General features: G+C 40.6%; 57 protein-coding genes. 20 read left to right on the forward strand and 37 right to left on the reverse strand.

What is annotated here, in order from left to right; genetic code table 11:
* Positions 1-8 precede the first annotated feature (8 nt).
* Positions 9-1,166: a THUMP domain-containing class I SAM-dependent RNA methyltransferase gene (locus AC1TO8_RS03830; protein ID WP_482054268.1), complete on the forward strand. Its 1,158-nt coding sequence runs from the start codon at positions 9-11 to the stop codon at positions 1,164-1,166.
* A 101-nt stretch (positions 1,167-1,267) separates the two neighbouring features.
* Entirely contained in the window at positions 1,268-3,241 is a 1,974-nt protein-coding gene (locus AC1TO8_RS03835) for an LTA synthase family protein (RefSeq protein WP_482054269.1), read from the forward strand.
* A 67-nt stretch (positions 3,242-3,308) separates the two neighbouring features.
* On the opposite strand, the gene AC1TO8_RS03840 is transcribed toward AC1TO8_RS03835, so the two are convergent.
* The 11 genes from AC1TO8_RS03840 to AC1TO8_RS03890 all read right to left on the reverse strand — a co-directional run bounded on the left by AC1TO8_RS03840 (position 3,309) and on the right by AC1TO8_RS03890 (position 9,782).
* On the reverse strand, positions 3,309-3,584 hold the full coding sequence (locus tag AC1TO8_RS03840; RefSeq protein WP_482054270.1) for a hypothetical protein: 276 nt from the start codon (positions 3,582-3,584) through the stop codon (positions 3,309-3,311).
* Positions 3,585-3,692: 108 nt separating this feature from the next.
* On the reverse strand, positions 3,693-3,914 hold the full coding sequence (locus AC1TO8_RS03845; protein ID WP_482054271.1) for a YuzB family protein: 222 nt from the start codon (positions 3,912-3,914) through the stop codon (positions 3,693-3,695).
* A gap of 72 nt (positions 3,915-3,986) precedes the next feature.
* Entirely contained in the window at positions 3,987-4,289 is a 303-nt protein-coding gene (locus AC1TO8_RS03850) for a HesB/IscA family protein (protein WP_482054272.1), read from the reverse strand.
* Positions 4,290-4,426: 137 nt separating this feature from the next.
* Positions 4,427-4,669 carry a hypothetical protein gene (locus AC1TO8_RS03855; protein ID WP_482054273.1) on the reverse strand — a complete coding sequence of 81 codons (243 nt, stop codon included), beginning with the start codon at positions 4,667-4,669 and terminating at the stop codon, positions 4,427-4,429.
* A 122-nt stretch (positions 4,670-4,791) separates the two neighbouring features.
* The gene (locus AC1TO8_RS03860; protein WP_482054274.1) at positions 4,792-6,012 is read right to left on the reverse strand and encodes a M14 family zinc carboxypeptidase; all 1,221 of its coding nucleotides are present in this window, start codon (positions 6,010-6,012) and stop codon (positions 4,792-4,794) included.
* 105 nt (positions 6,013-6,117) lie between these two features.
* Complete coding sequence (gene racE, locus AC1TO8_RS03865; protein WP_482054275.1) at positions 6,118-6,930, reverse strand: glutamate racemase; 813 nt, start codon at positions 6,928-6,930, stop codon at positions 6,118-6,120.
* A gap of 178 nt (positions 6,931-7,108) precedes the next feature.
* Positions 7,109-7,462 (reverse strand): YtxH domain-containing protein, encoded by a 354-nt coding sequence (locus AC1TO8_RS03870; protein WP_482054276.1) that lies wholly within the window; start codon positions 7,460-7,462, stop codon positions 7,109-7,111.
* 109 nt (positions 7,463-7,571) lie between these two features.
* Entirely contained in the window at positions 7,572-8,501 is a 930-nt protein-coding gene (locus AC1TO8_RS03875; RefSeq protein WP_482054277.1) for a DUF4261 domain-containing protein, read from the reverse strand.
* Between the two features lie 21 nt (positions 8,502-8,522).
* Positions 8,523-8,951, reverse strand: a complete 429-nt coding sequence (locus AC1TO8_RS03880; protein WP_482054278.1) for a DUF86 domain-containing protein — start codon at positions 8,949-8,951, stop codon at positions 8,523-8,525.
* Between the two features lie 36 nt (positions 8,952-8,987).
* Positions 8,988-9,275, reverse strand: coding sequence for a Dabb family protein (locus tag AC1TO8_RS03885; RefSeq protein ID WP_482054279.1), 288 nt, complete (start codon positions 9,273-9,275; stop codon positions 8,988-8,990).
* 81 nt (positions 9,276-9,356) lie between these two features.
* Positions 9,357-9,782 carry a phage holin family protein gene (locus AC1TO8_RS03890; RefSeq protein ID WP_482054280.1) on the reverse strand — a complete coding sequence of 142 codons (426 nt, stop codon included), beginning with the start codon at positions 9,780-9,782 and terminating at the stop codon, positions 9,357-9,359.
* 189 nt (positions 9,783-9,971) lie between these two features.
* Between AC1TO8_RS03890 and AC1TO8_RS03895 the strand changes: the two genes are divergently transcribed.
* A complete protein-coding gene (locus AC1TO8_RS03895; protein WP_482054281.1) occupies positions 9,972-10,550 on the forward strand; it encodes an XRE family transcriptional regulator in 579 nt (192 codons plus the stop codon).
* 277 nt (positions 10,551-10,827) lie between these two features.
* Here the strand turns inward: AC1TO8_RS03895 and AC1TO8_RS03900 are convergent, their stop codons facing one another.
* The 5 genes from AC1TO8_RS03900 to AC1TO8_RS03920 form a co-directional block, all read right to left on the reverse strand.
* A complete protein-coding gene (locus AC1TO8_RS03900) occupies positions 10,828-11,925 on the reverse strand; it encodes a substrate-binding domain-containing protein (RefSeq protein ID WP_482054282.1) in 1,098 nt (365 codons plus the stop codon).
* Positions 11,926-12,114: 189 nt separating this feature from the next.
* On the reverse strand, positions 12,115-12,870 hold the full coding sequence (pstB, locus tag AC1TO8_RS03905; protein ID WP_482054283.1) for a phosphate ABC transporter ATP-binding protein PstB: 756 nt from the start codon (positions 12,868-12,870) through the stop codon (positions 12,115-12,117).
* A 12-nt stretch (positions 12,871-12,882) separates the two neighbouring features.
* Entirely contained in the window at positions 12,883-13,779 is an 897-nt protein-coding gene (gene pstA, locus AC1TO8_RS03910; RefSeq protein WP_482054284.1) for a phosphate ABC transporter permease PstA, read from the reverse strand.
* Complete coding sequence (gene pstC, locus AC1TO8_RS03915) at positions 13,776-14,681, reverse strand: phosphate ABC transporter permease subunit PstC (RefSeq protein WP_482054285.1); 906 nt, start codon at positions 14,679-14,681, stop codon at positions 13,776-13,778. The genes pstA and pstC overlap by 4 nt, the downstream gene beginning before the upstream one ends.
* Before the next feature lie 88 nt (positions 14,682-14,769).
* Complete coding sequence (locus tag AC1TO8_RS03920; RefSeq protein ID WP_482054286.1) at positions 14,770-15,723, reverse strand: phosphate ABC transporter substrate-binding protein; 954 nt, start codon at positions 15,721-15,723, stop codon at positions 14,770-14,772.
* A 242-nt stretch (positions 15,724-15,965) separates the two neighbouring features.
* Between AC1TO8_RS03920 and AC1TO8_RS03925 the strand changes: the two genes are divergently transcribed.
* Entirely contained in the window at positions 15,966-16,850 is an 885-nt protein-coding gene (locus tag AC1TO8_RS03925) for a LysR family transcriptional regulator (RefSeq protein ID WP_482054287.1), read from the forward strand.
* A 90-nt stretch (positions 16,851-16,940) separates the two neighbouring features.
* Here AC1TO8_RS03925 and nspC read toward each other — a convergent pair whose 3' ends face one another.
* Positions 16,941-18,080 (reverse strand): carboxynorspermidine decarboxylase, encoded by a 1,140-nt coding sequence (nspC, locus tag AC1TO8_RS03930; RefSeq protein WP_482054504.1) that lies wholly within the window; start codon positions 18,078-18,080, stop codon positions 16,941-16,943.
* Positions 18,081-18,096: 16 nt separating this feature from the next.
* The gene (locus AC1TO8_RS03935; RefSeq protein ID WP_482054288.1) at positions 18,097-19,296 is read right to left on the reverse strand and encodes a saccharopine dehydrogenase family protein; all 1,200 of its coding nucleotides are present in this window, start codon (positions 19,294-19,296) and stop codon (positions 18,097-18,099) included.
* Positions 19,297-19,597: 301 nt separating this feature from the next.
* Here AC1TO8_RS03935 and AC1TO8_RS03940 point away from each other — a divergent pair, with 301 nt between their 5' ends.
* Positions 19,598-20,434 (forward strand): patatin-like phospholipase family protein, encoded by an 837-nt coding sequence (locus tag AC1TO8_RS03940; RefSeq protein WP_482054289.1) that lies wholly within the window; start codon positions 19,598-19,600, stop codon positions 20,432-20,434.
* Positions 20,435-20,606: 172 nt separating this feature from the next.
* Here the strand turns inward: AC1TO8_RS03940 and cysI are convergent, their stop codons facing one another.
* From cysI to AC1TO8_RS03975, 7 genes are all read right to left on the reverse strand, one after another.
* On the reverse strand, positions 20,607-22,334 hold the full coding sequence (cysI, locus tag AC1TO8_RS03945; protein ID WP_482054290.1) for an assimilatory sulfite reductase (NADPH) hemoprotein subunit: 1,728 nt from the start codon (positions 22,332-22,334) through the stop codon (positions 20,607-20,609).
* A 35-nt stretch (positions 22,335-22,369) separates the two neighbouring features.
* Positions 22,370-24,229 carry an assimilatory sulfite reductase (NADPH) flavoprotein subunit gene (locus AC1TO8_RS03950; protein WP_482054505.1) on the reverse strand — a complete coding sequence of 620 codons (1,860 nt, stop codon included), beginning with the start codon at positions 24,227-24,229 and terminating at the stop codon, positions 22,370-22,372.
* Between the two features lie 216 nt (positions 24,230-24,445).
* Positions 24,446-26,230: a methyl-accepting chemotaxis protein gene (locus tag AC1TO8_RS03955; protein WP_482054291.1), complete on the reverse strand. Its 1,785-nt coding sequence runs from the start codon at positions 26,228-26,230 to the stop codon at positions 24,446-24,448.
* Between the two features lie 214 nt (positions 26,231-26,444).
* Positions 26,445-28,856, reverse strand: a complete 2,412-nt coding sequence (locus AC1TO8_RS03960) for an ABC transporter permease (RefSeq protein WP_482054292.1) — start codon at positions 28,854-28,856, stop codon at positions 26,445-26,447.
* Positions 28,857-28,861: 5 nt separating this feature from the next.
* The gene (locus AC1TO8_RS03965; RefSeq protein ID WP_482054293.1) at positions 28,862-29,620 is read right to left on the reverse strand and encodes an ABC transporter ATP-binding protein; all 759 of its coding nucleotides are present in this window, start codon (positions 29,618-29,620) and stop codon (positions 28,862-28,864) included.
* Between the two features lie 129 nt (positions 29,621-29,749).
* Positions 29,750-31,195, reverse strand: a complete 1,446-nt coding sequence (locus tag AC1TO8_RS03970; RefSeq protein WP_482054294.1) for a HAMP domain-containing sensor histidine kinase — start codon at positions 31,193-31,195, stop codon at positions 29,750-29,752.
* 14 nt (positions 31,196-31,209) lie between these two features.
* Positions 31,210-31,920, reverse strand: a complete 711-nt coding sequence (locus AC1TO8_RS03975) for a response regulator transcription factor (protein ID WP_482054295.1) — start codon at positions 31,918-31,920, stop codon at positions 31,210-31,212.
* Between the two features lie 230 nt (positions 31,921-32,150).
* On the opposite strand from AC1TO8_RS03975, the gene AC1TO8_RS03980 reads away from it, so the two are divergent.
* From AC1TO8_RS03980 to AC1TO8_RS04000, 5 genes are all read left to right on the forward strand, one after another.
* The gene (locus tag AC1TO8_RS03980) at positions 32,151-32,729 is read left to right on the forward strand and encodes an LURP-one-related family protein (protein ID WP_482054296.1); all 579 of its coding nucleotides are present in this window, start codon (positions 32,151-32,153) and stop codon (positions 32,727-32,729) included.
* Between the two features lie 121 nt (positions 32,730-32,850).
* Positions 32,851-33,441, forward strand: coding sequence for a TetR/AcrR family transcriptional regulator (locus tag AC1TO8_RS03985; protein ID WP_482054297.1), 591 nt, complete (start codon positions 32,851-32,853; stop codon positions 33,439-33,441).
* Between the two features lie 25 nt (positions 33,442-33,466).
* Positions 33,467-34,669: an MFS transporter gene (locus AC1TO8_RS03990; protein WP_482054298.1), complete on the forward strand. Its 1,203-nt coding sequence runs from the start codon at positions 33,467-33,469 to the stop codon at positions 34,667-34,669.
* Between the two features lie 129 nt (positions 34,670-34,798).
* Positions 34,799-35,377, forward strand: coding sequence for a TetR/AcrR family transcriptional regulator (locus tag AC1TO8_RS03995; RefSeq protein ID WP_482054299.1), 579 nt, complete (start codon positions 34,799-34,801; stop codon positions 35,375-35,377).
* Between the two features lie 23 nt (positions 35,378-35,400).
* The gene (locus AC1TO8_RS04000) at positions 35,401-36,489 is read left to right on the forward strand and encodes a serine hydrolase domain-containing protein (protein ID WP_482054300.1); all 1,089 of its coding nucleotides are present in this window, start codon (positions 35,401-35,403) and stop codon (positions 36,487-36,489) included.
* Positions 36,490-36,627: 138 nt separating this feature from the next.
* Here AC1TO8_RS04000 and AC1TO8_RS04005 read toward each other — a convergent pair whose 3' ends face one another.
* From AC1TO8_RS04005 to AC1TO8_RS04015, 3 genes are all read right to left on the reverse strand, one after another.
* Complete coding sequence (locus AC1TO8_RS04005) at positions 36,628-37,521, reverse strand: hypothetical protein (protein ID WP_482054301.1); 894 nt, start codon at positions 37,519-37,521, stop codon at positions 36,628-36,630.
* An 81-nt stretch (positions 37,522-37,602) separates the two neighbouring features.
* Positions 37,603-39,000 (reverse strand): sensor histidine kinase, encoded by a 1,398-nt coding sequence (locus AC1TO8_RS04010; RefSeq protein WP_482054302.1) that lies wholly within the window; start codon positions 38,998-39,000, stop codon positions 37,603-37,605.
* Positions 38,997-39,650 carry a response regulator transcription factor gene (locus AC1TO8_RS04015; RefSeq protein WP_482054303.1) on the reverse strand — a complete coding sequence of 218 codons (654 nt, stop codon included), beginning with the start codon at positions 39,648-39,650 and terminating at the stop codon, positions 38,997-38,999. Before AC1TO8_RS04015 ends, AC1TO8_RS04010 begins: the two co-directional genes overlap by 4 nt.
* A gap of 238 nt (positions 39,651-39,888) precedes the next feature.
* On the opposite strand from AC1TO8_RS04015, the gene AC1TO8_RS04020 reads away from it, so the two are divergent.
* Both AC1TO8_RS04020 and AC1TO8_RS04025 read left to right on the forward strand, forming a co-directional pair.
* Positions 39,889-40,002, forward strand: coding sequence for an FAD-dependent oxidoreductase (locus AC1TO8_RS04020; RefSeq protein ID WP_482054304.1), 114 nt, complete (start codon positions 39,889-39,891; stop codon positions 40,000-40,002).
* Positions 39,974-40,351, forward strand: coding sequence for a helix-turn-helix transcriptional regulator (locus tag AC1TO8_RS04025; protein WP_482054305.1), 378 nt, complete (start codon positions 39,974-39,976; stop codon positions 40,349-40,351). Before AC1TO8_RS04020 ends, AC1TO8_RS04025 begins: the two co-directional genes overlap by 29 nt.
* Here the strand turns inward: AC1TO8_RS04025 and AC1TO8_RS04030 are convergent.
* Positions 40,276-41,262 carry an SDR family NAD(P)-dependent oxidoreductase gene (locus tag AC1TO8_RS04030; RefSeq protein WP_482054306.1) on the reverse strand — a complete coding sequence of 329 codons (987 nt, stop codon included), beginning with the start codon at positions 41,260-41,262 and terminating at the stop codon, positions 40,276-40,278. The genes AC1TO8_RS04025 and AC1TO8_RS04030 overlap by 76 nt on opposite strands.
* A gap of 22 nt (positions 41,263-41,284) precedes the next feature.
* On the reverse strand, positions 41,285-41,908 hold the full coding sequence (locus AC1TO8_RS04035; RefSeq protein WP_482054307.1) for a DUF1796 family putative cysteine peptidase: 624 nt from the start codon (positions 41,906-41,908) through the stop codon (positions 41,285-41,287).
* A 212-nt stretch (positions 41,909-42,120) separates the two neighbouring features.
* Here AC1TO8_RS04035 and AC1TO8_RS04040 point away from each other — a divergent pair, with 212 nt between their 5' ends.
* The 3 genes from AC1TO8_RS04040 to AC1TO8_RS04050 are packed head-to-tail and all read left to right on the forward strand — an operon-like array spanning position 42,121 to position 44,740.
* Positions 42,121-43,335 (forward strand): glycosyltransferase family 4 protein, encoded by a 1,215-nt coding sequence (locus AC1TO8_RS04040; protein ID WP_482054308.1) that lies wholly within the window; start codon positions 42,121-42,123, stop codon positions 43,333-43,335.
* 5 nt (positions 43,336-43,340) lie between these two features.
* Positions 43,341-43,838 carry a hypothetical protein gene (locus tag AC1TO8_RS04045; protein ID WP_482054309.1) on the forward strand — a complete coding sequence of 166 codons (498 nt, stop codon included), beginning with the start codon at positions 43,341-43,343 and terminating at the stop codon, positions 43,836-43,838.
* Positions 43,835-44,740, forward strand: a complete 906-nt coding sequence (locus AC1TO8_RS04050) for an NAD-dependent epimerase/dehydratase family protein (RefSeq protein ID WP_482054310.1) — start codon at positions 43,835-43,837, stop codon at positions 44,738-44,740. The genes AC1TO8_RS04045 and AC1TO8_RS04050 overlap by 4 nt, the downstream gene beginning before the upstream one ends.
* 157 nt (positions 44,741-44,897) lie before the next feature.
* Here the strand turns inward: AC1TO8_RS04050 and AC1TO8_RS04055 are convergent, their stop codons facing one another.
* From AC1TO8_RS04055 to AC1TO8_RS04070, 4 genes are all read right to left on the reverse strand, one after another.
* The gene (locus tag AC1TO8_RS04055) at positions 44,898-46,034 is read right to left on the reverse strand and encodes a 5-methyltetrahydropteroyltriglutamate--homocysteine S-methyltransferase (RefSeq protein WP_482054311.1); all 1,137 of its coding nucleotides are present in this window, start codon (positions 46,032-46,034) and stop codon (positions 44,898-44,900) included.
* Between the two features lie 120 nt (positions 46,035-46,154).
* Positions 46,155-47,057 (reverse strand): LysR family transcriptional regulator, encoded by a 903-nt coding sequence (locus tag AC1TO8_RS04060; RefSeq protein ID WP_482054312.1) that lies wholly within the window; start codon positions 47,055-47,057, stop codon positions 46,155-46,157.
* A 14-nt stretch (positions 47,058-47,071) separates the two neighbouring features.
* The gene (locus AC1TO8_RS04065; protein WP_482054313.1) at positions 47,072-48,085 is read right to left on the reverse strand and encodes an LLM class flavin-dependent oxidoreductase; all 1,014 of its coding nucleotides are present in this window, start codon (positions 48,083-48,085) and stop codon (positions 47,072-47,074) included.
* A 218-nt stretch (positions 48,086-48,303) separates the two neighbouring features.
* Positions 48,304-48,573, reverse strand: a complete 270-nt coding sequence (locus tag AC1TO8_RS04070) for a 2TM domain-containing protein (RefSeq protein ID WP_482054314.1) — start codon at positions 48,571-48,573, stop codon at positions 48,304-48,306.
* Positions 48,574-48,693: 120 nt separating this feature from the next.
* Between AC1TO8_RS04070 and AC1TO8_RS04075 the strand changes: the two genes are divergently transcribed.
* Together AC1TO8_RS04075 and AC1TO8_RS04080 are read left to right on the forward strand one after the other, a co-directional pair.
* Positions 48,694-49,629 (forward strand): NAD-dependent epimerase/dehydratase family protein, encoded by a 936-nt coding sequence (locus AC1TO8_RS04075; protein WP_482054315.1) that lies wholly within the window; start codon positions 48,694-48,696, stop codon positions 49,627-49,629.
* A gap of 14 nt (positions 49,630-49,643) precedes the next feature.
* Positions 49,644-50,204 (forward strand): PadR family transcriptional regulator, encoded by a 561-nt coding sequence (locus AC1TO8_RS04080; RefSeq protein WP_482054316.1) that lies wholly within the window; start codon positions 49,644-49,646, stop codon positions 50,202-50,204.
* A gap of 183 nt (positions 50,205-50,387) precedes the next feature.
* On the opposite strand, the gene AC1TO8_RS04085 is transcribed toward AC1TO8_RS04080, so the two are convergent.
* Together AC1TO8_RS04085 and AC1TO8_RS04090 are read right to left on the reverse strand one after the other, a co-directional pair.
* On the reverse strand, positions 50,388-51,248 hold the full coding sequence (locus AC1TO8_RS04085) for a helix-turn-helix domain-containing protein (protein WP_482054317.1): 861 nt from the start codon (positions 51,246-51,248) through the stop codon (positions 50,388-50,390).
* A gap of 254 nt (positions 51,249-51,502) precedes the next feature.
* A complete protein-coding gene (locus AC1TO8_RS04090) occupies positions 51,503-53,029 on the reverse strand; it encodes a UbiA family prenyltransferase (RefSeq protein ID WP_482054318.1) in 1,527 nt (508 codons plus the stop codon).
* A gap of 254 nt (positions 53,030-53,283) precedes the next feature.
* On the opposite strand from AC1TO8_RS04090, the gene AC1TO8_RS04095 reads away from it, so the two are divergent.
* The 3 genes from AC1TO8_RS04095 to AC1TO8_RS04105 are packed head-to-tail and all read left to right on the forward strand — an operon-like array spanning position 53,284 to position 56,360.
* Positions 53,284-53,775 (forward strand): DUF4358 domain-containing protein, encoded by a 492-nt coding sequence (locus tag AC1TO8_RS04095; RefSeq protein ID WP_482054319.1) that lies wholly within the window; start codon positions 53,284-53,286, stop codon positions 53,773-53,775.
* 5 nt (positions 53,776-53,780) lie between these two features.
* On the forward strand, positions 53,781-55,166 hold the full coding sequence (locus AC1TO8_RS04100; RefSeq protein ID WP_482054320.1) for an MBOAT family O-acyltransferase: 1,386 nt from the start codon (positions 53,781-53,783) through the stop codon (positions 55,164-55,166).
* A gap of 45 nt (positions 55,167-55,211) precedes the next feature.
* Positions 55,212-56,360, forward strand: a complete 1,149-nt coding sequence (locus AC1TO8_RS04105; RefSeq protein ID WP_482054321.1) for a DHHW family protein — start codon at positions 55,212-55,214, stop codon at positions 56,358-56,360.
* An 11-nt stretch (positions 56,361-56,371) separates the two neighbouring features.
* On the opposite strand, the gene AC1TO8_RS04110 is transcribed toward AC1TO8_RS04105, so the two are convergent.
* Positions 56,372-57,655, reverse strand: a complete 1,284-nt coding sequence (locus tag AC1TO8_RS04110) for a DEAD/DEAH box helicase (protein WP_482054322.1) — start codon at positions 57,653-57,655, stop codon at positions 56,372-56,374.
* Positions 57,656-57,671 lie beyond the last annotated feature (16 nt).

Consider the following 57,671-nt stretch of genomic DNA (forward strand, 5'->3'; position numbering starts at 1 on the left):
TTGTATACATGGCTCACTTACAACTTATTGCTACTGCACCAATGGGCTTAGAGTCTATCGTAGCTCGTGAATTAAAAGAACTGGGTTACCACGATATGACGGTTGAGAACGGACGTGTCATCTTTAGTGGGGATTTAATCGATATATGTCGTTGTAATTTATGGCTTCGTACTTCGGACCGTATTCTGATTAAAATGGGTGAATTTACCGCCACTACCTTCGACGAATTGTTCGAAGGTACCAAAGCATTACCGTGGCAAGATGTTATTCCACAGAATGGCGAATTCCCGGTTGAGGGACGTTCTCTTAAGTCACAACTTAGCAGCGTACCCGCTTGTCAAAGTATCGTTAAGAAAGCAGTCGTCGACAAATTAAATCAGACTTACCATACAGAATGGTTCCCTGAAGATGGACCACGCTATGTCATTGAAGTAATTATGTTGAATGATACTGCCTTGATCACGCTGGATACAACAGGATCTGGTCTTCATAAGCGCGGATATCGTAAACTTGTAACGGAAGCTCCAATAAAGGAAACGATGGCCGCTGCGCTCATCCAATTAAGCCGTTGGAACCCCTCAAGACCTTTTTACGATCCATGTTGTGGTTCTGGTACACTCTTAGTCGAGGCGGCTATGATCGGGTGGAATATTGCGCCAGGATTACGCCGTACCTTTAACTCTGAAGATTGGCCAATCATCCCTGAAGCTCTATGGTCTGAAGCTAGGGAAGAAGCATTTGATTCGATACGTGATGATATTCCATTACAGATTTCTGGAAGTGATATAGATCCAGGAGCTATTGAAGTTGCACAAGCTGCCGTAAATAGTGCAGGATTTACTAAAGATATTAAGTTAGAGGTACTGCCCCTTACCAGAGCAAGACCTAGAGGAGATTACGGCTGTATCATTACCAATCCTCCTTATGGTGAACGATTAAGTGAAATAGAAGAGGTTGATAAGCTTATCAGTGAATTAGGTCAAATGGCAAAAGGACTACCTTCTTGGTCATTTTTTGCGATCAGTTCAACGAAGCGTTTCGAACAACTATTCAATAAAAAGGCCGATAAACGTCGCAAGCTCTACAACGGAACGATCGAGTGTCAGTATTATCAATATCTCGGACCTCTTCCTCCTCGTCACAACAAGATATCTCCTAGTGAATAACATTCACTTTTCGCTTGAACGAAGGAGCGAACTCTTACTACTGAGTTCGTTCTTTTTCATCATTAAATTCACATTTTGCTAATAAAGAAAGGAGATTATTTATGTATTTCCATAAAGAAGGTACGCCCAGCTATAACTGGAGATTACACATCCATTTACTTCCATTTCGCTACCTTATCTATCCCCTGTTTATCGCTCTTATGCTGTACAAGTTAACCCTAATTGATAATCGACTTCACATTCTATATGTAGAACTGAGTTTCTTGGATTACATCATTGCTATAGGGTCCGTCATGTTAGTATCATTCTGGACATTCTGGCTACCTCGTCGTGGCTTTTTCATATCACTTGTTGTATTGAACTTCCTTTTGACAGCAATCATGTATTCGGATCTCGTATATTATCGCTATTTCGAGGATTTTATTACGGTCCCTGTTCTTCTTCAGACCGGGCAGGTCGGTTCTTTAGGGGAGAGCATACAGTCACTATTACGTTGGGATGATCTATTATTGTTTATTGATTGGATTCTATTCATCGTGTACGCCATCATTCGAATGGCTCTGCTACACAGGAGAAAGTCTTTTTACCATATCGACCAAACCCTATCATCTTCGAAAAGAAGCTTGGGCGTTATCCGCCGCTTTACTACAGGTATTCTAATCTTTGCATTCGGTTCCGTTCTCACTTTTGCCCCCATTAAATATTACAGCGAAACATGGGCAAAGGGACTATTCGACAGCAATTGGTGGAACATGAGCATTTACAATGTAACAGGGTTGATAGGCTTCCATGGGTACGATATGTATCGCTACGCACAAGAACATCTGGGTCCTGAACATCAGCTTCCACAAGATGAATTAGATAGTATAGCGGATTTATTTACTCTCAAAAGTGCACAGCGAACCAAACCGAACGAATTATTCGGAAAGTACAAGAACAGTAATGTTATCGTCATTCAAGTTGAAGCTTTCATGAACTTCATGATCGGTAAGAGCATCAATGACCAAGAGATTACACCGAACTTCAACAAATTAATGAAGGACAGTATGTATTTCAGCAATAATTATCACCAGACTGGGCAGGGAAGAACATCTGATGCAGATTTTAGCTCCCACAGCTCCCTACATGCACTGCCCACAGGGTCTGCATTTATCCGTTATTCCGATCATAAGTACGATATGTTACCAGCAATATTGAAAGGTCAGGGTTATTCACCTAACGTTTTTCATGCTTATGATAGTAGCTTTTGGAATAGGACCATTATGTATAACTATATGGGTTATGATCGCTTTTTCAGCAAAAAAGATTATACTATCGATGAACCGCTTGGTTGGTCTCTTGGTGACAATTCATTCCTTCAACAATCACTAGATGAGATGAGGTCAATCACACAACCTTACTACTCTTTCTTGATTACACTTACCAGCCACCATCCCTATAGTATTCCAAAAAGCAAACAACAATTGGATGTGGGCGAATTTAGTGGTAACATATTCGGAAATTACCTCCATGCGATCCATTACGTTGATGATGCACTCGGGCAGTTTGTCACACAAATGAAAGGACAGGGGCTTTGGGATAATACGATTCTTATCGTATATGGAGATCATGATAATTCAATCAAAGACAAACCTTATTATGAACAGTTTCTAGGGAAAAGCTTAAATGATCTCGATATGGAACAAATCATGAACCAAGTTCCTTTACTGATTCATCTGCCTGATAGTAGTCAAGCAGGACAGTACTCAGAAGCTTCTGGCCAATTAGATATGACCCCATCTCTCCTGCACTTACTTGGAATTCCAACAGAATCCTATCATATGCTGGGCAACAATTTGTTCGTTGATAATGATCGTTTTGTAGTACTTCGTTCAGGGGCTTTCACAGACAGCAAGCAATTTTATACTCCATCGCCAGATGGTATCTTCGAGAATGGTAGCTGCTATGATCTCAACACTCGGAAAACAACCGAAGTTAGTAGATGCAGGGTCGGCTTTGATCAAGCTCAGCTTGAACTCAATGTCTCAGATCAAGTGATTCAATATGACTTGCTAGGTAAATTGACCACGGATTAAAGCACATGAAAAAAACCGCCACAAAAGAGGATTTCTCTTTTGTGGCGGTTTTCTTTCGATTATAAGACTATTTATTAGACTTAGAAACGTTAATTGCCGCTAACCGATTTTTCTCTTCCGCAAGCCATTCCCCAGTCTGTTCAACAGTTAGTCCAATCTCACTGCCTTGAAGGGCCTCAACGGCCTGTTCTGCGTGAGCTAAGGAATTCTCCGCTTGATCCACCAATTGCTCTGTAGGATGGCTTGCAGCTTGTGTTATCGACTGATGTAGCCTATCCACAGCATTATTAGCTTGAGAAATGGGTGTGTTATTTTGCATACTAGAAAAATCACGTTTAGACATTCACATGTTCCCCCTTCAATACATATTCCTTATCCATTACCATCATTAGCTTGGTTACTATAGGAAGGAATTATGTACTACAAGAAACAATATCATTTACCAAAACAGCTACTTTATAAAAGGAGCTACTTTAGCCAATACCTCATCTTCTGTCGGCGCACTTATATAACGTCCATTAATAAAAACGAATGCTCTCTTTCCACAAGGTCCACAATAAGACTTACATAACACTTGAATTTCAGCGTCAGGCGCCATCTTTTGAAGCTTAGGTACAATCGTTTTGAGACGTATATGCCTACATTTATCACATACACGTATATCGTTTGCCATATCTAATCCATCCTTCTTTACTATTCTAACTATAAGAGGTTATTCAAAAAATTTACTTTTTGAACACGCACCTTAGTGGTCTCCGTGATTACCTTTAGATGGATTTGTAATAACAAAACCTTCCTCAGGTAGGTAAAAATAATCTATCCTCACGCCATCAAGTAATGGTTCACTTGAATCCAAGATGACATCGATGTCTTTATCCGTTGATACGACTTCGTCTTTTTCTGTGGCTGTATCTAGATCCAACCCATAATGAGCATGGTCTCCGTGAGCGTGTGTAACAAATACACGAAGTTTCAAATCCTTATTCTCATCTTTATTCAATTCTTTCGCTAATACTTTTGCCGCATTGCGGGTTATTTTACAATTCATCTGAGTTGTCCCCTAAATTCAATGTATTATTGTGCGCTTATATTTATTGTAAAGAAACAGAACTTAATTCGCAAGACACTTCATCACTTGTCCTTATTTATTACGAACAATATCCCCTTTTAATCTACTTTATTCCCTTACAATGTTGGGTGTTTACGCCGTATTCGTGAAGTGAACCATCCCATCAAGATCATAGTCACTCCAATATCGTCAAATGGAAGTCCAGGTAATAAATCAAATGGAAAGAGCCAATAGAAAATAACTGGAACTAGAAACAATAGCTTGTCCACTAATGACACTTCGGATGAGAACACATACCGTCGTATATTACCGATCATAACAGACCAATGCCTAAAAGACAGTAATCTTCTAAGTTTCATGTCTTATGCCTCCATCCTTAAGCTATAGCGAGAGGGAGCAACCACTATTAAGAGGTTGTTCAAAAAGTCATTGAACCCTATTGAGCGGTCAACCCCCTCTGGAATATCATACGGCTTTTCCACTAATATGTTACATCCATTTTTAATAATTTCATTAATTCACCAATAATCATTCCGACTTCAAGACTCATATTTCGATAATGTTGCGTCGGAAGAGGGTTCACCCCTTGACCTATCTCCACCGTAAATCCAGGTCGTTTAAATTGTTGAATGAACCAATCTTTATATCCTGCGTCACTTCCCTGTAATTTAACAGCTCGATATCCACTAACTTGAGCTAGTCTAACACTTATTTTTTCGCTTTCTTCTGGCTCAAAGTCTCGGTAATTCCAATAAATCTCTTGACCTTGACTGTGTAGCGAAATAACAGCATCCGGAGCTATATCAAGCGTAAACGTAGCAAGTGCTTCTGCTTCCGGCTCACTAAGTGAATACGCTCCACCATAATCACGTGGTGAAGGAGAGTTTATGCCCCTCCGCTCTCCCTCTTCCTCCCAATGTGCAGGAAATTGATCTCCAAGATCTACACCTCGAATATTAGATTTCCAATGTCTAAAATCTATTCGTTGGTTATTATAATCCAATAGTTGCTGAGCATGCGGATGTTCGTGTGTAACACCTTCTTGAACTAATTCTACACCATCAGGATTAGCCATAGGCAACAACCAAAGGGTACAATGTTGAAACCACTCTTGCGGATTGTAGCCATTCCACATTCGCTCGCTATCATATGCCTTAGCGTACTCTTCGATAAATGTCATCAAACATAATGTGGTAATCCACTCGTTTGCATGAATAGAAGCATTGACATGTATTTGTCTTTTACCTTTCCCTATTTTCAACATAACGAGTGATTTACCCATAACACTATGACCTATTTCCTTCGCCTCGATAAACTTATATTTACCCAATAATTCTTCCATATCTTCTGTCATTTCCTTGTATCCATACTCACCTTGCAGCTCAACGATACATTTAGATTCCAGTGAAGGAAGTACTAGGACAAGTCCCGTTGGAAATCGATCATGTGAGATGCCTGGGTTCATCTCTTCTAGAGTCTGTTCATTAACAGAGAATTGTACTGCAACTCTTTCCAATGTATCTCCTGACTGTATTTCATATCTACGCCGAGGTGTAGAAGGAAGAAATAGTATTTGCCCGGGAATAAGATAAGGTTGATCAGAGGACCACGGATTCGCATATACAATATTCTCAAGCTTAAGACCTTTCTTGGCGGCGATGCGCGCAAGTGTATCTCCCTTACGAACAATATATTGCAGCATACAAACCTCCTTTTCTGCGGACTTCATATTTAACCGCAACAACAAAGAATGAGTGGTTAGATTGTATGCCTATATTAGTGTACTTCATGCTATCTAATTTTATCTTTAGTCATCAAACTTAGAAACTTGCCAGATGACAGGTGTCCTTTGTATCTGCTCACCTAGCCATTGCTTCGCAATTCCCTTGAATATTTCGCCGTCCCCGCTACAGACAAAATGATGAACCGGTGATTCATCATTTTTAGCAAGTTGACCTTTGTCATATAATATCGTACTGATTTCTCTTGCTGTCTCATCGGCTGAGCTAATCAATTTGACTCTGTCCCCAATAACCTCTTGAATCGTTTCCATTAGGAACGGATAATGTGTACAACCAAGAATAAGACAATCAATATTTGTGTTACGTATATTCTCCAATGACTGTTCCACAATATGTGTGGTCGCTTCAGAACGAAATAACCCCTGCTCCACGAGTGGCACAAGCAGTGGGCACGCCTCACTTGTTACATTGACGTACGGAGAGAGTTCTTGTAATGCAGCCGTATAAGCTCCGCTTCCAATCGTACCAACCGTACCGATCACACCAACCTCACCAGTCTTAGTAGCACTGATCGCCGCTCGAGCTCCCGGATGAATAACACCGATCACCGGGATCGTAACCTTTTCCGAAATATAAGTTAGTGCTGCTGCTGTTGCTGTATTACAGGCGATTACGATCATCTTCGGTTCAAACTGAATAAGAAAGTCAACAATCTGTTCTGTAAATACTCTAACTTGCTCAGATGACCGCGATCCATACGGCGTACGAGCAGTATCCCCAAAATATATAATTTTCTCTCTCGGGAGTTGCCTCATAACTTCTCTTGCTACAGTTAGTCCTCCAACTCCTGAGTCCAATATCGCAATTGCATGTTGCACGAACACACCGCTTCCTTCTATGTCAATTTCTATTTCCCACTGTGTTACTATATGTCCAAGGAAATAATAATGTACCTAAATATTACTCTAGTTCAATACGTCCTTCAAGATATATCATTACAGAAAAAAAGACCTCACATCCCATCATTCAGGATAAGGCCCGCTCTTCAGGTTAAGGTTAGATCAACTCATCATCTACATTGATATTAAATTCATCTGATTCTGGATTCTCAAGAATAGATGAAACTGCAAGCTTCTCATCGGAATCTTCATTCTTGCATTGACGCCACGATTGAATATCCTGAGCAATGTCAGTCGCCTTTCCCTTCACTATGCCATAAATATTTACACCCTGTTCACTAGCTGCACTTACCAGTTCCTGCGTCTTATTACTTACTTGACGGGTTGTGTCGGCAATGTCTTTACGTAATTCAGACCCTTGTTTCGGTGCTAACAGTAGTGCTGTGATAGATCCGAGTAAACTTCCTACCAATGCTCCCCATAAGAAGCTTTTATCATTGTCCTTCATCATTCATCTCTCCTTCTTCATAACTAAAATCGGGCGAATGCCTATTTCTTAATGCATTATAATCAGAAGGAGCTTGACTTGACACACAGGACAAGCTGATAACTATAATCATTTATTCATCCTGCTTAAATTGTCTCGCATCATGCTTAGGCCCAGGATTTAGATCAAGAACATAACGTTCCGGAACGACTAGTGCATGCTGATGCTCACATAGATAGGCTTTGTCAGCTGAAGTTCCAATGGATTCCCCATCACGAATAATATCCCCCTGATCATATAAATACTTGGAAATCACAAGTAGATCACGTGCGACCTCACTTGGATCCATGTCATAGAAATGACATTGTAAATCAGGAATTCCTAGAGATGATAATCCAAGGGTATCCATAATCAGTACCTTGTCTTTGGCTGTATTATATAGGCGTAGATTCACCGCACCGTACAACTTCTCTCCCATCTCAACAGCTTCCAAATATGTATTGGGCTGGACAAACTTCTCACTTCCATGCCAATACATAGCCTTACATGGTGCTGTTTCTTGAATGGCATGGACGATACCTAATATAAGTTCGAAACGTTCCTTATAAGGCAATCCTGCCGTAAATAAATCATGGATACGCAGACTATATTTGCAGGTGTTCACTATCTTATGAACGTCCTGCCAATGAAAACTTTGTTGTAATCCACGTTCGAAACGTTTGTAATCTTGAATAGGACGAGGTTCATAAATACAACTTTGGGCATGCACTTCTACATCATCGAAAGATACTTTATGATCCACATGAAAGAAAACATGTGGTTTAGCTGCCCCTTCCCCAGACTCAGCCGATACATTGGCAAAAGGTGAAGGTAATTCTACATTTGCATCTGACACTTTCACTTTCCCTGTATATTTTTCAATAGCTGTACGAAGTTTCTCTATGGATACAATAGGTGCTTGATCATACAGAAATTCAATGATATACACAGGCGCAAAGCCCGAAAGATCATTATCTTTCGTTTCTTGATTATCCTTGTTCTTCATTTCTATTTCAGAAGTCATTCAATACTCGCTCCTTTATTATCACGATGTCCCTAATTCCTGATCTAAATAATCTCTTACAGAAACAGAGAATTCATTCAAAATCGTTGGAAGGGCCTGTGTAAGAGGGTGAAGAGAAGATCGGTCCCATTCGTAATAATTCTGTACCAATGGTTTACGGAGCTGCACTAATGAAATCAGGGCCGCATGCACCGTACTATTAAATACTTTCTCTTCGTGTGTAATATCTAGAATATCTTGGTAACTGCTGGCGTCTCGCATAATAAAACCATCAATAAGGTAGCTACCAATATCTGTTACTACTTCAATGGCTAAATGTAAAGCTCTCTCTTGAGAAAAACCCAAGATGAGACCTCCATCCCATTGGTCTGCCACGATTTGCAGACCCTTTACAATCTCAGGAATGGCATGCAAGCGAATCTCAATCTGTTCTCTATTGACATAATACACAGCCTGACCCCCATGAAATTTGTTAGCATTTGCTTCCTATAACTCATAGTCTACAGCGATAGAACTTTCTTTAAATTCGTTCATATGTTGAATCACTGCCTGATGTACCGGATGAACTTGATAGGCTTGTAGTGCTTCTAATGACTCTACTTCCGTAATAAGTGAAATATCGTAAGATCTATCAGAACGAATAACATCGATCCCGACTTCTATGGATATAAGTTGAGGTATTTTACCCTTCATATCTCGCAGTACATCCGCCGTTCTATTGATACTATCAGGAGAACTATCTTTTAATTTAAACAATACAATATGTTTTATCATGGAATACTCCTTATCATCTTAAAGAAATAGGTTTATCAAAAATATAACATAACACATGACTTTCGGGAAGAAGCTTGTCATTTATAACTTCTTATTACTATCCTCATCTTGCTTATCCTTATTTTTCAGTACTGCTATCAATCTCGTTATTTGGTTTGGAAGTGGTAATCCTAATCTACCATAATTCTCGGTAATAGATATGAGTTCATTTGCCATATAAAAGTAAATCACACCACTCTTCACTGCTTCGATTTCATTACCTATGAGAAGGTCTATTTGATGTGCTATTAAAATAACAAGGAACATCAATGCTTTTCTAGTTAATCCCCAAAATCCAATTTTGCTATTGAGTCCACTTCTAGTCTTAATAGCCGCTAGCACTCCTGTGATATAATCAATAATAATAATAATTAAGAAAACACTAAGTACTTGAGTCCAGCCGCCAAACGAAAATGCAAGGATAGTTCCAACAATTCCGCTCATTCCTTTAAGCCAATATATATTCATCTAAACCACCCTCCATAACATCCCACATACACTATCATATGCCGGAGATGCAAGAATGCGTTGGCGTATACTATCATTCTTATAGATCCATAGAGTTAGTCTAATTGTGAATTGAGGATGATTAGTGTTATTATTGAACTCTAAACAACACACAGAATAATATATTTAATTAAAATTATCGGAGGAATTATGCCTATACAACTAGAGAAACACTCGATTCAGGCCTGGGCTCTGATCAATCGGAAGTATTTAGGAAAAGGTGTTCGCGTGAAACGTTTCCGCAAACCCACTCGCTGTCAAATACGCAATCGTGTACTGCTCGCTATTCTGATGGTAAAAGACATCAAACTGTCTACATTGGCTGAGGAACTTTCAATATCATCTCGAAGCGTAAGTGCCTGGGTATATGAAGGAAGAATTCCCGGCAAGAAGAACATGGAGAATGTATGTCAGTATTTAGGATACCCTAGACATATTTTATTTAACGAAACTCTCCTTGAACAGAGTCCTATCATTTGCCAGCCTACCCATTCGAAATTTATGCGCAGAACGATAACTCGTTCTCCTGTTAGCAACCATATTCTTACCGGGCTTTGTATGGTTTATGATCTTTCGGTTAGTGATGTGAGTAGATGGATTGAAGTTCATCCGGGCACATTCCGTAAATGGTTACATCAAGGAACGCTACCGTCCATATCATTCCAACAAAAGGCAGAAGACTTTTTCCGAATCCCTAAGTCAATTCTATTTGCAGACTGCGTGTTGTAATCACATAAAGCTCGGGAGACTGGATTCCATCACAGTCCTCCGAGCTTTATACATTCTGTACGCAGAAGAAACGGCTATTCCGTCTATTTAAAGGATGCTTATACCTCTGCTTGCTCCTTCAACGATATCTCCCTTCTCATTCAATTTATTATGTCCATCGCACACTTGTACGTACAAGTATTCCAACCTTTTTTGTAATACCAAAAAAGCCCTTTCCTAGAATCAGTAAGGACTCTCAATTGTGTCTAGATGGAGTAGGTCTGACAACAAGGCGGCTTCATTGTCTAGGCATCGCCGTTGATTCTCGAATAACTAACTCGGGCATGTAAATCATTTGACTATCCTCAGGTAACTCTGATTTCCCTTCAATCATAGAGATGACCCATTCCGCAGCTCTAATTCCCAGTTCCTGCTTCGGATGACTTATCGTTGTCAGCTTTACCTCAGTGGCTGTTGCCAAGAATGAATCATCAAATCCTACAATTGATAAATCGTCAGGTACAGATAACCCCGCAGAACGGACTGGATCAAGTAAAGTTACTGCCAATTGATCGTTATACGTGACCCATCCTGTCGGTCTGTCCTCAACAGATTGACTCAATAACTGCTTAGCTTGTTCAATGGGTGTATCATTCTTCTCCTCTGTCGTATACGTGAATACAGAAGAAGGGGATATCGATACATTGTATTTATGGTGCGCGGCGATAAATCCCTTCATTCGAAGGATGCCTTGCTTATTATCTGTTTTGAAGAAGCCTGCTAATCTTCGATGTCCTAATGAAATTAGGTGCTCAGCTGCAAGGAAGCCACCACGTTCATCGTCCACACGTAAGCAGGGTGAATTCATTTCTTCATACGCAGCATTAAGCATAACGTACGGAATTCTCCTGTTCTCCAGCGTCAAGAAATAGCTGAGATTCGGATTGCGTTCTCCACTTTTTGTCGGCTCTATAATAAGTCCACTGAGGGATTGATCAAGCATCATCTCAAGACACTCTCGTTCCTTGCCTCGATTATTATCCGTACTAGATAGTACAAGGCGATATCCTCGGCTACTTAACTCACTCTCAATGCCTTGTACGATTAATGGGAATATGTAATCTGATATATAAGTTGTAATGACGCCGATAGTCTGAGTACTGTTACTGACTAACTTAACACCCGGTTCGTTAGATACGAACGTTCCTTTACCTTGAATACGATATAGCCATCCTTCCTGCACCAATTCACCAATAGCCTGTCTCACCGTTTGACGGCTAACTTTATACTGTTTAGAAATCTCATTCTCTGAAGGTAGTTGGCTTCCTGGCAAAAGTTTAGATGAATGGATCCAGGATAGAATCTCCTGCTTCACTTGCTTATATTTTGCGATCATGTATTCCTCCGTTAGAACAGTGATATCCAATGTTAAATGTTAAATTCTAAATCGTACAATATTATAACATAGGAAAGGCTTGTACGTACAACGTTGTTCACTTTATTACCATTATTGAAATAGTTAAAAACCGTGAATCTTTATGCTCAAGATTCGCGGTTCTTTATTGTTTCTTACTATAGCACCCCATTATCCGAATCGACCCGTTATATAATCCTGAGTCTTTGGATTGGATGGATTGGTGAATATGATATCTGTAGCATCATATTCCATCAATGTTCCTAAATAGAAATATGCGGTATAGTCAGATATTCTTGCCGCCTGCTGCATATTATGTGTGACTATAACAATAGTCAACTCTTTCTTCAATTCCACAATCAGTTCTTCTACTTTAGCTGTCGACACAGGATCCAGTGCTGATGCAGGTTCATCTAGCAATAGAATTTTAGGATTGACAGAAAGTGCTCGGGCAATACAAAGTCGTTGCTGCTGACCTCCAGATAGAGACAGAGCAGATTGCTTCAAGCGATCCTTCACTTCATCCCATAGCGCTGCTTTCCTCAAGCTGCCTTCAACGATTTCATCTAATTGTTGTTTATTTTTAATTCCATGATATTTCGGTCCAAAGGCAATGTTCTCATAAATAGATTTATAAAAAGGGTTAGGACGCTGCCATACCATCCCAATTCTTTGTCTTAATTCAATAACGTCAGTACTCGGTGAATTGATATCTTCATCACCAATCCAAATTTTACCTTTAATTCTGGAACCGACAATTTCATCATTCATACGGTTTAAGGAACGTAGAAACGTAGATTTCCCGCAGCCAGAAGGACCGATTAAAGCTGTTACACTTTGTTCAGGAAAATTCATATCAATACCTTTTACTGCTTCGTAACTTCCGTAAAAGACACTAAGTTTCTCGGTTCGAAAGGATGTTTTCATATTATTGTACCCCTATTCCATAACTTTAGAAGCTGTAAAGAATCGATATACTACTCTTCCAAGCCATCTAGCGAGCAAATTGAATACTAATACAAGGATTACGAGCACCGCCGAAGCTCCCGCAGCAATCTGAATTGCATCTGGTGCAAGTCCTTCACTATTTATTTTCCAGATATGAACTGCCAGTGTTTCTGCTGGACGGAATGGATTAATCGGTGATGTCGGACTGAGTGGATTCCAATCCGTAAAGTCAAGTCTCGGTGTGGACATCCCTGCCGTGAACAGAAGTGCTGCCGCCTCACCGAACACTCTACCAGCTGCAAGGACGGTACCCGTTACAAGACTCGGCAAAGCAACTGGAAGAAGAATGGACGTGATAATCTTCCACTTCGATAAACCAAGTGCAAGTCCAGCTTCCTTCTGCTCCTTAGCAACTCCTCTGAAAGCTTGCTCTGTAACACGTACCATAAGAGGTAGATTGAAAATGGTCAGTACTAGCGCACCTGAGAAGAGTGAGAAACCAAAGCCGAATGTATTTACAATAAGCAATAAACCGAATAAACCGACCACGATGGATGGAAAAGAAGACAGCACTTCAACAACGAGACGAATCGTGCCTGTAACTTTACCCGGCTTCGCATATTCCGCCATGTAAATTCCTGCTCCTAGACCTAGTGGGATGGTAATAAGTAATGTAAGAACAAGTAAGAATAGTGAGTTGAATAATTGCGGTCCAATCCCCCCACCTTCTCTGATCGTCTGTGGAACGGATGTTAAGAATGACCAACTAATATGACTTAGTCCACGGAATAGAATATATCCCAGCAAAGCGATTAATACAGCAACAATGATCAAGGAGCAGGTGACAATTACCCCAGTAGCAATTTTATCAGCTGTTTTTGGTTTCATGTCCGATGTCTCCTTTCCAATACTCTTACAATGATTACGAATATGAATGTCATGACCATAAGAGCAAGAGCCATACTCCATAAAGCATTATTCTCGATTGAACCACCAACTGTGTTACCCATATTCAACGTAATAATACTCGTAAGTGTTGAAGCTGATTGGAACAATGAGGTAGGAACATGAGGCGCATTCCCAATAACCATCTGAACAGCTAGCGCTTCACCAAACGCGCGTGCCATCCCTAAGACTACCCCAGTAAGTATAGAAGGCAGAACTGTTGGTATAACAACTCCAGAAATCGTCTGCCAACGTGTAGCACCAAGGGCAAATGATGATTCCTTCAACCCTTTGGGAAGTGAAGTAAGTGCATCCGTTGTAATACTGGTGATCGTTGGAAGTATCATAATGGAGAGTACTAGTGCACCCGCTGCTATCCCAATTCCTTGACCTGGGAATACATCACGAAAGAACGGAACGATCACAGATAAGCCCACGAAACCATACACAACTGATGGGATTCCAGCAAGCAGCTCAATCACGGGTTGAAGAATCCTTTTACCCCACCCTGGAACAATTTCAGTCATAAATAAAGATGCACATATGCTTAATGGACTAGCAATTAATGCTGCTAGAATAGAGGTTGCAAAAGATCCTGCAATAAATGGCAAGGCTCCATATAGTGGATTATCCGCACTCGGACTCCATTTGGTTCCAAACAAGAAATCACCAATATTTACTCCATCTTTAATAAAGGTCGCAAGCCCTTTAGATGCCACGAAATAAATCATAGACACAATAATGATAACTAGAAGAGATACACAAAAGGTCGTGTAAATACGACCAATCCAGTCTTCCAAATGATGTTTTTTAATTAGAACAGGAGGTGGATTTTTCGCTTTCATAGTTGTCCTACTTTCTTAAAGTGAAAATAGAGGCAGATAAGTCCGCCTCTTTTGGTAATATTAACTAATTCCATGTAAAACTCTTTTATTATTTCTTAGTAACGTTGCCATCTACATCACGAGTTACTTGCATTTGGGAAGCTGGGATATACCCCAGTTCAACAACGTCTCCGTTTTGAACTTCATCTGAAACCATATAATCTAGGAAGGCTTTTACTACTTCGTTAGGCTCACCCTTTGTATACATGTGCTGATAAGCCCACACTGGATAATCACCTGATTTTACGTTCTCTACTGTAGCTTCAACGCCATCGTATTGAATGGTTTTAATGGAGTCATTTAGATAGGATAATGCTAGGTAACCAATGCCACCTGGTGTTTCTGCAACGAGCTTACGAACGTTACCTGATGATTCTTCTAGAATGGAGTTTGGAATATCTTCAACCTTCGTACCAAGTGCATATTTCTCAAAAGTACTACGTGTCCCTGAGCTACTTGGACGGTTAATGATAACAATCTTTTGATCAATTCCACCAATTTCGCTCCAGTTCGTAATTTTACCTGAGAAAATATCTACTAGCTGTTGCTGATTCAAGCTATCAACACCGATTTCTTTATGAGCTACCGTAGCCATAGAAACAACTGCTACCTGATGATCTACCAATTCCTTCGCCTTATCCGCATCAGCGTCTTTTAGCTTCTCTTCAGCAAATACGTCGGAGTTACCAATATCCGCTTGTCCGCCAGATACTTGCGTAAGCCCTGTTCCGCTACCGCCACCTTGTACTTGTACTGCTACTTTCGAATATCTTGCATCAGCCATAAACTTCTGCCCTACTTGTTCAACCAATGGTTGTAATGCTGTTGACCCAACTGCAAGAATAGATCCACTTAGAACTTCTTCTTTCTTTGTTTCTGTCTCTGTAGTATTTGCTGCCCCTTGATTCGCTCCGTTGTTCGTTGCATTGTTTGTACCACATGCTGCTAGTGCAATAACTAGTGCTAGTGATCCCAACATAAGAAATGGCTTTTTGAAATTCATTCGTTAATTTCTCCTCCTATTTATATCTAAATTCGTTATGATGAGTTGGTTTCTCGTAACTCACAATCTCATTATAGTTCTCAATTATTTTTTAAAAATCGTTCTTTTGTAAACTTAACAATAAATATCCCCATATAAACTTTATTTATGTATAGATTTTATCTATAATGAATCATTAGGACGATCAACTATCCTATATCATACTTAATTAAGGTGGGAGAAACATCAATATTATTAAATTAATGATCCTTGTGCTTATAGAGAAATATAAAAGAGTGACCGATGTTGCTAGAGAAATGAATATGAAACAACCATCCGTAACCTTCCATATGAAAAGCTTAGAAGAGGAATTGGGCGCAGTCCTATTCGAATCAAAGCGAGGACGCATGGTACTAACTGAGGCAGGACAAGCTCTCTACCCCTACGCCTTGAAAATTACAGGACTAGCCGCTGAAGCGAAAAAGGTTGTTCAGGATTACACACTATTGAATAAAGGGACTCTTCGCATAGGTGCAGACTGCGGTGCTAGTACGTTTCCTTTGCCTGAACTTATTACCGCCTTCACTAAACAACATACAGGCATTCAACTTCAAGTCATTGTAAACCCAACTCAGACCATCAGAACCATGTTAAGTGATCGTGATATCGATGTTGCCTTGTATCATTCAATAGGTGGTCAGCATCCAACCGATGGAGAGATCACTACGATTGAATCTTTATTTGATGATGAATTAGTAGTCATATTTGGAGCTAATCACCGTTTCGCAAATCTTCAGCATCTCGAACCTAAACTTATTACGATGGAATTTTTCATTCAGCATGCCGAAGGTTCCTTTGTCAAACAATTTACACATGAATGGTCTAACAACAATAACATTCACCTATGGGAACGAATTCAGCTTGATTCCCCTGCAGCGATCAAACTTGCCGTACAAGCTGGACATCATATCACGTTCTTCCCCAAACGTAGCATTCAACAGGAACTTGAACTTGGCGTTCTTAAATGCCTTCCTATTCCAAACGATACCTCTGACATGATCCAGTCTGTTATTGCCTTTCAACATGATCCAACTCAACATTCACTACGTAATGAGTTTGTGGAGTTTGCTCGAAATTATACCTTATAAAAGAAAGAAAGCCGTTAAACACTTGGTAAAAACCAAGTACCTAACGGCTTCAATATATTAATCGAGCTGAAACTTATGCTTCATTACATTTTAAGATAAACGGGAGCTGTAGTCTTCATAACTGAATTGTCTAATGATTTTGATCCCATCAGCTTCGCTATATGTGGCAATCGAAGGAAGATTCACACCATTGAACATGTGATTCTTAACCATTGTATAGTGCCCCATATCACAGAACACAAGCTTGTCTCCGGCTTTCAAAGGTTCTTTGAATGAATAGTCGCCAATGACATCTCCAGCAAGACAGGTCATCCCTCCAAGTCTGTAGGTATGCTCATACTCTCCCGGTGTGCCTGCATCTATAATATTCGGTCTATACGGCATTGCCAGTACATCAGGCATATGGCATTCAGCAGAAGTATCTAGAATAGCAATGTTCATCCCGTTGTCTACAATATCAAGAACTGTAGCAACCAGATATCCTGTATTCAAAGCGATCGCTTCACCCGGTTCCAAATATATATCTACTGAATACTTATCCTTAAGATATAGAATCGTGCGGACAAGCGTTTCAATATCATAATCAGGTCGGGTAATATGATGGCCTCCGCCTAAATTAAGCCATTTCATACCATGGATATATTTACCAAACTTCTCTTCCACCACTTTGACCGTACGCTCAAGTGTATCTGAGTTTTGTTCGCACATCGTGTGGAAATGAATTCCGTCAATCCCCTCTAGATCTTCAGGTCTAAAATTGGGAAGCGTCACTCCAAGTCTTGAATGATCATAACAAGGATCATACAGTGGCGTCTCAATTTCAGAATATTCAGGATTGACACGAATGCCACATTCAATATTCTTCGAATGAACACTCTTCACCTTATCCTTATATTTATTCCATTGATCAAAGGAATTAAACACAAGATGATCAACATAGCCCAGAAGTTCATCAAATTCTCCATCGATATAAGCAGGAGCATAAGCATGTACTTCTTTACCCATTTTTTCATAACCAAGTCTGGCCTCAAATAATGAGCTCGAAGTTACACCCTTCAAATACTGCCCCACCAAAGGGAATACGGAGAACATAGAGAATCCCTTCAACGCAAGCAGAATGCTAGCTCCTGTACGCTCTTGAACAGAGTTCAGAACTTCAAGATTCTTGATAAGGAGTCTTTCATCTACGATATAACAAGGAGACGGTAGCGCACTAATATCAATGTCTATGCTCATTCTATATCCCTCAATCTAACAGCGTTGGCGAGAAATCCTCTTGCCAAGGCAATCCATGCTTGTTCAAAGCTTCCATGAATGGATCTGGATCGAATTCTTCAACATTATATACACCAGGCTTTTTCCAGATGCCTTTGATAATCATCATAGCACCAATCATTGCAGGAACTCCTGTTGTGTATGAAATCGCTTGAGAACCGACTTCTGCGTAACATTCTTCATGCACACAAACGTTGTACACATAGTACGATTTAGGCTTGCCGTCTTTGGTTCCTTGGATAATACAGCCAATATTGGTTTTCCCTTTTGTTCTTGGTCCCAATGAAGCAGGATCAGGCAGAATCGCCTTTAAAAATTGAAGAGGAACGATCTCTTTACCTTCGTATATGATAGGCTCGATGGAGGTCATCCCCACATTTTCAAGCACACGTAAATGATTTAGATAATTCTGTGAGAATGTCATCCAGAATCTGATTTTTTTAACACCTTTAATATTAACGGCCAAAGATTCTAATTCTTCATGGTACAAAAGATAGATATCCTTCGGACCGATTTCTGGAAGATCATAAACCTTCTTCTCAGAAAGAGGTTCTGTTTCAATCCATTCTCCATTTTCAAAATAACGGCCTTTAGCTGTAATTTCACGAATATTGATTTCAGGGTTGAAATTAGTTGCAAAAGCATAGCCATGATCGCCAGCATTCGCATCCACAATATCGATCGTGTGAATCTCATCAAAATGATGTTTTTGCGCATGTGCAACGAAAACGCCAGTCACGCCTGGGTCAAATCCACTCCCGAGTAGTGCTGTAATACCTGCTTTTTCGAATCTCTCTTTGTAATCCCACTGCCATTTGTATTCGAACTTTGGCGTATCCAGTGGCTCATAGTTAGCAGTGTCCACGTAATGAACACCCGTTGCAAGGCATGCATCCATAATGGTCAAGTCCTGATAAGGGAGAGCCACGTTGATCACTACATCTGGCCCGAAACTCTTAATCAACTCAATTACCTCATCAGTATTATCAGCATCCAGCTGAGCCGTGTGAATAATCGTACGGCCTCCGGCCAATTTATTTTTTAGAGCATCGCATTTCGAAAGCGTCCTACTCGCTATGCAAATCTCTTCAAAAACATCCGGGTTCTGGCAACATTTATGAACAACAACACTAGAAACGCCGCCAGCGCCAATAATCAAAGCTTTTCCCAAAATTGATAACCTCCTATAATTCATATGCAAAATCAACAAGAACGATTATACAAAATATTATACAAATAATCAATGAAAACGACAATAATCTATCATTTTTCATGGAAAGCACTCAGTTTGTTAATAATCCCTCAAGATTTCATCAACATTCTTCATATATCATCGTTTTAAATCATTAAATTAAGGATATAGAAATATTTGGCCCATAAGGTAAGTAATGTTGATTTTCGTTATTTTTAGAGCTAAACTGTTGTATAGGATATGTTCATCCTTACATAGTAAATCTGAGAGGTGAAAATACGTGCCAAGCTTAATTTTAGAAGGGGGAACACTTCGCCCCATATTCAGTGCTGGTGTCATGGATGCGCTACTAGACCAGCAGTTGATGTTCCCTTATTGTATTGGTGTGTCCGCGGGAATCAGCAATGGATTCTCTTATATCTCCAAACAGAAACGAAGAAATTTAGAGATCTTGGAAAAGTATCGTCATGATAAACGATATATAGGTTACCGTAATTTTCTGCGTAATCGTAGCCTATTTGGATTAGACTTTGTATTCGATGTTATCCCTAATAAGTTACTTCCCTTTGATCTGAAGGCTTTCCATAGCTACAGCGGACAACTTCTAGTAGGTGTCACCAACGCCCAAACAGGACTGCCGGAATATATGAATGGAATGCACATTGATCAAAAATCGACTATGTTACGAGCTTCATGTGCCGTTCCCATGTACTTCCCTGCCATTGAAATGAACGGATATAACTATTATGACGGTGGATTATCTGACCCCATCCCCATTCGTAAATCCATTGCAGATGGCAATAAACAGCATCTTATCGTACTTACCCAACCGAAAGGCTACATCAAGCACTTCAGCAAGCAAAATGCGATGATTGGCAAGTTATTTAAAAATAAATATCCCCATCTTGAGGAGGTCTTACTAACAAGACACGATAGATATAATGAAACTGTGAAGTTCTGTGAACAATTAGAACAAGATGGGCAGGCTATCATTCTTCGTCCTGAGCGATCTCTTAACAGCTTTGAGAAAGATATCAATAAGCTCAGGGAAACCTACCTGCATGGCTACGACTTAGCAGTCGACCATATGAAAGACACTCAGAAGCTGTTTGCCTGAAGTAATTCATTACAAATCTATCTAAATTCGAAATCATGACTATCGGGATTTCTCCCTATGTTCTAGTCATTACCCTCTTGGGTAGACTATAAACAAGAAATAAGACCGTATGTTGTACGGTCTTATTATTTATTCCAAATCCGTGTATCTCTATCTCTCGTCCACCGATGGTCTAGGCGTGAAAGTCCGTTCCGGACTTAACCGCTTTGACATGGCCAACACGGACGACGAAATCACCGAAATGCTCGCCGTTCTGACGTTCCTTCGCAAACTGATGAATCATCGGTTTTAATATGGATAGAATTTCTTCTTCTCCAATATTTTCTCGATACATCTTATTCAATCGCTCACCGGCAAAACCTGCACCTAGATACATATTGTATTTACCAGGACCCTTGCCCATAAATGCAATTTCACCCAGAGCTGGTCGAGCGCAACCATTAGGACAACCCGTAATACGAATATTAATTTCCTCTTCGCTAAGTCCAACCTCCGCTAGCATAGGCTCTATCTTGTCCAGTAGAGAAGGTAGATATCGCTCTGCTTCAGCCATAGCCATCCCACAAGTCGGTAGGGATACACAAGAAATAGAACTTCTTCGTAATGCGGAATAATGCGATCCATCCGTGAGTCCATACTCCTCAATCAAAGCTTCAATCTTACGCTTCTTCTGACTTGTCACATTACCAATAACAAGATTCTGGTTCGGACTGAGTCGGAAATCTCCTGTATGAATCTTGGCAATTTCTCGAAGGCCAGTCATCAACAGATAATTTTCTTGGTCCTCAACCCGGCCACTCTGAATATAGAGGGTCAGATACCATTTACCGTTAGTTCCCTTGATCCAGCCATAACGATCACCATTATGTTTAAACTCATAAGGTCGTGCTGCCTCAAGTTTCCAGCCAAGTCTGTCCTGAAGTTCGTTAACAAACCACTCAATACCGTATCTATCGATCGTGTATTTGAAACGGGCGTACTTACGAACCGAACGATTTCCGTAATCACGCTGTATCATAACCGTCTTCTCTGCCACGTCAACGATCTGTTCTGGCGTGCAAAATCCAATGACCCGGGCTAATTGTGGATACGTCTGTGTATCACCATAAGTCATACCCATCCCACCACCGACTGCAACGTTGAATCCCTTGAGTTTCCCCGCTTCATAAATGGCTATCAAGCCAAGGTCTTGGGAAAAGACATCTATATCATTGTTAGGTGGCACTGCCACACCAATTTTGAATTTACGCGGTAAATAAACCTTTCCGTAAATCGGTTCAATCTCTTCCTCATTCTTATCGGTATCCACTACCTTCTCACCATCAAGCCAAATCTCATGATAGGCATTAGTCCGAGGAGATAGATGATCGCTGACTTTCGTTGCCCATTCATACACTTCCGCATGAACCTCAGATTGATAAGGATTTGGATTACACATAATATTCCGGTTCACATCACCACAAGCAGCCAACGTAGTCAGTAACGCGTCGTTAATCGTTCGAATACTCTTCTTCAAGTTCCATTTCAGAATCCCATGGAATTGGATGGCTTGCCGAGTAGTAATTCGAATGGATCCAGTAGTATATTCTCTAGCAAGTCGATCCATTTCTAACCATTGTGCAGACGTAAGGACTCCGCCAGGTGCACGTATACGCACCATGAACTGGTAAGCAGCCTCCAACTTTTGCCGTTGCCGTTCATTCCGTAAATCTCTATCATCTTGCATATAGCTACCGTGGAATTTCATCAACCGATTCTCGTCCTCAGACATGGATCCAGTGATTCCGTCTTGGAGAGCTTCTACAAGTTCCCCCCGCAAGTAGCGACTCCGTGTCTTGATATCTTCAACATCGCTTGGCGGACCATCTTGTACCGTAACCGCTGTTTTGTTGTGTGTCATTTATTGCTCGCTCCTTTCACTTTCGTTCTTATGTCTCAATATACGTCACGCTGATAGCGATTCTGTTGTTGCATATCGGCAAGGTAAGCTATCGCTTCTTCGTAGCTCTTGCCACCCTCTTGTTCTACTATCTTGATCAATGTGTTATGAACGTCATGGGCCATATGTTTCTCATCACCACAAATATATATCGAGGCACCTTCCAGCAACCATTGGTAAAGCTCTTGGCTCTTCTCAAGCATACGATGTTGCACATACACCTTCTGATCCGTATCACGGGAGAATGCAACATCCATCCGTGTTAAGACGCCTTCTTTAACCCAACGTTGGAAGTCCAATTGATAGAGGAAATCTGTCAGGAAATGCTGATCTCCATAGAACAACCAATTCTTCCCTTCTGCCCCAGTCTCCGCCCGCTCTTCGATGAAAGCTCGGAAGGGAGCGACACCCGTTCCAGGTCCAATCATAATAATCGGTGTTTCTGGGTTAACAGGAAGTTTGAAATTAGGGTTCTGATGAATATATATCGGCAAAGAATCACCTGATTCTAATCGTTCTGCACACTGTGTAGAACATACACCGTACCGCACACGTCCATGTGATTCGTACTGAACTGTACGGATCGTAAGATGAACCTCATCTGGGCTAGCTTTTGAACTACTAGCAATCGAATACAGACGATGAGGCATCTTCCGCAAGATCAAGACGAACTCACTGGCAGAAGCTTCCCAAGGAGAGAAATCCTGTACCAAATCCAATAGATCTCGCTCGCTTAAATAAGTTCTAAGTTCTTGCTCATGACCTGACTGTAGAAGTTCATGCAGATCTTTGTTCGTCGTAAGCTTCGCAGCTTGCTCCAATAACGGCTTGGTTAACACGGTAATCTCTAGATTACTTAGTAATGCCTCACGAAGCGGACGTTCTTCGCCTTTTTTATTAATAGGAACGAGCTCTTCAGCCTTCCAACCCATTTGTTCGATCAGTGCATCCACTAAGCTAGCATGGTTCTCTGGAAAGATACCTACACAGTCACCTGGTTCGTACTGCAAATTGGATCCCTCAAGAGATAGTTCGAGATGACGTGTCTCCCGGTCTGATCCACGACCGTTGAGATTCAAATTCTCAAGCACTTCAGACTTAAAGGGAGATGTTCTAGAATACGTCGATTCTCCTTCTGAATTTCCGTTACCAATCGCCGTTACAGCATCTGTTACAACAGCTGATCCTGTTGTTGCACTTAAACTAGCTAATACACTGTCAATCCACTCTGCCGCAGATTCATCATAATCCACATCACAATCAACACGCGGAGTAAGTCGGTTTCCGCCTAACTCTTCTAGACGAATGTCAAAGTCCTTACCTGTTTTACAATAGAACTCATAGGATGTATCTCCTAAAGCTAGCACCGAGAACTGTAGGTCCTTCAATTGTGGTGCTCGCTTACTATGTAAGAATTCATAGAAAGGTAGAGCGTTATCAGGCGCATCTCCTTCCCCATGGGTACTCACGAGGATTAATAAATTCTGTACTTGCTTTAAGCTATTGGATTTGAAGTTACTCATAGATGAGAGTACAACCTTAAATCCTTGATCTTCCAACTTAGCCGTCAGACCCTTCGCTAATCTTTGGCAATTGCCTGTCTGAGATCCGAAAAGTACAGTCACTTCTCGGGATATAGCAACAGGACTGTTTGTATTGAGCACTGCTGGCTCTGCTGGCACCACTGAAGCAGCTTGCACGACAGCGTTTGGTGTCAACTGCGATGAAGCACTTTGGCTAGCCGTAAGAAACCCACTAAGCCAGATCTGTTGTGTCTCCGTTAGTGTTGGCAAGAGACGATTGAGTAGTTCTACTTGCTCTTGGTTGAAAGGACTATTCATTACTTGAAGTTGCAACATTATCCACCTCACAAAGAAATACGATCATTTTAAAACCAAGTATACACATATGAATTAGTTAATAGATTACTTCAAGCTATCATAAAGCGACAATAACGTCAATGAGATTATGATAGAATCACTCCATTTCCGATAACTTTCTTATATTTAATTATAGTTTCTGATTCACCGATTAGTCCAATCACAGTATCGCAATGGAATCATAAGTTTTCCTTATAATAGGGCGAAAACTCCATTAACCTCTTCAGTCTCATCAGACTCATCAGACTCATCCGTTTCTTCAGCATCAATCTTGAACACATTAATTTCTTGAAACAGCATTTGTGAAATTTCATTAATTCTAATAGCTTGTTCGGCAATATCACTAATAGCATTGTCCTGCTCCATGCTTGAAGCATTCACTTCCTGAACTCCTGCAGCGGTTTCTTCAGCGATGGCAGCTACGCTGTGAACCGATTCAGATAGTCTGGTATTATTAGTCCGGGTCATATCCATCTTGTCGTGAATCTGCCCAATCTGCCTACTAATCTCTTCTATAGAATGGTCAATAGCTTCAAATGATGAAAGAGTCTCCGCTACTTTATGATCCTGCTTCTCAAAATTCCCTTTCGTCTCAAGCATATCTCTTTGAAAGTCGATCATACCCAATTGTAAATCATTGATTATCGCTGCGATATGAACAGATGATTCTTTCGTTTGTACCGATAACTTCCTCACTTCAGCTGCAATAACTGCAAATCCCTTTCCATAGGCTCCGGCCTGAGCTGCCTCAATAGCTGCATTTAATGAAAGCAGATTCGTTTGAGTTGATATTTCTGTAATCGAATTGGTAATTCTCGATATTTGTTTCGATTGCTCCACTAACTTGATTAACGCATCATATACATTTGCGATCGAATCACGAGATTGTTGTGATACGATCCTTAAGTCTGTGACAGCCACAAACCCTTTACGGGTGTTGTTATTAGCGGTTTCACTTGTCGATACCATCATCTTCGTATATTCCGTAATTTCATGAACTCCCCGTTCTAACTCTTCGATCAGACTCGCACTATGCTCGGATTGCTCAGCTTGCTGTCCCGCTCCAACAGAGATATCCTGAATAGTCCTCACAATATCCTGATTCGTGTGAGCCGTAATCGCTGAAGACTGCTGGAAAGAGTGAGCGTAAGTCGCTAGCGAGGACGCTGCAGATTGCGTATGCTGAAGCATATCTCTAACCCTCTGTACCATATGATCGAAATGATGACTTAAGCGACCTAGCTCGTCATGATATGGAGAATTAATTTGATAGCGCAGATCACCTTCAGAAATTTGATAGAGGGCCGATTGCAGCTTGTTTAACGGAGATACAAAGGAGCGTATTAGAAATATCGCTATAACAAGCGTCATAACAATTACGAGAATTGCAGCATAAGTAGCAATAGAAGTTGTATCATGTAATAATGCAAAAGAATAATCTTCCGCCTTCAGTGCATTCTCTTCTGCCGCCATATACAATTGCTCATTCGTATTAACCATAGCTTGATTCATAGCAAGTGCTTCCGTATGTAAGTTATTCATTTCCTCAAGTGTCGTCAGAGTGTCCTGTCCTTGAGTCTCCACTATACTAATTAATTCATCTATTTTTTCTCTATATTTCTTAATCTGGCTTTGTAAAATTTGTAAATCTTTGAACGCCCTTGTATCTTCTGAGAAATCCACCCTAGCTAATTTCGTATTAAGTTTATGGTACGTCTCCTTAAAAGAATCTGCATATTTGAGATCGCTAGTTTGAACGAGGGAATTTTCCAATCCATTCAACTCTTGCAACAGTTGGGTCATTTGTACAACAGTAACTCTTTTCTCCATCTCTATTTGCTGAATTTCCATTGAAGATTGCACAAGCTTTATTGTATGACTCTGATAAAGAGCTACCCCTAGAAATATTAGTGCAACAGCAGAGAAGCTTAAAATCAACTTCCATTTCATAGAAAGGTGCAAGGTGTTTCCCTTCATAAAATATCATCCTCCATAATTCCTATTAAATTAAATAGGTCTTTTTTACTATACTCTTGATTGTAAGAGCAAATTGTTAATGGATTAGTATGATTGTGTAAAGGGAATGTAAATTATTGCGCACGAATTTGTAAATAGTAGACATAGAAAAAAATAACGCTTGGATTTCCAAGCGTTTCATAGCAAGATATTTAAACTAATACGACGTGGTTACTTACTCTACCACCAATATCCTGGCCGATGTTGTATTTACCACTCTGGATGACACCCAAGAACCAAGACCTGCAGCCAATATACTTAGAAATGCAAAGCCGATAACGCCCCACCACTGAATAACGAGAGGGAAATCAACTATTCCATAATCAGAGACAATACTCTCGAGGAGCTTAGGTAACAAATATACGCCAGCCAATCCACCAAGTAGCGCACCCATCGCAGACAGGATGATGATCCCTACCGTTACAGATAATCTAATATAACTAGAAGTCATACCAATGGATTTATAAATGCCGTAAGTTTTACTTTCTTTCTTAATGTTAATTCGGCAAGTGCTCACTATAATGATGAATGTAACCATGATGAACAACAGCCCCATTATACTAAAAGGAATACTCAATACGGTTGTACCCTCTTTGTAAGTAGCATCCAGTAACGTCTGTTGATTTAATGCTTTAAGAGAATCATTGTAATGAGCATTGATCTCATCTACTATAAGATTGGCTTGCGTACCGTCGTGAAGATTAATGAAAGTTGTAACCACCCCATTATAATCTGGATTGTACGATTTGACGACATCCTTAGTAATTCTAGCTGTATATGACATATTAGCAATCGCCTGGTATATTCCAGATACGGTAAGGACTTGTTGGTGACCCTCAATATACACATCTACCACATCGCCAATATCTTTGCCTAGCATCTTCGCTACATTGACACCAATAGCAATTTCATTCTTATTCCGGGGGTTAGTTCCTCTTAATGTCGTATAACCCATATCATCAAAACTTCCGTCAGCAACATCCAAACTGATACTCATCGACTCCGGTAATGATTCGTCTTCATATGGCATCTCATCTGAAGGAAATACGGCTGCCATAGAATCCAACCAACCGATGTTCTTTACTCTCGGGTCTGATGATAGTTGCTTGTCAAAGGTAACACGATCAAAGGTAGAATCATTATATATCGCAGCTACAATATGAGATGAATCATACCCCCACTTTGGCGATGTCTGTCCGACCGAACTGATACTGTTCAACAATAGAAACCCGAACACAAGTACCGCAGATGTAATAATAGCTAGAACCATCATTAAGATGGAACCTTTCACATTCTTAACAATATTCCTAAATCCAATAACGAATATGACAGGATACCGTTCAAATCCCGTTTTACCTCTTTCTACTGAATTCAATCGTTTTGTCATTTTGCTACTGTCCATTTCAGACATGCCATACCTGATCGCTTGTACAGGCTCAATAGAACGGGCTTTGCCCGCATAACCCCACGCACATAGTATGACGAGAATAAATATTAACAATCCTACAAAAGAAACAATTGGCATCCATTGTATATCGATTGGAATATTCTCCGTCTTCACATAAGAAAGGGAACTTTCTACGATCAATCTCGATACAAATATGCTAACGATTAGTCCAGGTATAATTGAAATGATAGACAGAAGACCATATTGAGCAACGTATATGCCTATTATTCTTTTCGAGGTTAATCCCAAGGATTTAATGATTCCCATCGTCCTATAATTGGACAAGATCGCATCAGAAATAGTATATCCGATCGTATATATGGACACTAACATCATAACGACTCCGAGAAAAACCATTACAAATCCAATCACTTTATTGAGAATAAGATAGAAAGCTGCGATTACCTCAAACTCTGCCATGGATTCAAGATAAGGAGTACCCCATTCTTGCTCAAACTTTTGCCAATGTAGCGAACTAAGACTATAATCTTCAAATCTAAGTCCTAGCATATACATCTCTTTACCCGTCATAGCATCTAAATGTCCCTTGTAATCTTGACTGTTCATCCATATGCGTGCACTCGTTGAAAAGGGGCCCCCTTCAGGAATATCAACCACAATGGCAGATACCCTTAATTCAAAGCTCCTTTCTCCCGTATTGAATCCAATGGATTCACCAATCGAAATGTCATGGGTAAGTGCCGCCGACGTTGGAATCCATATCGTTCCGATCTCGGGTTGTAAACTCTCAACACCGTGATCAAAAATAAGCTTATCCACCGTGAAGGGTTTTTCCGGCGTATCCATCATTAGTAGAAATAATTCTGAGATTTCTTTACCCTGATGGGTTATTCCAGCTAAAGTCCTATACGGCATCAATTCAGATGCAGTAATCCCTTCTTGCTTATCCCACCACTCTTTTACTATATACGGATCGTGCAGTTCGTCTCCCATATTCAATATTTGGTGAGAACCATTCGTTTGCGTGTGTATATCTTTAAATACATTCTCTGTATTTAGAATAACCGTGACTGAGGTTGCAAGTAGCAACGTGGATAACATGATCAGTAAGGCGATTAATCCATTCTGTAATTTCTTCCGCCTTAAATTAGCCAGGCAAAGTGTCCACACAGCATACATAACGTCTACTCCCTCCCCGACACGTACGAGAAGATAATACTTTCTCTGTCGTGAATAGAATCCTCATCGTATTTGTCGAACTGAAGCACACCGCCAATAGTGCCATCTTTAATCAATATTAATCGATCCGCCCTACATGCAGCCTTGATGTCATGAGTTACCATCACAACAGACTGCCCCGCTCGATTCATCTTCGTGAGAATATCCAGAACCGCAACACCCTGATCGTAATTCAAGCTTCCCGTCGGCTCATCCGCGAACAGGACATCTGGAGAATTAATAAGCGCTCTAGCTATCGCCGCTCTTTGCTGCTGTCCACCCGAAGTCTGGGCAGGCAGACGATTTCGCTGTCCTTCTATATCCATATTACTCATGAGTGAGACTGCCTGCTGCTTCACTTCCGTCTTCAGATATCCTGCCACGTATCCTGGTAGAGCAATATTCTCGAAGATCGTAAGGTCAGGCACCAAGTTAATACTCTGATAAATGTATCCGATCTTTCGCGCCCTAAAATCAGCTAATTCTTTTTCCTTGTATTTATGAATGTGTTGCCCCTGAAATTGCACTTCACCAGCCGTTACGCTATCCAGCCCACTTAGAAGGTATAACAGTGTAGACTTTCCTGAACCTGAGTTTCCCATAATGACGGTGAAATCCCCTTCGTAGATGTCTATATCTACGTTGCGTATAGCATGATATTGTTCACTTCCTGTTGAGTAGGTCTTGCATAGATTGGTTCCCTTAATAATCACTTGCTTTGACATATTTAAGCCCTCTCCTTATTTCCGTATAAACTCATTGTAAGGGGCTAATCTTGTGAAATACTTATCAATATATTAATAAAATATTACTGGTACAAAATATACGGTTCAGCACAGCAACTACGCTTAGTCTCAACACAATGGAATGGCACAGAAGAATTCCGTTCCTTGACCCTTCACGCTTTTAAATGAGATCGTGCCCTTGTGCGCTTCAATAATATGTTTGCAAATCGAGAGTCCTAACCCTGCTCCTTCATTTCGATGTATGGATTGATATGAACTCACTCTTCCTTGGAAATAGCGTTCAAATATAAACGGCATATCTTGAGGTAGAATTCCCTCTCCTGTATCGGATATGGTGAATGTTAACTGCTCCTGTTGAAGTTCGATGTGAATACGTATCGTATCGCCGGCCGATGTATGTTTCAATGCATTAGCAATGAGATTTGAAATAACCTGTTCCAATCGAGTAGCATCTACATGAATTAATACATTAGGAACATCTTCTCGCTCCGGTTCGGTAAATACAACACCAGTAGTTCGAACATAATGTCCAATAGGTTTCAGAATGTTCAGAAGGATGTCTCGACTATATTGCTCTGTAAGAGTAACTGAAATTTGTCCCAATTCACTCAAGGCATGAACTAACAGATCATCAATCAACCTTGCCATTTTATCCGCATTCGTCTGCATCACTTCCATGTATTCCATAATCGAAGGCATATCCGGGCATACCCCGGCATGAATAGCTTCAATGTAAGCTTTCATCGTGGTAAGAGGTGTCTTGATATCATGTGAAATGTTAGAGATCAATTCTTTCTGTGCTGTATCTTGTTCTGCTCTTTGGATGTGCAGTGACATGATCTCTATTCTCATCTGATCGAACATCGCATATACTTCCCCAACTTCATCGATTCTGCCATATGTGAATTGCGGTTCATAATTCCCTTTGAGGATCGCTTCGGAATAGTTCTTCAGTTGATAGATAGGCTTGATGGCTTGATCGTTTATTTTGCGAAGAAGAATGAATAATAGATTGATTAGAATGATCCCACATACAATAATGATTACGAATGGAATCCAAGACTTTGAATGTGATTTCTCGTTCAGAACCATACTTTCAGGCATCGTAAAAATCGCATTTCCCACTTGAACTTGAGACTCTTCATCAATGACAGGAAAGGCGATTTTGAACATATCCTTATCTACTCTTGAGGTATATAAATCATAGTGAAGCGAGGTCCTCACATCGATATGTTCAATAGATTGATCTAGAGGAACCGTAAACGCTACGTTACCGTCTAATTGAGCATAAATAAGATTCACACCGCTGACTTCGGTCATCTCTCGCACTGTCTTTTGCATATAGGGGTCCGCGGAAATATCCTCGTGATGTTGTTCTAGATATTGCATGATATCACTCACTTGGATACGTACTTGATTGATTACATATTTCGGTTCAGATGCTTGTCCACTTCCAAGAGGATTCACCCACATATATGTCGCGCATCCTATCATCACAATCACACTAATCAAGGCATAAGCATGCCATCTTTTCATCCAGTCACGTAAATACATACAATGCTCCCATCTCACATTTCATCCATATTCAATTTATACCCAACACCCCAGACCGTTCTAATATAGATTGGATGTGACGGGTCGGATTCCACTTTCTCTCTTAATCTTCGAATATACACAGTAATCGTGTTCTCATCTCCTAGAGAGGTGTAACCCCAAATGGCGTCTAACAATTGGCTCTTAGTAAACACCTGATTGGGATTATTGGCTAAAAAATATAGTAGTTCAAATTCTTTGGAAGACAATGAAATTTCCTTATCGTCCACGGTTAATATGTAAGCTTTCTTATCTATTGTAATATTTCCTATATGTATCGCATCACTGTCTAATTTCTTTTTTTTACTTACCATTCCCTCAACTCTTCGCAAATGAGCATTTATTCTTGCAACCAACTCACTTAATGAGAATGGTTTAGTCATGTAATCATCTGCACCAAATCCAAGGCCTAGCACTTTATCTGTGTCACTTCCGCGCGCGCTTAGAATAAGTATAGGTGTTGTACATTTATCTCGAATTTGACGACAAAGTTCAATACCATCCACATCTGGTAGCGTAAGATCCAAAATTATGAAATCCGGATTTGATGTATCAACACACCGCAACCCGTCTGCGCCGTTGTTCGCTACCTCTACCTCGTACCCATGTATACTTATATAATCTCGTAATATACGAGAAATATCTTGCTCATCTTCAATAATAAGAATCTTGCTTGCTCGATTCATAGATTATGACCCCTCACTCTAATATTCAACAGACAACCTTAAGTCCAACGCAACGGTTCAGGTATCTTCGGCTTTTTTTCAATCCCTCTTATTCTACTAGATTCTAAGTTGTTTTTCTATTATTTGCGAATTATTAAAGTAGCTGTGATTATCGTTATTAATTCCATGATTCCCCTTTCTTGAAAATATGAGATAATAAGAAAAGTTTAAATATAAAGGAGACTATTATTATGACTGATCGCTATAACCATCCCACCTATTTAATTCGCAAGAAAGTTTTCAAAATATTCGGTGATGCCTTCCATATTTATGATGCTCAGGGCGGACTAGCCTTTTACGTCAAACAAAAGGCATTTAAACTGAAGGAAGATATTCGAATATATAGTTCCGAGGACATGACTGAAGAAATTCTAATTATAAAAGCACGATCAAGAATTGACTTCTCTGCTACATACGATGTCTACGATCCCCAAAGAAATGAGACTGTTGGCAGCTTAAGAAGAAAGGGGATGAAGTCGATCCTCAAGGATGAATGGACCATTCTCGACACTCAGGAAGTTGAGGTCGGACTGATTACAGAAGATAATATGTTGCTGGCTATCATCCGTAGATTTCTATCCAATCTCGTACCTCAGTCCTTCCGTGGTACAATGGGGCAATATGACGTGCTTACTTTCAACCAACGATTTAATCCTTTCATTCAGAAAATTGAGCTTGATTTCTCCATGGATCATAACCGTCTCCTCGATCGCAGACTTGGAATCGCGGCTAGCGTCTTGATGAGCGCAATCGAAGGCAAACAACAATAATATACTAAATCGCCTTGATCATGAATTTATGACTGGGCGGTTTTTTGATATATTTCAATTCGCATTTGTATTTAATAATTAAATTTGCTAGAATAACTGACGAACGTTCGTTAATATAGGGGTGATTCGATTGAAACGTACAGAGATTAAAGCGGTCGCCTTGAAATTTTTCACAATTCATGGGTATGAGGGAGCATCTCTGTCGCAAATTGCCGAGCATGTCGGCATGAAGAAACAGTCTCTCTATGCTCATTTCAAAGGGAAAGATGATCTATTTCTGCAAGTTTTACATGATGCCAAAGAGACAGAGATCTCATCGATACTACATTATTTGAGTAAAGTCGTTCCCCTTAATCCCAAAGCAGATTTATTAGGATATCTGCAATTGGTCATTGATTTGTTTCAACAGAACGAACAGTTAAAGTTTTGGCTACGTATGTCTTTTTTTCCACCTCTCCATCTTGCAATAGCGATTAGTGAGGAAGTAATCGACTCGGAACAAAAAATTCAAACCGTACTAGAAAGTAAATTTCAAGAATGGATCGATGCCAAAGCCATCATGGAAGATACAGCCACCGTACCTACTCTTGCCTTCTTAGGTATCGTTGATTCGATCATGCTAGAGCTTGCTTATGGTAATAATGAACAACGTTTAAACGATAAACTAAATGCCTCATGGACCGTGTTTTGGAGAGGTATTTCACAGATATGATTTTACAAAAGAGAGGTATTACTTTATGAAGAAACCATTAAAAGAACAAAAAGCAGTTTTACTCATCCTATTAAGTAACATATTCATTGTTTTTCTAGGAGTCGGACTTATCGTCCCTGTTATGCCATCCTTTATGAATATGATGCATTTATCAGGCCAATCGATGGGGTATCTTATGGCGGCCTTTGCGTTCGCACAATTACTCATGTCTCCCCTTGCAGGACGATGGATTGACCGTTATGGCAGAAAGAAAATGATCATAATTGGCTTATTCCTCTTCAGTATATCGGAGATCATCTTTGGTTTAGGTACACATGTATCGGTTCTTTATTTTTCCAGAATTCTAGGAGGCATTAGCGGTGCTTTTATTATGCCTGCCGTAACTGCCTTTGTTGCAGATATTACCTCTGTAGAGGAAAGACCGAAAGCGATGGGCTATATTTCTGCCGCCATTAGTACCGGTTTTATTATTGGCCCAGGTATCGGGGGCTTTATTGCTGAACTGGGTATTCGTGCCCCCTTCTACTTTGCTGCTGGCTTCGCATTAATAACAGGTATTTCATCCCTATTTATTCTCAAAGAGCCACTGACCAAGCAGCAGCTTTTGGAAATCAGTCAACTTAAAAAAGAGACAAACTTGGCAAGTGATCTCAAACGCTCACTCCAACCACTATACATTATTGCCTTTATTATTGTATTTGTACTGGCCTTTGGTTTATCTGCATATGAAACTGTATTTAGTCTATATTCTGATCATAAATTTGGATTCACTCCACGAGATATTGCTACCATTATTACAATAAGCGCCATCTTCGGGGTTATCGTCCAGGTCTTTGCGTTTGGTAAAATGGTAGATAAACTCGGTGAAAAGAAACTCATCCAAATATGCTTAATTGCTGGCGTAGCATTAGCGGTAGCATCCACCATGGTCTCTAGCTATTTAACCATTCTGCTAATCACCTGCTTCATCTTTCTCGCATTTGACTTGCTACGCCCAGCATTAACGACCTATTTATCAAGAACTGCCGAACAAGAACAAGGATTTATCGCTGGAATGAACTCAACATATACTAGCTTGGGTAATATCGTCGGACCTGCGTTAGCCGGTATATTATTTGATGTAAACATCAACTATCCGTATCTCTTTGCTGCTGTCATTATGTTTATTGGTCTTGTCATTACGATGATGTGGAAAGAAAAACAATCCGCTAGCAGCTTGGCACAATAATATGGGGAATGACCTACTAAGGCTGTCGAGACATTCTCGGCAGCTTTCTTTATGTCTTAATAGTAATTTCTTGTAGTTACCATCAACCACGCTTTTTCATGCTCACGGTCATTGAACAGGGAGATGCTTATGGCACCTAAGAGAAAGTTTACTAAAGAAACAATCATTTCTGTAGCTTTTGAAATAGCAAAGGCAGAGGGTATTGATCAAATCACGATAAGAAAGGTTGCTGACCAGATGGGGAGCTCCATAGCCCCTATTTATGTGAACTTTACAGATATCTATGAGCTAAAAAAGGCAGTGATGAACAAAATTCATGAAGTTTCTCAGCAAATGCTAATGACACAATACAACCCAAATCCATTTCTAAATATTGGTATCGCCAGTCTGAAGTTTGCTCGAGAGTATAGTGTACTTTTTAAAGACTTGATCATGAATAACCATACTTATTTGAGTGATGTTCAACCGCAAGTGGGTAACATTCTGGAACAAATGAGACTTGATCCTGAAATGCATGACTTTACAGACAAGGAGCTTATGGGAATTCTATTAAAAATGCAAATATTTCAAATGGGTTTATCCGTAATGGACGTCAATGGATTGCTTCCGGAAGTATTTGATGAGGAGAAGTTAATTGCGATGATGGAACGCACGGGCAAAGATATCATTGCTGGTGTTCGCTCCCTCAAGATCGAAAGATTGGATTAATATCATATGGGAGTGATATACAAATGGAGAAGGACAGAGTACAAACCTTAATTGCAGATCTTTTTAAGAAAACAGTACAGAAAGACGCTAAAATATATAATGCTTATATGTTAGTTCATTCTGATAAGCTCGGTATTCACATGAATATAGCAGAAGGTACAACGGGTAGTCAGGTCGCAAATGCACAACAACCTTTTTTCATCGCCAGCATTGGCAAGCTATTTACAGCGGTCCTCATTGGTCTTTTAGTGGAAAAGAAACTGATATCCTACGAAGATAACATCTCCATGTATGTAGATCCACTCCTACTTAACAATCTACATATTTTCAAAGGAACCGATTATACACATGATATCCAAATAAAACACTTATTGAATCACACATCAGGCCTAAATTGTTTTCTCGAGGATAAACCTAAACAGGGTAAATCTATGCTCGATATGCTGTTTGATGATCCCTCTCGTTTCTGGACACCGCAAGAAGTTATTCAATGGTCTAAAGAGCATCTGCAATCACATTTCCCACCAGGTAAAGGATTTCATTATTCAGATACAGGCTATAATCTGTTAGGATTAATCATTGAGCAAATAACATCGAAACCCTTTCATGATGTCCTTCGGCATGATATTTTTGAACCGTTTGAGATGAACCATTCATATTTAATTCTCCGTTCTGAACCTACAACACCAAGCGAATTCCCCATGGCTCATTTATTTGGACGAAATATCAATATGACAGACTACCAAAGCCTTAGTATTAGTTATGCCGGAGGTGGAATTGTCTCCACAAATGAGGATTTACTTAAATTCATGAAAGCACTAGTACATGATGAGATTCTTAAAGAAGACACTCTTGCAAATATGAAGAGGGATTGGACGAAATTTTTCATGGGTATTGATTATGGTTATGGAATAATGAATTTCAAAACCATCCCCTTATTCATGCCGCAGAAATATAATATGTGGGGAAATGCCGGCTCAACAGGAACGTTTCTGTTCTACCATCCGGACATGGATACATATCTATTAGGAAGCTTAAATCACTTTCGTTACAATAGAAAAGGAATACGGCTGATGCTTCAAACCATTGATAAGCTCTCAAAATGTAATTAAATGTTTTAATGAATACTCTGTCTAAGGCATCGTTTCAAATCGAGTAAGAGGGGCTCGTCCAAGATGATATATGAACAGCCGCCAACATTGTGGCGGCTTGAGGGCTGAAAATTCACTTTAACATTTCAAGAAAATATCTCACTGCAAATCCAAACCTCTTAGAGTGGGTGCCTCATGTTCATTGACAGGTGGGGCTGATTTTTCAAGCTCTTCGACCTTTTCCTGCACCTGCTTCATGAGCATTTCATTGAATTCCTTATCGGGCTTATATGACCCATTATAAACGATACCGAGCAACGCCTTATCATATCGAGAGAAACTCATCAAAGCAATTCCCCCATTTTCTCCCGTAATATCAAGTGAAATCGTCGGATCATTGCTGCTGTAACCTTGACCATTGTATACAACCGACTTGACTGCGCTGTGAACAACGTTATATTCCTTCGCCAGATTCTTTGCCAGTGCAACATATTCCTGCGGACTTTTATCAAGAGTCGCATCAAAAGCTACTGAAACCTTTTTATCCAGCGTTCTGTCACGGACTATGCTAAATAATTCTCCTGTTACCGAGTCCACAGAGAAACTATAGCTACGCTTGCCGTCGAACAACACATCGGCGTACCAGCTCGAGCGGGTAAGACTTTCGGTTGGCTGCTGGTAGCCCATTTCAATTATCTGACCCTCTAAGCTCAGACCAAATACCTCCCAGAGTGCTTGTGCGCCGATTTCCGCTGCATCTTTTTGGGTCATGTCCTTGCTCGTTGGCGTTTGGTTACGGTAGTATTCAAGGTCAATTGCTCTCACCGTATAATTTGCTATTTTGTAGCCTGCCGGCAAGCTCTGGTCTGCCGTTTGGGATGGACTGGTTGCAACATTTGCATAGCTTGTAGGGATAGTATTTGTTTTTTTGAATGCCGTCACCGTCGCTGCCTCTGTGAATCCCTGGAACAGTAATGTGCTGGCCCCAATGACCACTGCGGCCGCCAATATCGTTTTTTTCAAGCTTTTTCTTTCCGTTCTGTTTGCTTTCATCTAAATCTCTCCTTCATAATTTTATGTGTGATCACAATTAGCAGTATAAAATAGGCGGATTATAGAATCATCATCAAGTTATTATGAAGTTGTAAAAATGATTGTTGCCGTCGTTCCCTCCCCTGGATGGCTCATAAACTCTAGCTCCGCGCCGTGAAATAAGACAATCTGTTTACAGATGGCAAGGCCTAATCCGGCGCCGCCGTCCCTGCGGTTTCGTGATTTCTCTACGCGATAATAGGGCTCTGTAATATACTGGAGTACTTCGGATGTCATACCTTTTCCGTTATCCTGGATACAAACCGTTTTCTTTCCTACCTCTATAGCGGCACGCACTATGATATATCCACCCGTACCGCACGCCTTTATCGCATTGTCAATTAGATTGACAAACAAACTTTGCAGTAAGCAGGCATCTCCCCAAATAACATCCATTTCACAATGAAACACAATTTGAATTTCTTTTTCAGTAATCTTACTATGCAAGGTCTGTTTAACAGATTGGAAAAGGTCTGATACTTTTTGCGCTTTCCAGGTGATCTGGTCATTTTTAAGGTTTGCCAGTTCGAGTAATTGATTGGCCATTGTCTGCATACGCCGACTTTCCGACATAATATAGTTGATCGCGGACAGCCTGTCATCTTCAGTTAGGGCAGCCTTTTGCATATATTCCGCGTATCCATAGATTGCAGTCAAGGGCGTACAGAGCTCATGGGCAAAATTATCAATAAACTGCTGTTTTTTTTCTGCGGCAGTGATAAGCTCCGTCATTTGATGCTGGATTTCCTCTGCCATATGATTGAAGCTTTGTGCCATTTCGGAAAGCTCATCATGCCCGGATACCGGGAGCCTGGTTTCATATGCACCAGCCGCGATATTGCGAGAGGTTTGAGAAATCTGCGATAGGGGCTTAAATATTCGATTAAGCACTAAATGAAGGCCTACAGCAAGCAATACGGAGAGAATAAATCCCATGAAAAACAGTAAATTTTTCATATGTCCCCATCCAATTATGGCATCTGTCGTATCATAAAAATAGACCATTGTATACAAATCATATGGCGCAGGAAGCTTTCCCGAAACAATCACATAGGTATGGCTATCTGATTTTTGTATAGAAACCAGTCGATTTCCATCCTCTGGTGGTTCCAAAAAGCTACCCTGTAATACAATCTCCAACCGATTGGAATAAGCAAGCTGATCGCCCTTGTAAAGCGCTAGTTTAACCTTTTTATCCCCGGACAGATAACTGTATGGCTGGAGCAAAGATCCTAAAGAGCCCTCAATATCAATTCCACGGCTTTCCACAGCATGAAAATCCTTTATAAGCGCAGATGTTATAAAATAATGTTCACCCAAGCTTCTTTCTTCTACACGATTAACAGTATCTTTGAATGTAGTGACAGAAATGATTAATATCCCAAGATTGAAGGAGAACAGAAAAAGCACCAGCGTTGTTAAAAAAGTGCGGTATTTCATGCGCTTATCTCCAGGCGGTAACCCAGCTTATAGATCGTTTTTATCACATTTTCCCAGCCTAATTTTTTTCGAAGCTTTTGAATGTGAACATCAATCGTTCGGGTATCCCCTTCATAATCATAGCCCCACACAAGCTGCAGAAGTCTTTCTCTAGACAATGCGATATTACGGTTGTATACCAACACCTCTAACAATTCATATTCTTTCGGCGTACATTCCACAAGCTGTCCCATATAAAACACCTGATGGCTGTCAAAATCAATCCTCACAGCTCCCGCTTCAAAGGAGCTTTTATTTTTTTGGGTTCGCCGCAGCACTGCTTCTACGCGAGCCAATAGCTCCAACATTTCAAAGGGCTTTGTCAAATAGTCGTCAGCCCCCATTGAAAATCCCTTTATGCGATCTGGTAAGCTGCTACGTGCCGTTAAGAAAATCGTGGGAGTTTCGTGAACTTGTCCAAACACTTCAAACCCATCAAATTCAGGCAGCATGATATCTAAAATTATCAGATCATATGTATGGCATTCTATTTCTGAAATGGCAGTTTTTCCATCAAATACAGAAGTGCAGTGATGCCCTACAAGCTGCAAATTCCTTTTAACCAACTCGTTGATTGATATTTCATCCTCAACAATTAATATTGCTGCCAAAATGATTTCAGCTCCTTTTTTTATAATAATATCATTATTTTGTTATAGAGTTGTAAAGCAGTATTACAATATGCAGGGAAATGCTGGATCAACAAGAACGTTTCTGTTCTACCATCCGGACATGGATACATATCTAATAGGAAGTTTAAATCACTTTCGTTACAATAGAAAAGGAATACGGCTGATGCTTCAAACCATTGATAAGCTCTCAAAATGTGATTAAAGGGGACTTTAGTTCATGAAGGTGATCGTTATTGGAGCAGGTATTGGTGGATTATGTGTTGCTCTTGCCCTACGCAAGATTGGCATACAAGCGACCGTTTTTGAAAAAAGATCAGCACATCAAAATTAACTTCAGTAAACCGTCAGACCTACAGCAACTAGCCGAGGAGTATCATCTGCATCCTTCACATTTGTCGAGACAATTCAAGAAAGAAACAGGAATGACATTAACTGATTACCAGAATAGGATGAGGGTAGATGAAGCCAAGATACTTTTGAAAAAAGATCTCAGCTCGATCGGTATGATTGCCGGGTATGTTGGCTATGATGACGCCGGATACTTTACGCGAATATTTAAAAAACTAGAAGGCAAAGAATCGCACAACTGGAATTTGTCTTGTTGTCAGGAAAGTAATCCGCTCTTAATCAGCATTTCCCTTATTTCTTCCTTGGTCATCAGAACATCATTGGAAGAATAGGTCTTGTTCTTAAGCGAAGGATAATTGGAATAATGCTCATTTAACTGAGAATTCTCAATTGTAGGAAGTATGACAATTAATTGCTCGTTGTATTGTACCGCATTGTGACTTTCGTATTCGGAAATGAGAAGTTCATTAAGTTTCTCACCTGGTCTAATGCCATGCTCCTTTATCCCTACATTCTTCTTCCCGGACATCTCGATCAGTACCTCAGCTAGATCAATGATTTTACACGCAGGCATAGCCATGATAAAAACTTCACCTCCTATTCCTTCTATCGCGGCTTTAACCAGAAGCCCGGTGACTTCTTCCAGCGTCATGAAGAATCGGATCATCCTCTTATCCGTAATACCGACTTGATTTTTATCTTGAATTTGCTTCTTAAATAAATGAAGCACACTTCCGCTGGTCCCTAGAATATTTCCGCCTCTTACGCAAATCATTTTCGTCTTTGTATTCAAATTATTCGACAAAATCATCATCTTTTCCCCAATTGCTTTCGTCATACCGTAAAAGTTGCTCGGATCCGCCGCCTTATCCGTCGACATGTTAATAACCTTTTTCACGCCATTATGCAATGCAGCATCAATGACATTTTGCGTACCGCCCACATTGGTCTTCAAAGCCTCGATAGGTTGTTCCTCGCAAATGGGAACGTGCTTAAGCGCGGCAAGATGGAATACGTAATCGATGCCCTCGCAAGCTTTGAATAGCGCTTCCTTGTCGCGGATGTCACCGATACAAAAGGATAATCTAGCATCGTTGAAGGTCTGCTTCATCGCAACTTGTGCTGATTCATTCCTTGTATAAATGATAATTTTTTTGGGATTATACGAAAGTAACTGAGTAACCAGTTCATAGCCAATAGAACCCGTTCCACCGGTAACCAAAATACTAGATTGTGTTAACATATCTCTCCTCATCCCCTATTTTTTATAAATGGTCAATTCCTTTAAGCATCGTTTTCCAGAGTTCATCATTACCTGCCCATTTTTCTCCGTCGGGTAATTGAACGGCACATACTTTATCTAGTGGCCAGTTTAATTCCACAATTCCATCTACAGGAGCATGATTAATGAGAAGAATCCGAAAATCATGCTTTACAAGTCCCGTTAAAACCGTTTGAAGGTCATATACATCCTGAATGCTCCCTTCTGTTCTGACAAAAAGAATCCGTTGACAGCTTTCCATCTTCTCCAGAAAGCGCTGAATGCGTCGGTCAAACTTTTGTTTCACCTCAGGATAGGCAAATAAGTTAGTGTAAGTATTGCTCGCTTTGGTAAAATCATGGTTGGAAAAAATATGATAGGCATTTTCCGACACAAGCAGCATTTCTTCGCCTGCATCTCCGACTACCCTCAAGTTATCCAGTTCCATAAAACCTGTAAATCTATTCATCAACAACCTATTTACTTCCGACAACTGTGGCGATCCCACCCAATCTAACACGCCGGAAAATAACCTTAAGTTGTTTTTTTTAAGCTGAATGGAACCCAGACAAAGATCTCCCAAACTGAAAATACTATCGTACTCCCCTTTTAACTCCGCTAGTCTCATAATCTCTCAGCACCTTTCGTTTACTAAGGTTTCTACTCTATTAAATTCACTCTTCCACCAAAATGCTTGGACTCAAGTAATTGTAACAGCATCCATTTTTATAATTTTGGACTTATTCGCCCATAACTTCGCCCGAACTTATTCCTTATTTCTCAATATACTGTAGTCTATACTAAAAAAATTAATATCATAGGATAGAGGAGAGATGGACAGTGAAAATACTGCTAGCAACATACTGGCCCATTCCGCATATTGGAGGGGTATGGCCTTTTATGGTGCAGCTTAAAGCTAAGCTGGAATCCATGGGGCATGAAGTGGATATTCTCGGAAATGGGGACGACGCCACAAATTCTTTTATTTATATGCAGAATCAAAATCGAATACTTTCAAAGGACAAACTGCTTCCGTTGCTAAAAGCCAAGTTGAATCTAACCACATATCCTGTTCTTCATGCCAACCCCCTAGTCAACTATGCTGAATTCCAAAGGTATATGTATGAATTAGCTGCTGCTTATTTCAATGTAAATGACTATGATGTGATTCACACGCAAGATGTCATATCCACCACTGCCATAGCTCGAATTCGTCATCCAAAAACTGCTCTAGTAGCCACATTACACGGTTGCGTTGCTCATGAGATTAGAAAAATTCAACACCCAACGGATTTTGTGGCCCATGCTTATTATGATGCGGTTGAACATACAGGAGCCACTTCCGCTGAGGTCACTCATGTTGCTAACCAGTGGCTGCATGACATTTTGACTAGTGAATATAAGGTGCCCGCTGAACAAGTGAAAGTGTTTCCTTATGGATTCGATATAGATACATTTATAAACCGGATGCATATAGGAAGCGACTTAGCTCGCCCTACCGACAAAAAAGTCATTATCTTTACGGGGCGATTGGTAGAATTAAAGGGAATTCATTTTCTTTTATCCGCACTTAGTAAATTAAAGAAGAAACGTAAAGACTGGGTTTGCTGGATTGTCGGAGAAGGGGAGAAAAAAGAGGAGCTTTTGAAACAATGTCAAGAACTTGGTCTGAAGAAGTACGTCATGTTTCTGGGCGTAAGGAACGATATTCCAGCACTGTTACACAAGTCTGATATTTTTGTATTACCAAGCCTTATCGAAAATCAATCTATATCTGTAATTGAAGCACAAATTGCAGGAAAAGCGGCGATTGTCAGCAATGCTGGTGGTTTGCCTGAGATGGTTGAGCATAAGGTTACAGGTTTAATTACTCCGGTAGGGGATATTGATGCATTAGCGAAGAGTTTGAGGAAGTTACTAAAAAATGATGCTTATCGGACGGAACTCGGAATAGCCGCCCAGAAGTTTGCCATGAAGCAATGGCCGATGAATGCTATGACTGATCAATTGCTTAATCTTTATGAGTCCGCTATCCAGAAAAGAAGACAGGGGTAATGTATATGAAAAGGTTACCTACTTATGAGATTGATGGAAATTCATATAACTTCCTGTTTCTTTCGCCGCTAAAGAGCCTTGATGTACTTGTTGACAGCAGAGTCTGGCCACTTGCCGTGGGAAGACTCCCGAAAGGTTATACCATTCCTGATCAGGCCTCACTCGATGTTCTGCTGAATATGAACGGCGATTATTACAAATCCTTATTTTCTAACCCCCTGCCTACGTTCGGATCTTTCGTTGATGGCTCTGTTTGGTCGCTAATTAGGGATTCCTTGCCTCATCATTATGTTATCCCTGATCAAGCATCGGTCGAGATCTTGAGAACGATGCCTACGGACTACAATAACACTCAATTCACCGCTCCCTTATCCCAGCATGGCAATATATTCGATGACAAGGAATGGGCACTAATCACTGCTACATTGCTTAATGGTTATCGTTTAGCCGATTCTGTACCCACCGATAACGTGAAGAAAATAAAAAGGAAATCGAAATTATGAAAGCTATTGTGACCGGCGGGGCAGGTTTTATCGGCTCCCATCTTGTAGATAACCTTCTGGCTATCGGATTTGATGTGCATGTAATTGATGACTTGTACTCCGGGCATTTATCCTACGTCCATCCTCAGGCTATTTTTCATAAGGAAGATATTCGTAGCAAAGAGAGTAATGAAATCATTATCAGCGAAAAGCCGGACGTTGTATTCCACCTGGCCGCCCAAGCGGACGTGCAGCGATCCATAAACGACCCACGCTTTGATGCAGACGTCAACATATTGGGAACCGTAAACCTGCTTGAGGCCTGTCGAGCGGCTTCCGTTAAAAGATTGATTTTCTCCTCTACCTCCGCTGTTTATGGGAACTTGCAGAGTGATCTGATCTCCGAGGAAGACCCTGCGGCACCCATATCTTACTACGGTTTGTCCAAATGGACTGCAGAAGCGTATATCCGCATTTTTTCCACGATGCATGGGATTCCTTATACGATTCTTCGCTACGGTAACGTATACGGTCCAAGACAAATGCCAAAGGGAGAAGGAGGCGTCATTGCAGTCTTCATACAAAGAATTAAGGACGGAATGCCCTTGCACATTCATGGGGACGGCGAACAAACCCGTGACTTCGTATTTGTTAAGGACGTCGTTCAGGCCAATATTTCCGCGATAACCTTTGGTCACCGGGAGACCATTCAAATCAGTACCGGCCACAGTATTTCCATCAATAGCTTGGTCCAAATGCTGAAACAGATACACGGTTCCGAAATTGAGACTACTTACTCATCGGCCAGAGACGGTGATATCTGTCATAGTTGTCTTGACTGTAGGAAGGCTTACCGTGAGTTACAGTGGCAACCGCAAGTGGACATGATAAAAGGACTTATGGAAACATATAACTCTATTTAAAATCTCAAAAGGGTATGCAATAATTATATATCAACTGCATATCCCATTTTCAACCTATCATTAGTCAAGCTCTTATTCTTCAAAAAAAACGCAACCTATAACGGCTGCGTAAGTTTATTGTGTATAATGAAGCGCATAGGACGGCTGCTTTGAACGACTACTTCCAAATCTCATCTGCAATTTCCTTGATGAATGCAAGTTTGCTCCACTGCTGCTCTTCTGTCAAAATATTACCTTCTTCTGTCGACGCGAACCCGCATTGAGGACTAAGGCAAATTTGATTGATATCCACCACCTGTGCAGCTTCTTTAATGCGCTTGATGATTTCTTGCTTATCCTCTAGTTCGCCATTTTTGGAAGAAAACAGACCTAGTACAACCTGCTTGTCTTTCATAAATCTCAACGGTTTAAAGTCCCCGGCACGATCGGTATCGAATTCAAGGTAATAGCCATCTATGTTCTCAATACCAAGAAGTGTTTCTGCGATGGGCTCATATCCGCCTGAGGATGCCCAAGTTGAATGATAATTACCACGGCAAACATGAGTAGTAATGACCAAATCCGAAGGAAGCCCGGTAATTGCTTCTTGATTGACACGAGCATATCGCTTCGCAATATCAGCAACATCCGCTCCCTCCTGCTGCCTTACTTCCCAATAGTTCTTGTCGCAGAGCATTCCCCAAGTGCAATCATCTAACTGTAGACTACGGCATCCCGCTTCATAGAAAGCTAGAATTGCAGCTTTGTAGGCACTCGCAATATCAGTTATCAGATCATCTGTATTACTATAATAAGCGTCTGTGCTCGCTTTATTCTCTCCGCGTTCAAGCTCTGCAAGAAATTGTGCGGGTGCCGGTATCGCCTGACGGGCAATCACGTCATCACCTGCAACTTGTTTCAAAAATTTGAAATCCTCTACGAATGAATGAGTGGAAAAGCTAATCTTTCCCGATAACCGTGCAGTTTCAGCCCTTGTTTCCACACCTTGAAATTGATATCCTTTTTCAAGAATAACCTTCTCCACGCCATCAAGACCCCACATGAAATCAAGATGCCACCAAGAGCGTCTGAATTCACCATCCGTAACGGCCTGAAGTCCTACAGACTTTTGCTTCTCTACCAACTTGATAATCTCGTTATCCTCTATCTTTCTCAATTCGTCAGCAGAAATCTCCTCGTTCTGAAATTTCAATCTAGCTTCTTTAATCACCTGAGGACGTAGAAAGCTACCAACTGTATCATATCTGAACGGAGTAACCTTTCGTTGTGTTGCGTTTTCTGTAATGTTGCTCATATGGGTAATCTCCTTTAGCTTTTGAATTGAATGTCTAAAAGAAATATACCACGGGATATCAGTTATAACGTAAATCCAATATACTATATCTAGTTATAGCTTTAAACTATATACTTTTTATTATTCGATAATAGCTTGATGAAGTGCTTCAACATAGGCCGATGCAAGTTTTGATAATGCCACATTTTTATGGGAAATCCATCCGACGTTGATCGTTTCATCACAATCCAATGGAACCGGAATAATTTCATTGCCATTTAGATCAGAACTAAGCACTCCAGTAGAAATAGTATATCCATTTAAGCCTATCAATAAATTGAAAAGCGTTGCCCTATCCGTTACACGAATGCTTTTATTGCGCGATAACGTACTAAGAATCTCCTCTGAAAAGTGAAAGGAATTATACTCTCCCTGTTCAAATGATAGATAAGGATAATGCTGAAGCTGTTCTATCGTAACTACGGATTGCTTAGCTAAGGGATTTTTACTACTAATAAAAATATGCGGCTCTGCCGTAAATAAGCTGTTGAATTGCAGATTCCCAGCTTGGAGTAGCCTGTTGATTACTTTGGCATTGAATTCGTTAAGATACAATATCCCAATTTCGCTACGCAAACTTTTAACATCCTCAATAATTTCATGGGTTTTGGTCTCACGTAGTGCTAGTTCGTATTCATCCTGCCCATATTCTTGAACCAAATTCACAAATGCATTCACCGCGAAAGCATAATGATGTGTAGAAACTGAGAAATGCTGTGGTGATGGCTTAGCATCTAAATAGCGTCCCTCAAGTAATTCCGCCTGCTCAATCACCTGCCGTGCATATCCAAGAAATTCTGCACCCTCCATCGAAAGAGTGACTCCTTTATTCGTCCGATCAAAAATAGTAATTTGAAGTTCCTCTTCCAAATCTTTAATCGCATTGGAAAGACTGGGTTGAGATATAAATAAATGCTTTGCGGCTTCATTCATCGAACCTCGATTAGCGACTTCAATAACATATCTCAGCTGTTGTAGAGTCAATAGATCTAGTCCTTTCAGTTTACATTCATGTCAAACGCATCTGCAATCAGCTTATAGGAATGGATTCTTGCCTTCTCATCGTGAATCGGACTATTAAGGAGTATCTCACTAACATTATAATCCTTGCCCATTTGTAGAAGTTGCTCTTTCACCTGAGCCGGTGTACCGATCACTCTACGTTTCCGAATCTCCTTAATATGTTGCAGATCCATCTCCGTGTATGGATAATTCGTTGCTGTCTGAACAGACGGTAAGAATGGGATCTCCAACCCTGTTCTAATACCGAGGAATAACAAATCACTACTCATCGCCAATTGACTTGCTTCTTCTTCCGTCTCAGCACAGATCGCAAGGGTTGCAATCATCGAACGTGGATGATCCTCCAATACATGATTGGACTCGAAATGCTCATTATAATGTTGCGTCGCCATTTCACCACCAGGCGTGCCAAAGAACTCCGCGAAAGCATAAGAGGTACCTAGTGTGGCGGCAATTCTCGCACTCTCCCCACTTGAACCTAGAAGCCAAATTTCAGGAGCTGTGGAAATGATTGGAGCAGTTATTAGCTTCTCAAACGGATGTCCAGCAGGAATGGAATTATTTAGATACCCTATAATATCCAATACCTGTTGGGGATATTTATTCACATCAACGTACTTATCCTGTTGTAGAGCTCTCGTCGCAAGCGGCATACCACCAGGTGCTCGCCCTAGACCAAGATCAATACGACCGGGATGAAGTGCTTCCAGCAACCGGAAGTTCTCAGCCACCTTATAAGCACTATAATGCGGGAGCATAATACCGCCAGAACCGACACGAATTCGGTTGGTCGCTGCTGCTAGATGAGCAACGAGTACTTCTGGACTAGAGAAAGCAAGTGCTGGCATGGCGTGATGCTCGGACACCCAGTATCGAGTGTATCCTAGATCCTCCGTTGCTTTAGCAAGTCGTGTTGATTGATGAAGGCCCTCTGTGGCCGTTTGTCCTTCATTAACATATACCTGGTCAAGTACGCCTAACTTAATCATATTTATACACTGCTCCTCTTCTCTATGGTGTAAAACTTGAAGTAATAATAAAAAAAACCCTTCTTCAAAAGGGCTTATCGATATGAATAAGTAAGTCTTGTCTTACTAAAAGGATATCATGTCCTGTTCTATTCAATAAGCTGATTCAAACTAAATTATAACATTTAACTCTGATGAAAACCAATTCACACTCTCAATCAAATTCAACAGGTTGTTACTTATTTTCTATTCATATACTTATCAATTTTCCGCTTCTCCCAATCATCACCGAAAAAGAAGCCGTTTCCTAAGACAGAGAAGCCATGTGCTAGAATCCCTATCCCCCACCCAAGCAATGGGTAGATAAACCAGATGCTGTCACGAGAAAATAATAAATTTATAAGAATCAACCCTGAATTCACTAAAATATACACCAATAAGTGAATATAAAATTCCTTTACTGCTCTAACCCTTTTTAATGCTAGCTCAAATTTTTCATGATTATCCAATAAAACAACTCCCTTCTTTATTTTATTAATTTACTGTGTAACCTGTTATTACTTCTGTTCATACCTCCTCCTATGTATTATAATAATATATATTATTATAATACATAGGAGGTCTGCAACATGCAAATCATTTTCGGTACGGGTGCATTAGGTTTAGCTGTCATGAGACAATTATTGCTTAAGGGAGAACAGGTAAGAATGGTTAATCGGAAATCGAAACTAAAATTGCCTACAGGTGTTGAACTCGTGCACGGTGATGCGAAGGAAGAAAGCTTTTGCAAAGATGTTTGCCAGGGGGCCAAGGTCATATATAATTGTACAGGACTCCCTTACAGTCAATGGGTCACCGATCTGCCAAGAATTCAACATGGAATCATTGAAGGTGCGGTCTCCTCTGGAGCGAAATTGATTTATGCTGATAATCTTTATGCCTATGGACCGCAGTATGGCGATCTGCATGAAGATCTTCAAGGGAAACCAATTGGATCAAAAACAAGTATTCGTGCTACTCTCAGCCAGATGGTATTACAAGCACATAAGGAAGGACGAATTCAAGCCACCATTGGTCGTGGATCAGACTTCTATGGTCCTGAGGTACATTTATCTACATTAGGTGAACGTGTATTTAGAGCAGCACTAGCAGGAAAGCCTGCTGAAGTTATTGGAGATATTGACCAACTTCATACCCATATTTTTATCGATGATTTCGCGCGAGCATTAGTAACACTATCCGAAAATGAAGAATCGCTCGGTCAAGTTTGGCATGTACCTTCTGCCGACACGGTTAGCACGCGTCAGTTGATAGACTTCATTTATCAGGAAGCTGGTCATAAACCGAAGGTTCGTATCGCGAAGGGATTCATATTGATTGTTATGGGATGGTTCGTGCCAATGATGAGGGAATTCAAGGAAATCATGTATATGTTCAATCAGCCTTTCAAAGTGGATCACGGGAAATTTGATCGGGCCTTCGGTACACAGGTGACATCTCATACAGAAGCGATCCAGTGCACATTAGCATGGTATCGAAGTTTAGAAGAAAAGACGATTAATTAGGAGGCAGAAGCAAGTTGACGCGTCGAGAAGGAAAAGTGAACAGCAGCATGTACGCAATACTGGGTGTTTTGACATTGGGTCCTCATACGGGATATGACATTAAGAAACAAATGGAGCTTAGCACTAGCTACTTTTGGAATGAGAACTTCGGACAGATCTATCCTCATCTAAGTAAGCTTCTAGAGAACAATGATGTTACGATGGATGTGGAATCACAGGAGGGAAGACCAGACCGTAAAGTATATACAATAACACAACAAGGCAAGCGGACATTGGCTGCTTGGTTAAGCATGCCGATGGAACACTCTTTTATCGAGAAAAAGAACGAACTCTTGCTACGGTTGTTCTTCGGTCATAATGTTCCACTTGAAGTCAACATCCGACATATTGATGAGTATAAGAACAAGATGCAGGAGATGCTGCAAGTATTCGAAACCGTAGAGGTATCACTCCGCAGTTGTCACCCGTTAGATGAAAATTTAAAGTATTGGCTAATGACAACTAACTACGGAAAGATACAAGTTAGGGCGCTGATTCAGTGGTGCGAGGAAAGTATTGAAGAATTAAATAGTTAACTATGTATTAGGCGAATGATCCATAACGTCTTGATGTCGTTTCTGCCGAGACATAAGAAATGGAGTATCAAGAATCAATTTCATAATTACGCAACCAGATTTGGCTGCATCGGCGATTATGAAATTGATTCAAGTGTATTCTGGTGACTTCAATTTATTCACTTTCACAAACTGAAACTACGGTTACTGACCGCCCCTTTTCCGATAGTTCCTCGGAGAAAATCCAGTGATACGTTTGAATACGCGAGAGAAGTAGAATATATCTTTATAACCAAGCGCTTCTCCTACTTCCTTGACAGTTAACTCTGTGTTAAGCAGAATATTCTTTGCTTCCGCAGCCTTGAGTTGATGGAGAAATTCATTTAACGGATATCCAGTATACTCATGAATGATCCTGCGAAGTGTCGACACGGAAATATGATGCCTAGCCGCCATGTCCGTAGGCTCTTGTGAGAGGTGCAGTGAAGAAGTGATATCATCAATAACCTTCAGAACGAAACTTCCCCGATTACCATCTTCACTCTGATCCGCTTGAGCAACAAGTTCATACAAGAACGATTCGAGCATCATCGAGGCGCGATCTAGATTACTCGGAACACCACTGTCAATAAGCATGAACATCAATTCCATCTTATGAACAAATGGTTCGTCAATGTTCGCTCTCTTAATGAGTGCCGGATCAGGAAGCCAATTCTCCAACCACTCAGCTATTCTCTCTCCCTCCACGGTAAAATAATATTCATCCCAATACCCGTCCTTATGCGGACCATAATTAAAAACAGCACCAGGATATAGACAGAACCAACTTCCTGCTTCAACGATCTGCAGCTCGCCTCCGTTAACCTGGTAGTAGCCGCCTCCACCCGTAATCATAACGAATGCCCAAAATTTGAAATCAGCATCTTTTCGCTGAAGTGTTCTTGCGGGTAAATGTCCCGCATTTACTACAGTAAGCGACTTTATTTTCTTTTTACTCGGATCTACCACTGGGTCATACAGACGAATTGGATGAGGACTGATCATATAGTCCATATACTTTTTCAATCTACCCATTCTCCCCTTTAAAAAGCTATATTTAATTAACCTCACTTGACAAGTAGAAACGGCTTCGCCGTCCTTTTTCAAGGACGGCACCCATTTCAGCGGAAATATAAGGATTAGAGTATCAAGAATCAATTTCATAATTATGCAACTCGATTTAGCTGACCGGCGATTATGAAATTGATTCAAGTGAAACTTATGCTTTCTTATATTTTCAAATAAGACGTATCTCGTTACAATTATTGATCTTATTGATATTACTTCTTAAACGCTAATCTAAATTCATTCATCGCTTTTCTATGCCGTTCAATATAATTCCACACCCAAAAGACCAGTATTAGGGAAGCAACCAAATACAAAACGGGCACGATGACAGTAACATTGTTTAATAGAAACGCAAAAACTAGAAGTAAACCATTGAACAGATGGTTTATCGCTGTATGAGCATTGCTCGGGATCAAATCCACAGCATTTTTATTATAATTCTGATGTGCGTAACGGATTGCCTGTACGGCAAATGGAATGGATAAGAAAGAAAAGTACAGCGTATAGGGCCCATAGCCCACAACCGGAAGCACCGCGATGATTCCATAACCTAGGACGAAACTACCGATTAGTACATTTTTAGATTTCTTCTTACCAAGGCGAACGACCAGCGTCTTTTTACTAGAGTTCCTATCCGATTCTTCATCTGGGAACTGATTAATAATCAATACATTATTGATAAACAAGGCGACTGGTAGTGAGATCAGAAATGCTTGCAACGAATAGTGTCCAGTCTGCACATAATAAGCTCCCATCGTCATCAAAACGCCATAGGTCGTAGCGACGAGAAATTCAGCCACACCTGTTGCCATATTAATGAAGGAGAGTTTTCCTTTTCCACCCGTATAAAAGATACCCGCAATCAATCCATAGATAATTAGTGGGATCAGACCAAGTCCACTAGCAAAAACTAAATATATCCCAATTAAGACAGCACTGGTACTTAACGCTATCCCGAAGAACCCCATATCTGCTCTGGAGATTAATCCAAGCTGAATCATCCGTGATCCACCGGTAAATGGGCGAATACCCGTACGATTCTCGCTGTCACGTTCAGCATCCTTCCAGTCATTGATCATATTCGTCCCAGCTTGAATCATGATAGCCCCGAATAGGGTTAGTATAAAGGTAAGCATATTTATATGATCCGTCTGCGACAAAGCCAATGCTGCGCCCAAAAGGATCGGAACTAATGACGCTGTAAGAGACAACGGACGAACTGCTTCTTTCCATGCCCGTGCCTTAGCTTTAACATCATCCCACACATTAACATTCTCGCGATTGTGTTCGAATTCGAACACCGTTGGAGGTTCCCCTTGAAGAATTTCTGGTACATATCGATACTTAACGGTAAATGGCTTAACACGAATAAACTCCAACCGATCTAGAGCACCAATATTATGAAATTGACCTACAATAGGTGAACGGTTCAATAGCAGTTCAATCGCTTTATTCCGATCCTTCTCATCTTTCAGTACCTCTGCTCTTCCGATGACTTCACATTCTTCCATCTCCATAAAGGTAGGGCCCTGATGAATCAATATAGCTGTCTCAGGTATGTTGATCCATTGGATCACCTTCGGATCACCCTTCGTACTCGTTAAATAGAAATTAAATTGTTCATCCACTGCAAAATGCATCATTCTTTGCCGAGGCAACCCCATATTAGAGGTTCCTACTGCTGCGACCTCAGCCCGTCCTAAATACTCGAACACCTCTTGCTTGCTGCGCTGTGCCATACAATATATCTCCTCCGTACTTTTCTATTATAATTAAATACCGCACATGTTTTTTAGGTAACTATTCTATTTTACTATAACAAAGGTAATAGACATACCCATAGTCGTCAATTATATCTCAAGAACCTCCCTAAAGCGCATCATTAGTCGTATTATGGGGATAATCAATATACCGACAGTTGCAACATTAACGACATCACTGCCGTCTTTACTATTAGAGTGACAAAACACACAACTAAGGAGAATGAACAAAAATGAGAAAAAAGAATGTTGTCATGATCATGGTGATCGTACTTGCGATTATGTTAACCGCATGTGGTGGATCGAACAATAAAGAAGTTGTATATGAACCGACACAAACAACGAAAGAAATGACCGATAGCGTATTAGCACAAATCGAGCAACCATCTTTAATGGAATTACCGGCCGAAATGGTCAGCGAACTCTATCATTTAGATCCTACTTTGCTTGATCAATATACCATTATGACACCGATGATGAATGTGAAGACGAATGAAATTGCAGTTCTGAAAGTGAAAGATGCGAAAGACATCACCACAGTAGAAACAGCCGTCAAACAACGTGCAACAGATATTCAGAAACAGTTCGAGCAATATCTGCCAGATCAATACGAGCATGCCAAGAACTATAAACTCGTCACAAAAGGTAACTATGTCATCTTCATCATCTCAGAGAATGCTGCCGATATTGAGAAAGCATTCGAACCTTTCTTCGTTAAACCTTAATTAGTATGGTATTCAGCAGCCTATTATTCTTATTCTTGTTCTTGCCTGCTGTATTAGCTATATATTATTGCTCGCCGCGGCGTACTAAGAATCTAATCTTATTCGCTGCCAGCCTCGTATTCTATGCGTGGGGCGAGCCTGTATATATCGTCATCATGCTACTCTCCACCTTCACTGATTACTGCTTTGGTCTGCTTCTTGACAGTCCAAAGTTCAGTGATCACAAGCGGAAGTGGATTGTGGTATTTTCTATTATCGTTAATTTAAGCTTACTATCATACTTCAAATACACTGACTTTCTGATCGACAATATCAATACGCTACTCGGTACTGATATTCCTTTAACTGAACTACCTTTGCCGATCGGTATCTCCTTTTATACTTTCCAATCCATGTCCTATATCATTGATGTGTATAGAAGAACGACCCCAGCCCAACGTCATTGGCTCGATTTCGGGACATACGTCGCATTATTTCCACAATTAGTAGCTGGTCCTATCGTGCAATATTCTACCATTTCTGAGCAATTACGTAACCGAACTGTGAACAGGGAAATGTTCGCAGAAGGGGTTCGTCGTTTCACGATTGGATTAGCGAAGAAAGTATTGCTTGCGAACAATATCGGACTGCTCTGGAACACTATTTCTAGCTCCAACCCAGATACACTATCCGTTCTAACAGCTTGGCTTGGCATGATTGCCTTTGCATTCCAAATTTATTTCGATTTCAGTGGATATTCGGACATGGCTATTGGTCTTGGACTCATGTTCGGCTTCCGATTTAATGAGAATTTCAATAGGCCATACATAGCACAAAGTATCACCGACTTCTGGAGACGGTGGCATATTTCATTAAGTTCCTGGTTCCGTGACTATGTCTACATTCCATTAGGTGGTAATCGTCGTGGGTTAGGGATACAACTACGGAACATTCTGATCGTATGGTTACTAACAGGGATATGGCATGGCGCAAGCTGGAACTTCCTCTTATGGGGTTTATACTTCGGTATTATTCTTATATTCGAGAAATGGTTGGGGCTACAATTACTTCAGCGGATGCCACGGTGGTTGCGGCATAGTTACGCATTGCTACTAATCTTGATCGGTTGGGTGCTGTTCGCATTCGACGAGCTTCCTATGATGGGAAGTTACTTTAACGCACTTGCAGGGTTGAATGGGCAAGCATTGTGGAATTCTGATTCGTTATATCTCCTATACACGAACGCCATTTTGCTCGTTGTACTGGTGATTGCCTCTATTTCAGATCGGACGAACCCACGCTTGGAATCTAGACCCTATCTACAACTAACATGGCATGCTGTATTATTTCTACTCTCTATTGCATATTTAGTCGATGCAACCTTCAATCCATTCCTATACTTCCGATTCTAATAGAGGTAGTTCAAAAATTCTTACTAAAGAAGGAGCATGAACAAGATGAATAAACGTGTAGATCAATTGTATATCGTTGGATTTGTCACTATTCTGTTTGCCATGCTCTTCTTATTCCTTCTTCTTCCTAAATCTTATTTCTCTGACACGGAGAACCGTAACCTGCAAAAGATTCCTCAATTCACATGGGACAATCTTTGGTCGAAAACATTCTCAGAACAGACAGAAAGCTATATTACAGATCATTTCCCCTATCGGGACAAATGGGTTGCCGTTAAATCGACCATGGAACAACTACGACTTCAGCAGGAGAACAATGGGATCTACAAAGGCCATAACGGCTATTTATTCGAGAAATTCAATCAGCCTTATTATGAAACCGTACAGAAATATACAGATGCTGTTAACAAGTTTGTTATTAAGCACCCTGATACTCATATAACGTTCATGCTTGCACCAACCTCGATTGGCTTATACCCAGAACGACTGCCTTGGCTTGCTTCCGCTTATCCCCAATCAAAGGTGAACGAATTCATTCGTGAGCAGTTGGGAGACAACTTGTCTTTCATTGATGGGTTTGATTATCTACGTCCTGCCGCTAGCGACACCACACCAATATACTATCGAACGGATCATCATTGGACGACCTATGGTGCTTATTTAGCTTATCAAGCGTATGCTGAGAAAATGGGATGGAAAGTAAAAATGGAATCGGAGTTTACGATTGAAACCGTCACCGATTCATTCTTAGGAAGCTATCAAACGCGGAGTCAATTCAACAGATTGAATGCGGATTCCATTGAAGTCTATTTACCGAAATCGCCAGTCATTTCGGAACTGTATATTGCGGACACGAATGAAACAGTCTCTGGTCTATACGACTCTAGTTATTTGGATACAAAAGATAAATACTCGTATTTCCTCGGTGGAGTTCATGCGCTGATGACCATCACTAGCGATATTAAACCCGTAGACATTGAGCAGCAGAAGCTGCTCGTTCTCAAGGATTCCTACGCACATAGTGTGCTTCCATTTCTAGCCCTTCATGTACCGGAAATTCACGTCATCGACCTGCGTTATTACAACGGAAATATTAGTGATTATATGACCGAGAATGAGATTGATGAAGTATTGATGTTGTTCAATACTTCAACTTTTGTTGATAATAGAGAAATATTGAAACTCGGATATTAAATTAGATATGTTTACTTTCTTTTTGTAAACCATTCACTCTTGGGCTTACGAGTTGGGTTCTCCTTCGATTTAGCCGGCTTAGAGGGTTGGGTGGGTTTTGCAGGTTTCCTAGCTGTAGGTTTCGATGAACCTTCCACCTTCGTAGATTGACTTGATTTAGGCATCGGATAGGCATGATCCTTCACCTCTGGGATGCTCTTCCCGATTAATTTCTCTATATCGCTGAGGAACGGAAGTTCATCCACTTCGCAAAAGGAAATCGCACTCCCGCTCAACCCAGCTCTACCGGTACGACCAATTCGATGCACATAGGTTTCTGGAATATTAGGAAGGTTGAAATTAATAACATGAGAAAGTTCATCGATATCAATTCCTCTAGCTGCGATGTCTGTCGCTACGAGCACTCGCGTTACACCGCTTTTGAAATTACTTAATGCCTTCTGTCTGTCTATTTGAGACTTATTTCCGTGAATAGCCTGAGCAGAAACATTCTCTTTAGTCAGATCGCGCACAACCCGATCAGCACCACGCTTCGTGCGGGTAAACACCAATGCCGAAACAATCGATTTATCTAGTAATAAGTGATTCAATTGTTTCTGCTTATTTCCCGTTGCTAGCATATAAACAGATTGTTTAATTCTGTCAGCTGTCGATGACACCGGAGCAATCTCTACCTTTACTGGATCAACTAATAACAATTTAACCATTTTGGATATTTCAGGTGGCATCGTTGCCGAGAAGAAGAGTGTCTGTTTTTTGTTCGGCATCTTGGCCATAATCCTCTTTACATCATGAATAAAGCCCATATCTAACATTCGATCAGCTTCATCAAGTACAGCGATTTGAACATATTGTAGATCAATACGTTTTTGAGTGATAAGATCAATCAGTCTACCTGGCGTAGCAATAATAATATCCGCACCATGATTTAGCGCCCGTTCCTGCACTTTTTGCGACACGCCACCCACGATCGCAGTACAATTCACGTTGGTATATTGACTATACGATTTAATATTGTCAGAAATCTGCAGGGCAAGTTCCCTTGTCGGTGTTAGAATCAATGAACGAACACGGCGCACAGCGTTAGGTTTACTTTGCTGTTCATTCAATCGTTGGATAATCGGTATAGCAAACGCGGCAGTCTTCCCTGTTCCAGTCTGAGCGCAACCAAGTAGATCTTTACCAGCTAACACAGCTGGAATCGACTGTTCCTGTATAGGGGTCGGAGTAGTATAATTCTCTTTACTTAAAGCCTTTAGAATCTCGGGTATAATATTCAATTCATTAAATGTCATGTTGTCTCCTTAATTA

The organism is Paenibacillus sp. Y859 (assembly GCF_056786405.1).

What these genes read in the sequence shown, in the direction of transcription:
- AC1TO8_RS03895 (WP_482054281.1), top strand. Translation starts at nt 9,972, where the DNA reads ATGCCTATACAACTAGAGAAACACTCGATTCAGGCCTGGGCTCTGATC.
- AC1TO8_RS03850 (WP_482054272.1), bottom strand. Translation starts at nt 4,289, where the DNA reads ATGAATTGTAAAATAACCCGCAATGCGGCAAAAGTATTAGCGAAAGAA.
- AC1TO8_RS04020 (WP_482054304.1), top strand. Translation starts at nt 39,889, where the DNA reads ATGAAGGTGATCGTTATTGGAGCAGGTATTGGTGGATTATGTGTTGCT.
- AC1TO8_RS04075 (WP_482054315.1), top strand. Translation starts at nt 48,694, where the DNA reads ATGCAAATCATTTTCGGTACGGGTGCATTAGGTTTAGCTGTCATGAGA.
- pstC (WP_482054285.1), bottom strand. Translation starts at nt 14,681, where the DNA reads ATGAAAGCGAAAAATCCACCTCCTGTTCTAATTAAAAAACATCATTTG.
- AC1TO8_RS03830 (WP_482054268.1), top strand. Translation starts at nt 9, where the DNA reads ATGGCTCACTTACAACTTATTGCTACTGCACCAATGGGCTTAGAGTCT.
- AC1TO8_RS03970 (WP_482054294.1), bottom strand. Translation starts at nt 31,195, where the DNA reads ATGTATTTACGTGACTGGATGAAAAGATGGCATGCTTATGCCTTGATT.
- pstB (WP_482054283.1), bottom strand. Translation starts at nt 12,870, where the DNA reads ATGAAAACATCCTTTCGAACCGAGAAACTTAGTGTCTTTTACGGAAGT.
- AC1TO8_RS04100 (WP_482054320.1), top strand. Translation starts at nt 53,781, where the DNA reads ATGGTATTCAGCAGCCTATTATTCTTATTCTTGTTCTTGCCTGCTGTA.
- AC1TO8_RS03860 (WP_482054274.1), bottom strand. Translation starts at nt 6,012, where the DNA reads ATGCTGCAATATATTGTTCGTAAGGGAGATACACTTGCGCGCATCGCC.
- AC1TO8_RS03835 (WP_482054269.1), top strand. Translation starts at nt 1,268, where the DNA reads ATGTATTTCCATAAAGAAGGTACGCCCAGCTATAACTGGAGATTACAC.
- pstA (WP_482054284.1), bottom strand. Translation starts at nt 13,779, where the DNA reads ATGAAACCAAAAACAGCTGATAAAATTGCTACTGGGGTAATTGTCACC.
- AC1TO8_RS03890 (WP_482054280.1), bottom strand. Translation starts at nt 9,782, where the DNA reads ATGAATATATATTGGCTTAAAGGAATGAGCGGAATTGTTGGAACTATC.
- AC1TO8_RS04035 (WP_482054307.1), bottom strand. Translation starts at nt 41,908, where the DNA reads ATGAGACTAGCGGAGTTAAAAGGGGAGTACGATAGTATTTTCAGTTTG.
- AC1TO8_RS03990 (WP_482054298.1), top strand. Translation starts at nt 33,467, where the DNA reads ATGAAGAAACCATTAAAAGAACAAAAAGCAGTTTTACTCATCCTATTA.
- AC1TO8_RS04105 (WP_482054321.1), top strand. Translation starts at nt 55,212, where the DNA reads ATGAATAAACGTGTAGATCAATTGTATATCGTTGGATTTGTCACTATT.
- AC1TO8_RS04065 (WP_482054313.1), bottom strand. Translation starts at nt 48,085, where the DNA reads ATGATTAAGTTAGGCGTACTTGACCAGGTATATGTTAATGAAGGACAA.
- AC1TO8_RS03965 (WP_482054293.1), bottom strand. Translation starts at nt 29,620, where the DNA reads ATGTCAAAGCAAGTGATTATTAAGGGAACCAATCTATGCAAGACCTAC.
- AC1TO8_RS04000 (WP_482054300.1), top strand. Translation starts at nt 35,401, where the DNA reads ATGGAGAAGGACAGAGTACAAACCTTAATTGCAGATCTTTTTAAGAAA.
- AC1TO8_RS03975 (WP_482054295.1), bottom strand. Translation starts at nt 31,920, where the DNA reads ATGAATCGAGCAAGCAAGATTCTTATTATTGAAGATGAGCAAGATATT.
- AC1TO8_RS04045 (WP_482054309.1), top strand. Translation starts at nt 43,341, where the DNA reads ATGAAAAGGTTACCTACTTATGAGATTGATGGAAATTCATATAACTTC.
- AC1TO8_RS03855 (WP_482054273.1), bottom strand. Translation starts at nt 4,669, where the DNA reads ATGAAACTTAGAAGATTACTGTCTTTTAGGCATTGGTCTGTTATGATC.
- AC1TO8_RS04095 (WP_482054319.1), top strand. Translation starts at nt 53,284, where the DNA reads ATGAGAAAAAAGAATGTTGTCATGATCATGGTGATCGTACTTGCGATT.
- AC1TO8_RS04030 (WP_482054306.1), bottom strand. Translation starts at nt 41,262, where the DNA reads ATGTTAACACAATCTAGTATTTTGGTTACCGGTGGAACGGGTTCTATT.
- AC1TO8_RS04055 (WP_482054311.1), bottom strand. Translation starts at nt 46,034, where the DNA reads ATGAGCAACATTACAGAAAACGCAACACAACGAAAGGTTACTCCGTTC.
- AC1TO8_RS03960 (WP_482054292.1), bottom strand. Translation starts at nt 28,856, where the DNA reads ATGTATGCTGTGTGGACACTTTGCCTGGCTAATTTAAGGCGGAAGAAA.
- AC1TO8_RS03885 (WP_482054279.1), bottom strand. Translation starts at nt 9,275, where the DNA reads ATGATAAAACATATTGTATTGTTTAAATTAAAAGATAGTTCTCCTGAT.
- AC1TO8_RS03875 (WP_482054277.1), bottom strand. Translation starts at nt 8,501, where the DNA reads ATGACTTCTGAAATAGAAATGAAGAACAAGGATAATCAAGAAACGAAA.
- AC1TO8_RS04110 (WP_482054322.1), bottom strand. Translation starts at nt 57,655, where the DNA reads ATGACATTTAATGAATTGAATATTATACCCGAGATTCTAAAGGCTTTA.
- AC1TO8_RS03845 (WP_482054271.1), bottom strand. Translation starts at nt 3,914, where the DNA reads ATGGCAAACGATATACGTGTATGTGATAAATGTAGGCATATACGTCTC.
- AC1TO8_RS04090 (WP_482054318.1), bottom strand. Translation starts at nt 53,029, where the DNA reads ATGGCACAGCGCAGCAAGCAAGAGGTGTTCGAGTATTTAGGACGGGCT.
- AC1TO8_RS03870 (WP_482054276.1), bottom strand. Translation starts at nt 7,462, where the DNA reads ATGATGAAGGACAATGATAAAAGCTTCTTATGGGGAGCATTGGTAGGA.
- AC1TO8_RS03955 (WP_482054291.1), bottom strand. Translation starts at nt 26,230, where the DNA reads ATGAAGGGAAACACCTTGCACCTTTCTATGAAATGGAAGTTGATTTTA.
- AC1TO8_RS04010 (WP_482054302.1), bottom strand. Translation starts at nt 39,000, where the DNA reads ATGAAATACCGCACTTTTTTAACAACGCTGGTGCTTTTTCTGTTCTCC.
- AC1TO8_RS03920 (WP_482054286.1), bottom strand. Translation starts at nt 15,723, where the DNA reads ATGAATTTCAAAAAGCCATTTCTTATGTTGGGATCACTAGCACTAGTT.
- AC1TO8_RS03925 (WP_482054287.1), top strand. Translation starts at nt 15,966, where the DNA reads ATGATCCTTGTGCTTATAGAGAAATATAAAAGAGTGACCGATGTTGCT.
- AC1TO8_RS04050 (WP_482054310.1), top strand. Translation starts at nt 43,835, where the DNA reads ATGAAAGCTATTGTGACCGGCGGGGCAGGTTTTATCGGCTCCCATCTT.
- AC1TO8_RS04005 (WP_482054301.1), bottom strand. Translation starts at nt 37,521, where the DNA reads ATGAAAGCAAACAGAACGGAAAGAAAAAGCTTGAAAAAAACGATATTG.
- cysI (WP_482054290.1), bottom strand. Translation starts at nt 22,334, where the DNA reads ATGACACACAACAAAACAGCGGTTACGGTACAAGATGGTCCGCCAAGC.
- AC1TO8_RS03980 (WP_482054296.1), top strand. Translation starts at nt 32,151, where the DNA reads ATGACTGATCGCTATAACCATCCCACCTATTTAATTCGCAAGAAAGTT.
- AC1TO8_RS03840 (WP_482054270.1), bottom strand. Translation starts at nt 3,584, where the DNA reads ATGTCTAAACGTGATTTTTCTAGTATGCAAAATAACACACCCATTTCT.
- AC1TO8_RS03900 (WP_482054282.1), bottom strand. Translation starts at nt 11,925, where the DNA reads ATGATCGCAAAATATAAGCAAGTGAAGCAGGAGATTCTATCCTGGATC.
- AC1TO8_RS03995 (WP_482054299.1), top strand. Translation starts at nt 34,799, where the DNA reads ATGGCACCTAAGAGAAAGTTTACTAAAGAAACAATCATTTCTGTAGCT.